General features: G+C 69.5%; 47 protein-coding genes, 1 tRNA gene and 1 pseudogene (2 of these 49 running past the window's edge). 23 read left to right on the top strand and 26 right to left on the bottom strand.

Features of this window, described 5'->3' with window-relative positions:
• The 3 genes in view from ACWC09_RS06185 to ACWC09_RS06175 are tightly spaced (at most 53 nt apart) and all read left to right on the top strand, a layout consistent with a single transcriptional unit that may run on beyond the window.
• A protein-coding gene (locus ACWC09_RS06185; protein WP_450848994.1) for a trans-aconitate 2-methyltransferase crosses the window boundary here: on the top strand, positions 1-255 show its final stretch. It extends 570 nt beyond the left edge of the window; the window shows 255 of its 825 coding nt (coding positions 571-825); its start codon lies off the left edge, out of view; its stop codon occupies positions 253-255.
• Positions 255-626 (top strand): VOC family protein, encoded by a 372-nt coding sequence (locus ACWC09_RS06180; protein ID WP_450848992.1) that lies wholly within the window; start codon positions 255-257, stop codon positions 624-626. Before ACWC09_RS06185 ends, ACWC09_RS06180 begins: the two co-directional genes overlap by 1 nt.
• 53 nt (positions 627-679) lie before the next feature.
• Positions 680-853 carry a CsbD family protein gene (locus ACWC09_RS06175; protein WP_450848990.1) on the top strand — a complete coding sequence of 58 codons (174 nt, stop codon included), beginning with the start codon at positions 680-682 and terminating at the stop codon, positions 851-853.
• A gap of 47 nt (positions 854-900) precedes the next feature.
• Here ACWC09_RS06175 and ACWC09_RS06170 read toward each other — a convergent pair whose 3' ends face one another.
• Both ACWC09_RS06170 and ACWC09_RS06165 read right to left on the bottom strand, forming a co-directional pair.
• A complete protein-coding gene (locus ACWC09_RS06170) occupies positions 901-1,578 on the bottom strand; it encodes a TetR family transcriptional regulator (protein WP_450848988.1) in 678 nt (225 codons plus the stop codon).
• A complete protein-coding gene (locus ACWC09_RS06165; protein WP_450848986.1) occupies positions 1,575-2,582 on the bottom strand; it encodes an acyl-CoA desaturase in 1,008 nt (335 codons plus the stop codon). The genes ACWC09_RS06170 and ACWC09_RS06165 overlap by 4 nt, the downstream gene beginning before the upstream one ends.
• Before the next feature lie 292 nt (positions 2,583-2,874).
• Between ACWC09_RS06165 and ppc the strand changes: the two genes are divergently transcribed.
• Positions 2,875-5,607: a phosphoenolpyruvate carboxylase gene (ppc, locus tag ACWC09_RS06160; RefSeq protein WP_450848984.1), complete on the top strand. Its 2,733-nt coding sequence runs from the start codon at positions 2,875-2,877 to the stop codon at positions 5,605-5,607.
• 67 nt (positions 5,608-5,674) lie between these two features.
• Here the strand turns inward: ppc and ACWC09_RS06155 are convergent, their stop codons facing one another.
• From ACWC09_RS06155 to ACWC09_RS06120, 8 genes are all read right to left on the bottom strand, one after another.
• On the bottom strand, positions 5,675-6,346 hold the full coding sequence (locus tag ACWC09_RS06155) for an LPXTG cell wall anchor domain-containing protein (RefSeq protein WP_450848982.1): 672 nt from the start codon (positions 6,344-6,346) through the stop codon (positions 5,675-5,677).
• Between the two features lie 135 nt (positions 6,347-6,481).
• The gene (locus ACWC09_RS06150) at positions 6,482-6,985 is read right to left on the bottom strand and encodes a hypothetical protein (protein WP_450848980.1); all 504 of its coding nucleotides are present in this window, start codon (positions 6,983-6,985) and stop codon (positions 6,482-6,484) included.
• A 52-nt stretch (positions 6,986-7,037) separates the two neighbouring features.
• Positions 7,038-7,640, bottom strand: coding sequence for an aminoacyl-tRNA hydrolase (gene pth / locus ACWC09_RS06145; RefSeq protein WP_450848978.1), 603 nt, complete (start codon positions 7,638-7,640; stop codon positions 7,038-7,040).
• A gap of 69 nt (positions 7,641-7,709) precedes the next feature.
• Entirely contained in the window at positions 7,710-8,306 is a 597-nt protein-coding gene (locus tag ACWC09_RS06140) for a 50S ribosomal protein L25/general stress protein Ctc (protein ID WP_450848976.1), read from the bottom strand.
• A 167-nt stretch (positions 8,307-8,473) separates the two neighbouring features.
• On the bottom strand, positions 8,474-9,454 hold the full coding sequence (locus tag ACWC09_RS06135) for a ribose-phosphate diphosphokinase (RefSeq protein ID WP_450848974.1): 981 nt from the start codon (positions 9,452-9,454) through the stop codon (positions 8,474-8,476).
• Between the two features lie 75 nt (positions 9,455-9,529).
• Entirely contained in the window at positions 9,530-10,978 is a 1,449-nt protein-coding gene (glmU, locus tag ACWC09_RS06130; RefSeq protein ID WP_450848973.1) for a bifunctional UDP-N-acetylglucosamine diphosphorylase/glucosamine-1-phosphate N-acetyltransferase GlmU, read from the bottom strand.
• Between the two features lie 115 nt (positions 10,979-11,093).
• Positions 11,094-11,168: transfer RNA gene (locus ACWC09_RS06125), tRNA-Gln, on the bottom strand.
• 23 nt (positions 11,169-11,191) lie between these two features.
• Positions 11,192-12,052 (bottom strand): helix-turn-helix domain-containing protein, encoded by an 861-nt coding sequence (locus ACWC09_RS06120; RefSeq protein WP_450848971.1) that lies wholly within the window; start codon positions 12,050-12,052, stop codon positions 11,192-11,194.
• Between the two features lie 166 nt (positions 12,053-12,218).
• On the opposite strand from ACWC09_RS06120, the gene ACWC09_RS06115 reads away from it, so the two are divergent.
• A complete protein-coding gene (locus tag ACWC09_RS06115) occupies positions 12,219-13,517 on the top strand; it encodes a sensor histidine kinase (RefSeq protein ID WP_450848970.1) in 1,299 nt (432 codons plus the stop codon).
• Between the two features lie 12 nt (positions 13,518-13,529).
• Here ACWC09_RS06115 and ACWC09_RS06110 read toward each other — a convergent pair whose 3' ends face one another.
• Both ACWC09_RS06110 and ACWC09_RS06105 read right to left on the bottom strand, forming a co-directional pair.
• Positions 13,530-14,024 carry an SUKH-3 domain-containing protein gene (locus tag ACWC09_RS06110; protein ID WP_450848968.1) on the bottom strand — a complete coding sequence of 165 codons (495 nt, stop codon included), beginning with the start codon at positions 14,022-14,024 and terminating at the stop codon, positions 13,530-13,532.
• Positions 14,025-14,133: 109 nt separating this feature from the next.
• A complete protein-coding gene (locus ACWC09_RS06105) occupies positions 14,134-14,670 on the bottom strand; it encodes a YwqJ-related putative deaminase (RefSeq protein ID WP_450848966.1) in 537 nt (178 codons plus the stop codon).
• Between the two features lie 301 nt (positions 14,671-14,971).
• On the opposite strand from ACWC09_RS06105, the gene ACWC09_RS06100 reads away from it, so the two are divergent.
• The 3 genes from ACWC09_RS06100 (at position 14,972) to ACWC09_RS06090 (ending at position 20,511) form a co-directional block, all read left to right on the top strand.
• Positions 14,972-15,976: an SMI1/KNR4 family protein gene (locus ACWC09_RS06100; RefSeq protein ID WP_450848964.1), complete on the top strand. Its 1,005-nt coding sequence runs from the start codon at positions 14,972-14,974 to the stop codon at positions 15,974-15,976.
• Positions 15,977-15,984: 8 nt separating this feature from the next.
• The gene (locus ACWC09_RS06095; protein WP_450848962.1) at positions 15,985-19,383 is read left to right on the top strand and encodes an SUKH-4 family immunity protein; all 3,399 of its coding nucleotides are present in this window, start codon (positions 15,985-15,987) and stop codon (positions 19,381-19,383) included.
• Positions 19,384-19,623: 240 nt separating this feature from the next.
• Positions 19,624-20,511, top strand: coding sequence for a cellulose-binding protein (locus tag ACWC09_RS06090; RefSeq protein ID WP_450848960.1), 888 nt, complete (start codon positions 19,624-19,626; stop codon positions 20,509-20,511).
• A 67-nt stretch (positions 20,512-20,578) separates the two neighbouring features.
• On the opposite strand, the gene ACWC09_RS06085 is transcribed toward ACWC09_RS06090, so the two are convergent.
• The 5 genes from ACWC09_RS06085 to ACWC09_RS06065 form a co-directional block, all read right to left on the bottom strand.
• On the bottom strand, positions 20,579-21,208 hold the full coding sequence (locus tag ACWC09_RS06085) for a hypothetical protein (protein ID WP_450848958.1): 630 nt from the start codon (positions 21,206-21,208) through the stop codon (positions 20,579-20,581).
• Between the two features lie 90 nt (positions 21,209-21,298).
• The gene (locus ACWC09_RS06080) at positions 21,299-21,994 is read right to left on the bottom strand and encodes a hypothetical protein (protein ID WP_450848956.1); all 696 of its coding nucleotides are present in this window, start codon (positions 21,992-21,994) and stop codon (positions 21,299-21,301) included.
• A 176-nt stretch (positions 21,995-22,170) separates the two neighbouring features.
• Positions 22,171-23,784 carry a sodium/solute symporter gene (locus tag ACWC09_RS06075; protein WP_450848954.1) on the bottom strand — a complete coding sequence of 538 codons (1,614 nt, stop codon included), beginning with the start codon at positions 23,782-23,784 and terminating at the stop codon, positions 22,171-22,173.
• Positions 23,781-24,230, bottom strand: a complete 450-nt coding sequence (locus ACWC09_RS06070) for a DUF485 domain-containing protein (protein ID WP_450848952.1) — start codon at positions 24,228-24,230, stop codon at positions 23,781-23,783. The genes ACWC09_RS06075 and ACWC09_RS06070 overlap by 4 nt, the downstream gene beginning before the upstream one ends.
• A 207-nt stretch (positions 24,231-24,437) precedes the next feature.
• Positions 24,438-25,940, bottom strand: a complete 1,503-nt coding sequence (locus tag ACWC09_RS06065; RefSeq protein WP_450848950.1) for an MFS transporter — start codon at positions 25,938-25,940, stop codon at positions 24,438-24,440.
• Between the two features lie 411 nt (positions 25,941-26,351).
• Between ACWC09_RS06065 and ACWC09_RS06060 the strand changes: the two genes are divergently transcribed.
• The 5 genes from ACWC09_RS06060 to ACWC09_RS06040 all read left to right on the top strand — a co-directional run bounded on the left by ACWC09_RS06060 (position 26,352) and on the right by ACWC09_RS06040 (position 34,974).
• Positions 26,352-27,140: an ABC transporter ATP-binding protein gene (locus ACWC09_RS06060; RefSeq protein ID WP_450848948.1), complete on the top strand. Its 789-nt coding sequence runs from the start codon at positions 26,352-26,354 to the stop codon at positions 27,138-27,140.
• Complete coding sequence (locus ACWC09_RS06055) at positions 27,137-29,716, top strand: ABC transporter permease (RefSeq protein ID WP_450848946.1); 2,580 nt, start codon at positions 27,137-27,139, stop codon at positions 29,714-29,716. The genes ACWC09_RS06060 and ACWC09_RS06055 overlap by 4 nt, the downstream gene beginning before the upstream one ends.
• A 120-nt stretch (positions 29,717-29,836) precedes the next feature.
• The gene (locus ACWC09_RS06050) at positions 29,837-30,355 is read left to right on the top strand and encodes a proline dehydrogenase (protein ID WP_450848944.1); all 519 of its coding nucleotides are present in this window, start codon (positions 29,837-29,839) and stop codon (positions 30,353-30,355) included.
• A gap of 165 nt (positions 30,356-30,520) precedes the next feature.
• Complete coding sequence (gene mfd / locus ACWC09_RS06045; RefSeq protein WP_450848943.1) at positions 30,521-34,051, top strand: transcription-repair coupling factor; 3,531 nt, start codon at positions 30,521-30,523, stop codon at positions 34,049-34,051.
• A gap of 44 nt (positions 34,052-34,095) precedes the next feature.
• Positions 34,096-34,974, top strand: coding sequence for an SCO6745 family protein (locus ACWC09_RS06040; protein ID WP_450848941.1), 879 nt, complete (start codon positions 34,096-34,098; stop codon positions 34,972-34,974).
• A gap of 109 nt (positions 34,975-35,083) precedes the next feature.
• Here the strand turns inward: ACWC09_RS06040 and ACWC09_RS06035 are convergent, their stop codons facing one another.
• Positions 35,084-35,269 (bottom strand): antitoxin, encoded by a 186-nt coding sequence (locus ACWC09_RS06035; RefSeq protein WP_450848939.1) that lies wholly within the window; start codon positions 35,267-35,269, stop codon positions 35,084-35,086.
• 204 nt (positions 35,270-35,473) lie between these two features.
• On the opposite strand from ACWC09_RS06035, the gene ACWC09_RS06030 reads away from it, so the two are divergent.
• The 7 genes from ACWC09_RS06030 to ACWC09_RS06000 all read left to right on the top strand — a co-directional run bounded on the left by ACWC09_RS06030 (position 35,474) and on the right by ACWC09_RS06000 (position 50,697).
• Positions 35,474-36,190, top strand: a complete 717-nt coding sequence (locus tag ACWC09_RS06030; protein WP_450848937.1) for an HNH endonuclease family protein — start codon at positions 35,474-35,476, stop codon at positions 36,188-36,190.
• An 89-nt stretch (positions 36,191-36,279) separates the two neighbouring features.
• Complete coding sequence (locus ACWC09_RS06025; RefSeq protein WP_450848935.1) at positions 36,280-37,023, top strand: N-acetyltransferase; 744 nt, start codon at positions 36,280-36,282, stop codon at positions 37,021-37,023.
• A gap of 285 nt (positions 37,024-37,308) precedes the next feature.
• Positions 37,309-48,324, top strand: a complete 11,016-nt coding sequence (locus tag ACWC09_RS06020; protein WP_450848933.1) for a LamG-like jellyroll fold domain-containing protein — start codon at positions 37,309-37,311, stop codon at positions 48,322-48,324.
• Positions 48,325-48,345: 21 nt separating this feature from the next.
• Positions 48,346-48,906: a suppressor of fused domain protein gene (locus tag ACWC09_RS06015; RefSeq protein WP_450848931.1), complete on the top strand. Its 561-nt coding sequence runs from the start codon at positions 48,346-48,348 to the stop codon at positions 48,904-48,906.
• A gap of 95 nt (positions 48,907-49,001) precedes the next feature.
• A complete protein-coding gene (locus ACWC09_RS06010) occupies positions 49,002-49,136 on the top strand; it encodes a hypothetical protein (RefSeq protein ID WP_450848929.1) in 135 nt (44 codons plus the stop codon).
• Positions 49,133-49,807 (top strand): pentapeptide repeat-containing protein, encoded by a 675-nt coding sequence (locus ACWC09_RS06005; RefSeq protein ID WP_450848927.1) that lies wholly within the window; start codon positions 49,133-49,135, stop codon positions 49,805-49,807. Before ACWC09_RS06010 ends, ACWC09_RS06005 begins: the two co-directional genes overlap by 4 nt.
• A gap of 317 nt (positions 49,808-50,124) precedes the next feature.
• Positions 50,125-50,697, top strand: coding sequence for an SMI1/KNR4 family protein (locus ACWC09_RS06000; RefSeq protein WP_450848925.1), 573 nt, complete (start codon positions 50,125-50,127; stop codon positions 50,695-50,697).
• A 27-nt stretch (positions 50,698-50,724) separates the two neighbouring features.
• On the opposite strand, the pseudogene ACWC09_RS05995 reads toward ACWC09_RS06000, so the two are convergent.
• From ACWC09_RS05995 to ACWC09_RS05970, 6 genes and pseudogenes are all read right to left on the bottom strand, one after another.
• Positions 50,725-50,922, bottom strand: a pseudogene (locus tag ACWC09_RS05995) (helix-turn-helix domain-containing protein); the annotation flags it as partial.
• A gap of 97 nt (positions 50,923-51,019) precedes the next feature.
• On the bottom strand, positions 51,020-51,355 hold the full coding sequence (locus ACWC09_RS05990; protein WP_450848923.1) for a hypothetical protein: 336 nt from the start codon (positions 51,353-51,355) through the stop codon (positions 51,020-51,022).
• Between the two features lie 10 nt (positions 51,356-51,365).
• Complete coding sequence (locus tag ACWC09_RS05985; RefSeq protein WP_450848922.1) at positions 51,366-52,856, bottom strand: WXG100-like domain-containing protein; 1,491 nt, start codon at positions 52,854-52,856, stop codon at positions 51,366-51,368.
• Positions 52,853-53,149, bottom strand: coding sequence for a WXG100 family type VII secretion target (locus ACWC09_RS05980; protein WP_450848920.1), 297 nt, complete (start codon positions 53,147-53,149; stop codon positions 52,853-52,855). The genes ACWC09_RS05985 and ACWC09_RS05980 overlap by 4 nt, the downstream gene beginning before the upstream one ends.
• A gap of 119 nt (positions 53,150-53,268) precedes the next feature.
• Positions 53,269-53,478: a DUF397 domain-containing protein gene (locus tag ACWC09_RS05975; RefSeq protein ID WP_450848918.1), complete on the bottom strand. Its 210-nt coding sequence runs from the start codon at positions 53,476-53,478 to the stop codon at positions 53,269-53,271.
• An 8-nt stretch (positions 53,479-53,486) separates the two neighbouring features.
• Complete coding sequence (locus ACWC09_RS05970) at positions 53,487-54,338, bottom strand: helix-turn-helix domain-containing protein (RefSeq protein ID WP_450848916.1); 852 nt, start codon at positions 54,336-54,338, stop codon at positions 53,487-53,489.
• A 219-nt stretch (positions 54,339-54,557) separates the two neighbouring features.
• Here ACWC09_RS05970 and ACWC09_RS05965 point away from each other — a divergent pair, with 219 nt between their 5' ends.
• A complete protein-coding gene (locus ACWC09_RS05965; protein ID WP_450848914.1) occupies positions 54,558-54,977 on the top strand; it encodes an ATP-binding protein in 420 nt (139 codons plus the stop codon).
• A 41-nt stretch (positions 54,978-55,018) separates the two neighbouring features.
• Here ACWC09_RS05965 and ACWC09_RS05960 read toward each other — a convergent pair whose 3' ends face one another.
• Entirely contained in the window at positions 55,019-55,387 is a 369-nt protein-coding gene (locus ACWC09_RS05960) for a hypothetical protein (protein WP_450848912.1), read from the bottom strand.
• Positions 55,388-55,474: 87 nt separating this feature from the next.
• On the bottom strand, positions 55,475-56,191 hold the full coding sequence (locus ACWC09_RS05955; RefSeq protein WP_450848910.1) for a hypothetical protein: 717 nt from the start codon (positions 56,189-56,191) through the stop codon (positions 55,475-55,477).
• Between the two features lie 395 nt (positions 56,192-56,586).
• Here ACWC09_RS05955 and ACWC09_RS05950 point away from each other — a divergent pair, with 395 nt between their 5' ends.
• Positions 56,587-57,411, top strand: a complete 825-nt coding sequence (locus ACWC09_RS05950; RefSeq protein ID WP_450848908.1) for a glycoside hydrolase domain-containing protein — start codon at positions 56,587-56,589, stop codon at positions 57,409-57,411.
• A 35-nt stretch (positions 57,412-57,446) separates the two neighbouring features.
• Positions 57,447-57,671: the start of a hypothetical protein gene (locus ACWC09_RS05945; RefSeq protein ID WP_450848906.1), read on the top strand. Its footprint extends 273 nt past the window's final position; the window shows 225 of its 498 coding nt (coding positions 1-225); the start codon lies at positions 57,447-57,449; the stop codon falls past the right edge of the window.

Raw genomic sequence — 57,671 nt, 5'->3', positions numbered from 1 at the left:
ACCGCCCTCGGCTGCGAGGCGGACGTGTGGGAGACCACGTACGTGCATCTGCTCGGCGGCGAGGACCCGGTGCTGGACTGGGTGAAGGGGACGGGGCTGCGGCCGGTCCTCACCGCCCTCGCCGACGATCCCGAGGCGCGGGACGCGTTCGTCGCCGAGTACCGGGCGGCCCTGCGGGAGGCCTATCCGGGCACCGCGTACGGCACGCCGTTCCCGTTCCGCCGTATCTTCGCCGTGGCCCGGAAGGGGGCGTGATGCTGGTCGCCGTCGACCATGTCCAGCTCGCCGCGCCGGCCGGGTCGGAGGACCGTCTGCGCGCGTACTACGTCGAGGTGCTGGGCATGACCGAGATCCCCAAACCGCCGGTGCTCGCCGTGAGGGGAGGGTGCTGGTTCGGGGCGGGGGCCGTACAGCTGCACCTGGGGATCGACGAGGACTTCCGGCCGGCCAGGAAGGCCCACCCGGGGCTGCGGGTCAGGGACATCGAGGCGTACGCCGCCCGGCTGGAGGCGCGGGGCGCCAGGGTCGCGTGGGACCACGATCTGCCGGGGTGCCGGCGGTTCTACTCCGAGGACCCGGTGGGCAATCGGCTGGAGTTCCTGGAGGGCGTTTGCGCCGCGCCGTGACGGCTACTCGCCGTGGTGACACCGAAGTCCGACCTGGCAGGGAGTGATCGACGGTGGCGAAGGACCAGAAGGCCAAGGGCAAGAAGGAACAGGCCAAGGGCAAGGCCAAGGAAATGATGGGGCGCGCCGTCGGCAACGAGCGGATGGAAGCCGAAGGCCGTCTCGGACAGGCCAAGGGCGACGCACGCCAGGCCAAGGAGAAGGCGAAGGACACCTTCAAGCACTGACCCGCACGGGCCGGCACCGACCGGCACCTTCATGGGCACCGGGAGCCTCAGCTCTTCCGGTGCCCTATCAGTCGCGGCTTCTGCTCCAGCCCGTCCAGACCGTGCCACGCCAGGTTCACCAGGTGGGCCGCGACCTCCGCCTTCTTCGGGCGGCGCACGTCCAGCCACCACTGACCGGTCAGCGCGACCATGCCGACCAGGGCCTGCGCGTAGAGCGGGGCGAGCTTGGGGTCGAAGCCGCGGCTCTTGAACTCCTTGCCGAGGATGTCCTCCACCTGGGTGGCGATGTCCGAGATGAGGGAGGCGAAGGAGCCCGTCGACTGGGGGATGGGGGAGTCGCGGACCAGGATGCGGAAGCCGTCCGTGTACTCCTCGATGTAGTCGAGGAGCGCGAAGGCCGCCTGTTCGAGCAGCTCACGGGGGTGGCCGGCGGTCAGGGAGCCGGTGACCATGTCCAGCAGCCGCCGCATCTCGCGGTCCACGACCACCGCGTAGAGGCCCTCCTTGCCGCCGAAGTGCTCGTACACCACCGGCTTGGACACCCCGGCCTTGGCCGCGATCTCCTCCACCGACGTGCCCTCGAAGCCCTTGGCGGCGAAGAGGGTGCGGCCGATCTCCAGCAGCTGCTGACGGCGCTCGGCGCCGGTCATACGGGTCCGCCGCACTCGCCGCGGTTTGTCGGTGCTCTCGGTGCTGCTCGGATCGGTCGCCACGGCGTCAATCATGCCGCCTTGGCTGTCTCCTTCCGGCGCCGAGAGCCCTCTTCCCCGGTGTTCCGGCGCGAATCGATACGCGAGCGTGACGGCCAGCGCACGTCGTACGCCCAGCCGAACGCCTCGAACCAGCGGATGAGCCGGGCCGACGAGTCCACCTGGCCGCGCATCACACCGTGCCGCGCGGAGGTCGGGTCGGCGTGGTGCAGGTTGTGCCAGGACTCGCCGCAGGACAGGACCGCGAGCCACCAGACGTTGCCGGAGCGGTCACGGGACTTGAAGGGGCGCTTGCCGACCGCGTGGCAGATCGAGTTGATCGACCAGGTCACGTGATGGAGCAGGGCCACCCGAACGAGCGATCCCCAGAAGAACGCCGTGAACGCGCCCCACCACGACATGGTCACCAGGCCGCCGACCAGCGGGGGCAGGGCCAGGGAGAGCATCGTCCAGAAGATGAACTGACGGGAGATCGCACGGATCACCGGGTCCTTGATCAGATCCGGCGCGTACTTGTCCTGCGGCGTCTGCTCCTCGTCGAACATCCAGCCGATGTGCGCCCACCACAGGCCCTTCATCAGCGCCGGGACCGTCTCCCCGAAACGCCACGGGGAGTGCGGGTCACCCTCCGCGTCCGAGAACTTGTGGTGCTTGCGATGGTCCGCCACCCAGCGGACCAGTGGGCCCTCGACCGCCAGCGACCCCATGATCGCCAGGGCGATCCGGAGCGGCCGTTTGGCCTTGAAGGAACCGTGCGTGAAGTAGCGGTGGAAACCGATCGTGATGCCGTGACAGCCGAGGTAGTAGAAGAAGACCAGCAGACCGACGTCGAGCCAGCTCACCCCCCAGCCCCACGCCAGCGGCACCGCCGCCAGCAGCGCGAGGAACGGAACGGTGATGAACAGCAGCAGGGTGATCTGCTCGATCGACCGCTTCTGCTCACCGCCCAGCGTGGCCGAGGGAATCGGGGTGTCGGTCGACTTCGGGGCGTCGTCGATCACATCGGAGCTCGTGGTCATGGGCGTCCCCTGTGGGGTCGAGGGTTGTGAGAGATGCCAGGTCGGCGGAGTCCGGCACATCTTCCTACGGTTCCGTAACCTACGGCATCGTAAGTATGGCAGTGCGCCGTCCGGCGGCAAGAGCCCGAGAGTCTGCGCGTCCGCATGGACACCTATCCTTGGAGTCGGTCGGACAGCGCGGTCCGCTCTGATTCCTTCCCGGAAGTCAGGGCCGTATGCGGCAGCCGCCGCGCGGCCCGGTCAGCCGGGTTCCCCTCCCGGACGAGCTTCAACACTGCAAGGAGCCGCACCTGTGAGCAGTGCCGACGACCAGACCACGACGACAAGCAGTGAGCTGCGCGCCGACATCCGCCGGCTGGGCGACCTCCTGGGCGAGACCCTCGTCCGCCAGGAGGGCCCCGAGCTGCTGGAACTCGTCGAAAAGGTCCGCCGCCTCACCCGCGAGGACGGAGAGGCCGCCGCCGAACTGTTGCGCGGCACCGAACTGGAGACCGCGGCCAAGCTGGTCCGCGCCTTCTCCACCTACTTCCACCTGGCCAACGTCACCGAGCAGGTCCACCGGGGCCGCGAGCTGCGCGCCAGGCGCGCAGCCGAGGGCGGCCTGCTGGCCCGTACGGCCGACCGCCTCAAGGACGCCGACCCCGAGCACCTGCGCGAGACGGTCGCCCACCTCAATGTTCGTCCGGTGTTCACGGCGCACCCGACGGAGGCCGCGCGCCGCTCGGTCCTGAACAAGCTCCGGCGCATCGCCGCGCTCCTGGAGACCCCGGTCATCGAGTCCGACCGCCGCCGCTACGACACCCGGCTTGCCGAGAACATCGACCTGGTGTGGCAGACCGACGAGCTGCGGGTCGTACGCCCGGAGCCGGCCGACGAGGCCCGCAACGCCATCTACTACCTCGACGAGCTGCACGCGGGTGCGGTGGGTGACGTCCTGGAGGACCTGACGGCGGAGCTGGAGCGGGTCGGCGTCAGACTTCCCGACCACACCCGCCCGCTCACCTTCGGCACCTGGATCGGCGGCGACCGCGACGGCAACCCGAACGTCACCCCCCAGGTCACCTGGGACGTCCTGATCCTCCAGCACGAGCACGGCATCAACGACGCCCTGGAGATGATCGACGAGCTGCGTGGCTTCCTCTCCAACTCCATCCGCTACACGGGCGCCACCGAGGAGCTGCTGGAGTCGCTGCAGGCCGACCTGGACCGCCTCCCGGAGATCAGCCCCCGCTACAAGCGGCTGAACGCCGAGGAGCCGTACCGCCTCAAGGCCACCTGCATCCGGCAGAAGCTGGAGAACACCAAGCAGCGCCTGGCCCGGGGCATCCCGCACGAGGAGGGCCACGACTACCTCGGCACCGCCGAGCTGCTGGCCGACCTCACCCTCATCCAGACATCCCTGCGCGAGCACCGCGGCAGCCTCTTCGCCGACGGCCGCCTGGACCGCACCATCCGCACGCTGGCCGCCTTCGGCCTCCAGCTCGCGACGATGGACGTACGCGAACACGCGGACGCCCACCACCACGCCCTCGGCCAGCTCTTCGACCGCCTGGGCGAGGAGTCCTGGCGGTACGTCGACATGCCCCGCGAGTACCGGGCCAGGCTGCTCGCCAAGGAGCTGCGGTCGAGGAGGCCGCTGGCCCCGACCCCGGCGCCGGTGGACGCGGCCGGTGCGAAGACCCTCGGCGTGTTCGAGACGGTCAAGCGGGCCCTCTCCGTCTTCGGGCCCGAGGTCATCGAGTCGTACATCATCTCGATGTGCCAGGGCGCCGACGACGTCTTCGCGGCCGCCGTGCTCGCCCGCGAGGCGGGTCTGATCGACCTGCACGCAGGCTGGGCGAAGATCGGCATCGTGCCGCTCCTGGAGACCACCGACGAGCTCAAGGCCGCCGACACCATCCTGGAGGACATGCTCTCCGACCCGTCCTACCGACGGCTGGTCGCCCTGCGGGGCGACGTCCAGGAGGTCATGCTCGGCTACTCCGACTCCTCCAAGTTCGGCGGCATCACGACCTCCCAGTGGGAGATCCACCGCGCCCAGCGGCGCCTGCGTGACGTCGCACACCGGTACGGCGTCCGCCTCCGCCTCTTCCACGGCCGCGGCGGCACCGTCGGCCGCGGCGGCGGCCCCTCGCACGACGCGATCCTCGCCCAGCCCTGGGGCACCCTGGAGGGCGAGATCAAGGTGACCGAGCAGGGCGAGGTCATCTCCGACAAGTACCTCGTGCCGTCCCTGGCCCGAGAGAACCTGGAACTGACGGTCGCGGCCACGCTCCAGGCCTCCGCCCTGCACACCGCGCCCCGCCAGTCGGTCGAGGCGCTGGCCCGCTGGGACGCGGCCATGGACGTGGTGAGCAACGCCGCCGAGGCCGCCTACCGCCGCCTGGTCGAGGACCCCGACCTGCCCGCCTACTTCTTCGCCTCCACACCGGTCGACCAGCTCGCCGACCTGCACCTGGGCTCGCGGCCCTCGCGCCGCCCCGACTCCGGGGCAGGTCTCGACGGCCTGCGCGCCATCCCATGGGTCTTCGGCTGGACCCAGTCCCGCCAGATCGTCCCCGGCTGGTTCGGCGTCGGCTCCGGACTGAAGGCACTGCGCGAAGCGGGCCTGGACACCGTGCTCGACGAGATGCACGAGCAGTGGCACTTCTTCCGCAACTTCATCTCCAACGTCGAGATGACGCTCGCGAAGACCGACCTGCGGATCGCCTCCCACTACGTCGACACCCTCGTCCCGGACGACCTCAAGCACGTGTTCGCCACCATCAAGGCCGAGCACGAGCTGACCGTCCGCGAGGTCCTGCGCGTCACCGGCGAGCCCGAACTCCTCGACGCCACCCCGGTGTTGAAGCAGACGTTCAGCATCCGCGACGCCTACCTGGACCCGATCTCCTACCTCCAGGTGACCCTGCTCAAGCGCCAGCGCGACGCGGCAGCCGCCGGCCAGGACCCCGACCCGCTCCTGGCCCGCGCCCTGCTCCTCACGGTCAACGGCGTGGCGGCGGGCCTGCGCAACACCGGCTGAGCCACGCGCACACGAGGGTGCCCCCGAGCTTCGTGCGAGCTCGGGGGCACCCTCGTTCTCCTCCGCGTCAGGCCCGGCGCCTGCGGACCAGGAGGTACCCGCCGCCTGCCAGCAACGCGGCGGCGACGCCGGAGAGCAGGCCGACGGGGGTGCCGTTGCCGGTCTCGGCGAGGTCGTCGCCCGAGCCGCTGCCCTGCGCGGACGGCGACGAGGAGGGTGTCGGCGCGGCCGCCCCCGGCGAGGCGGACGCGGAGGCCGACGCAGCCGGCGTCGCCGTGGGCGTCGTGGGCGTCGTGGGCGTCGTGGAACTGTCGCCCTTCGGGTCGTCGGCGGCGCAGTCCGTCCAGAACACCTTGTGCTTGGCGGCGCCCTTCTCGCCGTCGAAGTTCCAGAACAGCTTGTAGTGGCCGTCGGGCAGCGACAGGTCCTCCGTACGGCCGTGCCCCTGGGCGTCGAGGGTGATGGCGCCGGTCTTGACCGTCGCGCCCTTGGTGGCGGCGGTCGGCGCCCAGGCCTCGATATGCCAGTCGACCTGCTGGACGGCGTCGAAGCCGAACGCGTCCAGGTAGAACGTGCAGACGTGCGGCTCGTTGCGCCTGAGGTCCTCTCCGGTCGCGGCGTCGTGGATCTTCACGGTCCCGTTGTCTCCGGGAGCGGTGGCGTGGGCGGCGACGGGCGCGGCGAGCAGCGCGGCCGCGGCGACGGCGCACAGGGCGCCGACGCGGCTGAGGGTACGCATGGGGCAGTCCATCTTCGAGTTACGGACGGGAAGATGTGGAGGGGGCGGCTCAGCATCCAGCCCCGGCTGACCGAAGGTCAATCACGAACAGGCAACGCTCAGTTCCTCCACAGACATGGAGAACACGCGCAACCCTCAGATCGTCACGAACGCCGCCGTGAGCAGCGCGATCCCCGACCCCGCCATGACCCAGGCGACCCGCGTCCGCCGCAGCCCGCCCGCGACGACGACCGACGCCAGCAGCAGCGCCCCGCCCAACGGCACCCAGGAGTACAGGATTCCGGACGGCCCGGACCGCATCACCTCATCGGTTCCGGGCTTCACCACGACCGTGTAGGTCTGCCCCTTCTTCACGGCGACCGTCTTGTCCATGACGACCTTCCCGCGCGCCCGCGCCCCCTGCGAGAGGGGCGTGAAGGGGCCCGTGCAGGTGTCCGGGGCGCATGACGTCACCTCCACCGTGCCGGTCTCCCGGCCCTTGGTGAGCATCACGTACGGCGCGGTCTTCCACGACCCCCACACCCCGGCGATCAGGATCAGCACCGCGACCGCCCCCATCGCCGTGAGCTGACCGAACCGCAGGGCGGCGGCCGGGGCCGGACGGGACTTGGTGGCTGTGGCAGGCATGGCCGGGATCATTGGCCATGCCCCTACGAGCGGTCAACTCCAGCCCGTTCCCGTGGGGGACAAGTCAGGAGTTGTACGTGCTTTGCGCCCGCTCCAGCCCATCGATGACAAGGGACTCCACCGCGTCCGCCGCCCGGTCCACGAAGTAGTCCAGCTCCTTGCGCTCGGCGGAGGAGAAGTCCTTCAGCACGAAGTCGGCCACCTGCATACGCCCCGGAGGCCGCCCGATCCCGAACCGCACCCGGTGGTAGTCGGCGCCGAACGCCTTCGTCATCGACTTCAGCCCGTTGTGCCCGTTGTCACCACCGCCGAGCTTGAGGCGGAGGACGCCGTAGTCGATGTCCAACTCGTCATGAATGGCGACGATGTTGGCGACGGGAACCTTGTAGAAGTCCTTCAGCGCGTTCACCGGACCCCCCGACAAGTTCATGTACGACATCGGCTTGGCGAGGACGACCCGCCGGTTCGCCGGTCCCGGCGGCCCGATCCGCCCCTCGACGACTTGGGCCTGCGCCTTGCCCGCCCGCTTGAACCTCCCCCCGATCCGCTCGGCCAGCAGATCGGCCACCATGAACCCGATGTTGTGCCGGTTCATCGCGTACTCGGGCCCGGGATTCCCGAGGCCGACGATCAGCCAGGGGGCGCCTGCAGGGGTGGTCACGTCCATGTCTCCTTGATACGCGCCAGCCGCTGCCCCGTACGGGAACAGCGGCTGACAGAAAAGTGAGCGTCGGGCTCAGGCCTCGGCGACCTCTTCGCCGGCGGCCTCTTCACCTTCCGCGGACTCCTCGGCCTGCGCCGCCAGGACCTGCAGGACGACGGCGTCCTCGTCGACGGCCAGCGTGGTGCCGTTCGGCAGCGTGATGTCCTTGGCGAGGATGGAGGCACCGGCCTCCAGGCCCTCGATGGACACGGTGACCGACTCGGGGATGTGGGTGGCCTCGGCCTCGACCGGCAGCGCGTTCAGGACGTGCTCCAGCAGGTTGCCACCGGCGGCCAGCTCGCCCTCGGTGTGCACCGGGATCTCGACCGTGACCTTCTCGCCGCGCTTGACCAGCAGCAGGTCGACGTGCTCCAGGAAGCCCTTGATCGGGTCACGCTGCACGGACTTCGGGATCGCCAGCTCGTTGGCCTTGCCGTCGATGTCCAGGGAGATCAGGACATTCGGCGTACGCAGCGCGAGCAGCAGGTCGTGGCCCGGGAGGGTCAGGTGCAGCGGGTCCGCACCGTGGCCGTAGAGGACACCGGGAACCTTGGCGTCACGACGGATACGACGGGCGGCACCCTTGCCGAACTCGGAACGGGTCTCGGCGGAGATCTTTACCTCGGACATGATCACTCCTCGTAGAGGTAGACACAGACGTGGTCACCCGGCCACGAACGGCCTGCTACGAAGAGCGCGTCGATAACGGACCGCCGTATCTCGCCATGAGTACGGCCTCCCTCGCCGAGCAACTCGAGCAGTCTACTCGGAGAGGGAGGCCGTACCCAAAAGGATCTTTACTGCTCGTCGAACAGGCTCGTCACCGAACCGTCCTCGAACACCTCGCGCACCGCACTCGCGATCGTCGGCGCGATGGAGAGAACGGTGATCTTGTCCAGGTCGATGCCCAGCTCGCCCGGCGTCGGCAGCGTGTTCGTGAAGATGAACTCGCTCACCCGGGAGTTCTTCAGCCGGTCGGCGGCAGGACCGGAAAGCACACCGTGCGTCGCCGTCACGATGACGTCCTCGGCGCCATGCGCGAACAGCGCGTCCGCGGCGGCGCAGATGGTGCCACCGGTGTCGATCATGTCGTCGACCAGGACGCAGACCCGGCCCTTGACCTCACCCACGACCTCGTGGACGGTCACCTGGTTCGCCACGTCCTTGTCGCGCCGCTTGTGCACGATGGCCAGCGGCGCACCGAGCCGGTCGCACCAGCGGTCGGCCACCCGGACGCGACCCGCGTCCGGCGAGACGACCGTCAGCTTGTTCCGGTCGACCTTCCGGCCCACGTAGTCCGCGAGGAGCGGAAGGGCGAAGAGGTGATCGACGGGCCCGTCGAAGAAGCCCTGGATCTGGTCCGTGTGCAGGTCGACGGTGAGGATGCGGTCCGCACCCGCCGTCTTCATCAGGTCGGCGATCAGACGGGCCGAGATGGGCTCACGGCCGCGGTGCTTCTTGTCCTGCCGGGCGTAGCCGTAGAACGGCACGATCACGGTGATGGAGCGCGCCGAGGCCCTCTTCAGGGCGTCGATCATGATCAGCTGCTCCATGATCCACTGGTTGATCGGAGCCGTGTGGCTCTGGATCACGAAGCAGTCGGCACCGCGGGCCGACTCCTGGTAGCGGACGTAGATCTCGCCGTTGGCGAAGTCGAAGGCCTTCGTCGGGACGACCCCGACACCCAGCTGCTGGGCGACCTCCTCGGCAAGCTCGGGGTGGGCGCGGCCGGAGAAGAACATCATCTTCTTCTCGCCGGTCGTCTTGATCCCGGTCACAGCTGTCTCCTCAGAGGTGTCTCAACTGGGTGTGCACTTATCACGGTACGCCGACTTCGACGCACTCGTTTCCGGTCAGTCCTCGCCCTCGACCTGCCGAGACGCCGCCTCGGCCGCCTTCGCCGCCGCGCTCCCCGGACGCTTGCGGGCCACCCAACCCTCGATATTCCGCTGCTGACCACGGGCCACGGCCAGCGAACCGGGCGGCACGTCCTTCGTGATCACGGACCCGGCGGCGGTGTACGCGCCGTCCCCGACCGTGACGGGTGCCACAAACATATTGTCCGAGCCTGTACGGCAATGCGACCCGACGGTGGTGTGGTGCTTCTCCTGGCCGTCGTAGTTCACGAACACGCTGGCGGCACCGATGTTGGTGTGGTCGCCGATGGTCGCGTCACCGACGTAGGAGAGGTGCGGGACCTTGGTCCCCTCGCCGATGGCGGCGTTCTTGGTCTCCACGTACGTACCGATCTTGCCCTTGGCGCCGAGGCGGGTGCCGGGGCGGAGATAGGCGTACGGCCCGACGGTGGCGTGCGGTCCGACCTCGGCGCCGTCGGCCACGGTGTTGTCGATCCGGGCGCCGGCGCCGACCTTCGTGTCCGTCAGGCGGCTGTTGGGGCCGACCTCGGCGCCCTCCCCGAGGTGCGTCGAGCCGTGCAGCTGGGTGCCGGGGTGGACGATCGCGTCCTGCCCGAAGGTGACGGTGACGTCGACCCAGGTGGTCGCCGGGTCGATGACGGTCACGCCGGCCAGCATGGCGCGGGTGAGCAGCAGGTCGTTGAGGATCCGGCGGGCCTCGCTCAGCTGCACACGGTTGTTGATGCCGGCGATCTCGCGGTGATCGGCGGCCACGCAGGCCCCGACCCGATGTCCGGCCTCGCGCAGAATCCCGAGGACGTCGGTGAGGTACTCCTCGCCCTGGCTGTTGTCCGTCCGCACCTTCTTGAGGGCCTCGGCGAGCAGCTCCCCGTCGAAGGCGAACACCCCGGAGTTGATCTCACGGATCGCCCGCTGGGCCTCGCTCGCGTCCTTGTGCTCGACGATCTCGGTGACGGCGCCGGTGTTCCGGTCGCGCACGATCCGCCCGTAACCGGTGGCGTCCGGCACTTCCGCGGTCAGCACGGTGACGGCGTTGGAGTCGCCGGAGTGGGTGGCGGCGAGCTGCCGGAGCGTCTCGCCGCTGAGCAGGGGGGTGTCTCCGCAGACGACCACCACGGTGCCGTCGACGCTGCCGCCGAGGGACTCCAGGGCGATCCGGACGGCGTGACCGGTGCCGTTCTGCTCGGCCTGCACGGCGGTCCGCACACCGGGGTCGATCTCGGCGAGGTGCGCGGTGACCTTCTCGCGCGCGTGCCCGACGACGACGACGAGATTCTCGGGGTCCAACTCACGGGCGGCGGCGAGCACGTGGCCCACGAGGCTGCGGCCGCAGATCTCGTGCAGGACCTTGGGTGTGGCCGACTTCATACGGGTGCCCTCACCCGCTGCGAGAACGACGACGGCTGCCGGGCGAATGGCGCTCACGGGGTTGCCCTTCGGCTTTGGATGCGTGGGGGGTGGACATCCGCAGGATACCGGGGCGTTTCGTGGGGGACATGAGAGCGGGCCCTGACACTGCTGTCAGGGCCCGAACCGAGCATGGCTCCCCCGCCAGGACTCGAACCCGGACAGATGGCACCAAAAGCCACAGTGCTGCCAATTACACCACGGGGGAATATTCTCGACTAAACCGGACATTCAGTCAGGTCGTCGAGTGGCGGCTCCTACTATGCCGTACCAGGTGCCCTCGATGCGACGGTACAGATCGGCACTCCGTAGGACGCTGATCACGAGACAGCCTCGGTAGGAGTCGCCCACGTTCTTGCGCACGGTCTTCGGGTTGTGCTTCTTCAGCGTGGTCTTGTTGAAGGCACCCTTGTCCGCGCCCACCAAGTCGGCCCAGTACTGCTCGGAAGCGGGTACATCGGCGGACTCGTGGATCATTACGCGGAAACGCAGGCGATCCCTTTCCACTTCCAGTAGGTCCAGCCAGGCCAGGAAGACGGCGATCATCCCCGGGTCGCTGTTGACGAAAAGGACGAGTTCGCGTCGGCTGTAGGGTTTGTCCTTGGTGCCCTCGGCCCAGTAGAGCCCGACCCCCAACAGGAACAACTCGCGGTCGGACAGCTTGCCCACGGCTTCTGCCGCGGCCGACTTGGTTGCCTGACGCTCTTGGCCCTGGGCGGCGCGGAGACGTGCCAGCCCCGCGTCCATGCGCGCGCGTTGTTCCTCCGGCGTGCACTTGGGCTCAGGAGTCGGCAGATCCCGCACCCAGAGGGACACCGAGCTCTTCGAGCAGCCCAGTTCGGCCTGGATCTGGTGGTATGTCCAGCCTTGTCGCCGCAGTTCGCGTGCCCGCTCCTTCAGATCGTCCTTCGCTCGCGGTCGTTTCGTCCATTCAGGCGGGGGCTCGCCTTCGACCAGGCGCTGAAGGATCTCCTTGTTGTGGACCCGGAGCTCGTCCCGGATCTGCCGAAGGCTGAGTCCCGCCCGCCGCAACGCCACCGCCCGCTCGCGCAACCCCTCGAAGTCCTCGTACTTGCCGCACAGATTTGTCATAGCCGCACACTCCGCCGGAATCCGATCTTCCGGCGTCGAACGGTGAGCGATTCAGCAGTTCGAGGTATATCGGGCTGTTTCGTGCGTGGGTCGTCACGGAATGTGGTGTAGGCCAGTCCCGGAAACTCACCGGAAAACCGGTCGCGAACGCCCGTAGGCTGGAGGCATGACCACGACGGGGGAAGACCACGCCGCGGCCCGGGGAGGGCCGTGGTGGTGGGCGAGGTGGCGCAGTGCGGCGTTGGACATCGGGCTCGCGGCGGCATCCGCGGTCGAGTGCGCGTTCGAGGGGATTCACTTCGCGCGGGACGCGGGGATTCCGTTGGCCGCGGGTGTGGTGTTCGGGGTGCTCGCCGGGTCCGCGCTGATCGTGCGGCGGCAGTGGCCGATCGCCGTCGTGCTGGTGTCGATCGCGATCACACCGGCCCAGATGGGCTATCTGATGGGCATCGTCGGCCTGTACACCCTCGCCGCCTCCGAACTGCCCCGCCGCATCATCGGCTCCCTCGCCGGTATGTCCTTCGTCGGCATGCTGATCGTGATGTTCGTACGGGTCCGGCAGGACATGGCGCACGGCGACTGGAAGCTCGGCGACTGGTTCGTCCCGTTCGCCGCGATCACCATCGCGATCGGCATGATCGCGCCGCCCTTGCTGCTCGGCCTGTACATGGGTGCCCGGCGTCGTCTCCTGGAGAGCCTCAGGGAGCGCGCGGACAGTCTGGAGCGGGAGTTGCAGCTGCTCGCCGAGCGCGCGGAGGAGCGGGCCGAGTGGGCGCGGAACGAGGAGCGGACGCGGATCGCGCGGGAGATGCACGACGTCGTCGCCCATCGCGTCAGCCTGATGGTCGTCCACGCTGCCGCGCTGCAGGCCGTCGCCCGGAAGGATCCCGAGAAGGCCGTGAAGAACGCCGCTCTTGTGGGAGACATGGGGCGGCAGGCGTTGACCGAGCTGCGGGAGATGCTGGGTGTCCTGCGCAGCGGGGACGGGCTTCGGCGTTCGGATCATCCGGTGCCGCTCGCGGCCGTGGGGGTGGCCGCGGCCGTCGCCGCCTCGAGGGCGGCCGAGGACGGCGAGGGGCCCTGTCTCTCCGAACTGGAGGAGCTGATCGGGCAGTCGGCGGCCGCGGGGATGGTCGTGGACCTGTCGGTGGAGGGTGAGACGCGGGCGTACACCGCGCAGATCGAGCAGACCGCCTACCGGGTGGTGCAGGAAGCCCTGACGAACGTCCACAAGCATGCGGCCGGGGCCAAGACGTATGTGCGGGTGGCGCACCGGGTGTCGGAGATCGCGATGCAGGTGGAGAACGAGCCGCCGCCGGAGGTGGCGTCGGCCGTCCGCCTGCCCTCGGGGGGCAACGGCCTAGTGGGGATGAAGGAACGGGTCACCGGGCTGGGCGGGGTGTTCGTGTCCGGGCCGACGGATGCGGGGGGTTTCAGGGTGTCGGCGGTGATCCCGGCGGCGTAGGCCCTTCGTCGCTCAGCCCGCGGTGAGGCGTACCGGCTCGATGCCCGCGACGAGGCCGGCGAGGGCCTGGTCGATGTCGGGGCCCAGGTACCAGTCGCCGGTGTGGTCGAGGGCGTAGACGCGGCCCTCGGCGTCGATGGCGAGGAGGGCCTCGGTGTCGGTCTCGGCACCGAGGGGGCTGACCTCGCTGTCGAGGGCGCGGCCGAGGTCACCGAGGGTGCGGGCCAGATGGAGGCCGTGCAGCGGGTCGAGGTGCAGGGCGGCGGGGGCGACCTGGCGACCGGGGCCGGTGGGCGTGATGTACAGGCCGCCGAACTCCGCCCATGCCTCTACGGCGGCCGGGAAGACGGCGTGCCGGTGGCCCGCGGGTGATTCGTGCTCGCGCAGGGCGTCGGCCCAGATCTCGGCCTGCTTTATGTCCCAGCGTCCGGGTTGCCAGCCGGCGGCGCGCAGGGCGGCGTCGACGGGTACGGGGAAGCGCGTGGTCGAGGTGCGGTCGGGGTGCATCTGCCCTTCGATCGTCGAGTTCGCCGATGTCGTGCGGTGTTGTGAGGTCCTGCGGGTGGAGGTGGAGGTGGAGGTGGAGGTGGAGGTGGGGGTGCGGGTGGGGTGGGGGTCAGCCGTCTGCCGCCGTCGGGTCGACGATGAGTACGCCGAAGTGGGCGCTGAGGGCTGTGCAGGCGCGGCAGGGCGTGGCGAAGCTGCCGTGGAGGGGGTCGCCGTCCTCGCGGATGCGTCGGGCGGTGAGCTTGGCCTGCTTGAGGGCTTTGCGTGCCTCGCCGTTGGTCATGGGCTTGCGTGCAGCGCGTCGGCTGCGGGCGGCGTCCGCGAAAGCTATGTGCCGGGAGATGAGGATCGTCTCGGCGCAGCGGCCGGTGAAACGGTCGCGCTGGGCGCTGGTGAGGGTGTCCAGGAAGTCCTGGACGAGGTGGTGCAGGGCGGGGGCCTCCTCGCCGCGGGCGGCGGTGCCGGTGAGGGTGGCGCCGCGGACGGAGAGCGCCGCGGCGACGGTGGGGAGTATGCCGTCGCGACGGTGGCGCAGGGCGGGCGCGTGCGCGGTCTCGGTGGCGCTCCAGCCGATGCGGGGGTCGCCTGTGACCCCCGTGTGCGCTGCGGTCTGTGGTCCCGTCTGCGTCGCGTTCATGATCGTCATCCCTCCCGAGCATCCCCCGGAGGAGACAGAGTGCCAAACTCCGTTGCTGGTGCGGAAGCTGGGGCGGTGCGACACGCCCGGGTTTGGGCGGTCCGTGAGGGCGGGGTGACGGCTGGTCACGGAAGCGGAGGGCGGCTGACCGGTGCCCGGTGACCGGTGTCGTCGTACCGCATAGGCTGTCGGCACCGCGATCCATGCGGTTGACGCGTGGAGACAGGACAGCAGGACAGTCAGACATACGGGGTGGGGTGGCCGGAGGCGGTCACCGGCCCCGTACAGAACGCCGCAGGGGGCAACCGCCATGACGACAGGTCGGCTCGGGCAGCAAGCCGCGCCGCCGAACGCGGCTTACGCCGGGCAGGTCGTGCACTTCCCGGATCCGGTCCGGGCGGCGCGTCACCCGAGAGGGGTACGCGTGGACGAGCGCGGTTACCCCGACTTCTCGCCCTACGCGCGTGCCGCCGCGGAGATCGCCGAGCCCCCGGAGGGCTTCGGGGTCGACGAGCTCAGGCTGACGGACTACGTCTCGGCGAACGCGGCGCTGGCGGCGACCGGTCATGACCTGTGGGACACGGTGCCGGCGGTGGCGACTCCGCACGGCTGGACCTGGCACCACGTCGCGGGTTCACGACGGCTCGAGCTGATACCGGTCGATGTGAAGGCGCTGCTGCGGCATCACGGCGGGATCGCGACGGCGGCCGTCGACCAGAACAAGCGGGGCACACGTCCGTTGCAGGAGACGCGTCCCGCGCACTTCGGTCTGCCGAAGTCGGGTGTGGCGGTGACGGAGGCGCAGGTGCAGGGGGTCGAGGAGGACCTCGGATACCGCCTGCCGGGTGCCTACCGCTCCTTCCTGAAGGCGGCGGGCGGTTGTGCGCCGATCGGCACGGCCCTGGACGCGGAACTCGGCCTCCTCGTCGACCAGCCGTTCTTCACGGTGCGTGACGAGGCCGCGGTCAACGACCTGGTCTACGTGAACAAGTGCCTGCGCGACCACCTCACCAAGGACTACCTGGGCGTCGGTTTCGTCCAGGGCGGCCTGCTCGCGGTGAAGGTGAAGGGCGAGCGGCTCGGTTCCGTGTGGTTCTGCGCCTACGACGACGCCCGCGACGTCGATCCCTCGTGGGCGCCGGCGGACCGGGTGGAGCGTCTGCTGCTGCCGTGCGGTGCGGACTTCGACACGTTCCTGTCCCGACTGGCCGGTTCTCCGCCGGAGTTGGAGACGGTGGCGAATCTGATGGTGGACGGCGGTTTCGCGCGTGCGGTACCGGTGTCCTCGGCGTCTTCCGCGGCTGTGGGGGAGTGAGCTTCGCGATGGTGACGTTCGCGCAGGCGCAGGAGCGCGCGGAAGAGTGGATCAACGGCGACGTGCCCTCGTACCAGCACCGAGAGGTGCGAGTAAGGGAGTTCGAGCTCGGCTTCGTGGTGTGGGCGGAGGACCGCGCCGACGGTCCGCGCTCCGACGGCGGCGCACAGCGGCTGGTGCTCGCCCGGGACAGCGGAGAAGCCACCTTGTGGCCGTCGCTGCCGGTGGGCGAGGTGATCCGCCGTTACGAGGAGGAGTACGGCCGCCCGGACACGGTCGAGGACGCCGTGCCGTCGGCTGCGGCTCCGGCACGGGTGGACCTGAATCAGACGTCCTTCTTGCTGACGCCGCCGGAGTGGCTGCAGGAGGCGGCGGACAAGCTGGGGATCGCGGATCGACGGGGTGGTGCCGGGGCCGGGGCTGGAGCTGGGGCCGGGGCTCGGGCCGGTGCGGGTTCCGGTGGTGGCTCGGCTGGAGCTGCTTCGGCAGGTAATGGTGGGGTCGGGGGCGGGGGGCTTCCCGAGACGCAGGGCGGGGTGCCTGCGGGTTCGGGTGGGGGTGCGGGAGTCGGCTCCGGTTTCTCGAACGTGCCGTCCGCGCCGGGGGCGCCCGGTGCGCCCCGTGTGCCGAACGTGCCCGATGGAGCGACCCCTTGGGCCGGGACCGACACCAACGCCGATGCCGGCGAGGACCGTTCCGTGCCGCTGCCGGCGACGGTCTTCGCGCCGCCGCTGAGTGAGTCGGGTGACCGTACGCCGCCGGACGCCGAGACCGAGTTGATGTCGGGGGGCAGCCAGCTGCCGCCTACGGCGCAGGAGCGGGCGTTGGACGAGCCGAGGGCGCGGGGTGCGTCTGGAGCGCCTGGAGCGGTGGGCGCGGCGGGGTTGCCTGCGGCGCCTGGGGCGCCGGGTGCGCCGAGTGGTACGCCGGGGGCGCTTGCGGGGTCGGGTGCGCCGGGGGGGCCTGGTGTGCCCGGTAGTGCGTTTACGCCGGGGGCTTCCGGGGTGCCGGGTGCGCCGGACGTGCAGGGCGTGCCGGGTGGTGTGTCGGCGGCGCCCGGTGGCCCGGGTGCGCCGGGTGCGCCGGGTGCGCCGGGGATGCCTCCGCCTCCGTCGGGGCCGGGTGCGTCTGCGTATGGGTATCCGCAGGGTGCGGGTGGCGCGGGTGGTGCGGGGGTACCGGGTGTGCCGCCTCTGGGCGCGTCTGCGACGGGCGCCGTGCCGCCGCCTCCGCCGGGTGCGCCTTCTTACGGTTATCCGCAGGGCGCGGGCGGTCCTTCCGCGCCGGGTACGCCGCCTCCGGGTGCCGCGTCTCCGCCACCGCCGCGGGCATCCTCTTACGGTTATCCGCAGGGACCCGGCGTGGCGCCCGGTGCGCCTCAGCCACCGGGTGCTCCGGGGCTGCCGCACGCTCCGAGCGCGGGGGAGATTGCCGACGCCGCGACGAGCAAGGCGGGGCCCCCGTCCCGGCGGGGCTCCTCGGCTCCGCCGCCTCCGCCGGGTGCCCCTGGGGCTCCGGGTGCGCGGGCGGGGAGCATGCCGCCGGCTCCACCAGGGTCCGGTGGTGCGGGCGGGTACGTTCCGACCCAGCTCGTGTCGGCGCTCGGTCCCGACGGGCCGGAGGGCACTGCCGGGCCGCAGGCCCCGGGCACGCCGCATCCGCCCGGCGCACCGAACCCGCCGGGCGCCCCCAACCCGCCCGGTACGCCTCCGGGCGACGTCCACTACGCCGCCACGATGCTGGCCGACCCGAGTGCGATGGGTCCGGGTGGGGGCGCGCCGCAGCCTCCGGGCGCCCACGGCGTTCCGGGCGCTCCTGGCGTTCCGGGCCCGCCCGGCGCGCAGGCGTTTCCGGGCGCCCCGGGCACACCGAACGCGCCCGGCGCCCCGGGAGTCCCGAGCGCCCCCGGCATGCCTGGCGCACAGCAGCCTCCGGGCGCCCCGGGTATTCCGGGTGCCCCTGGCGCATCCCAACCGCCGGGCGCCCCGGGCATGCCTGGCACCCCTGGCGCACCACGGTTTCCGGGCGCCCCGGGCACTCCGGGTGCGCCCGGCGCACCTCAACCGCCGAGCGCCCCGGGCGTACACGGAGTGCCCGGCGCATCGCAGCCCCCAGGCGCCCCCGGCACACCAGGCGCTCCCAGCGCACCGAACGGCCCGGGCGGCGCGCGCGGCGCCGTTCACCACGCGGAGACCGTGCTCGGCGCACCGCCGGTGGGCACCCCTGGCGCACCGCCCGTAGGTGCTCCCGGCGCACCCCCCGTTGGCGCCCCCGGCACCCCGCCGCCGCCCCCGCCGGCCCCCGGCGCACTCGGCGCCCCGGGCGCCCCCCAGCCGCCGATGCCGCCCGCACCCGGTGCGGTGCTTCCGCCGCCCGGGCAGGCCGGGCCCGGTCAGCAGCCGGCGTACGGGTACCCGCCGCAGCCGCAGGGGCAGCCGACGGTGGGTCCCGGTTATCAGGCCGTTCTTCGTTACCGTGCGCAGGACGGGTCGGAGCAGCAGTTGATCCGGCGTTCGGCGCCGGGGACTCCGCATCCGGAGTGGCAGATCTTCCATGAGCTGCGCGGTATGAACGTGCCGCCGGACCAGGTGCTGGAGCTGCACACCGAGTTGGAGTCGTGCGAGCTGCCGGGTGCGTACTGTGCGCGGATGATCCGGGAGCAGTGGCCGCAGGCGCGGATCACGAACATCGCGCCGTACGGCACGGATCACGCGAGCCGGCAGCAGGGCATGCAGCAACTGCTCGCGCACCAGGGCGAGTTGCATCAGGTGGCGGACGGGCCCGCGCGCCCGGCGCCGGTGCGGGCGCCGTTGCCGCCGGTGCAGGCCGCGCCGCCGATTCCGCCGGAGGCGGTGGCGCAGGAGCTGGCGGGGGCGTTCGGGCCGGGGATCTTCCGGTTCGAGCAGCAGGCCGTGTCCCGGCAGGGCGTGCCGCCGGTCGTGGCGCACTCGCTGGTGGTGGCGGGGCTGCCGATGGACATGGGCCCGTTCTTCTGGGCGCAGGCCCAGCAGGGGCGCCCCGTGCCGACGCTCGCCGAACTGGCGCAGGAACGCGGCGTGCAGCCGGCCGCGGACGCCGGCTCGTACCTCGTCATGGGCAGCGACTTCGGCAAGGCGCTCTGCGTGCAGTACGGCACGGCGAACATCGTGGCCGTGCCCGTGGAGGCGGGGCCCGGCGGGGCGCCGGTGCCGCCGCAGTTCGTGAACACGGGGCTGCCCGAGTTCCAGCGGTGTCTGGCGCTGCTCGGCCGGATGTGGCGTCTTCGGTTCGGGCTGAACCAGGAGCAGGCGGGCCGTTGGACCGTCGACTTCCAGGCCCAGCTCGCCTCCCTCGACCCGGCGGCGCTCGGCTCGCCGGAGAGCTGGTGGTCGGTGCTGCTGGAGCAGATGTGGGACGGGTTGTTGTGACGTCCCGTTGACAGCCGTACGAGCTGTTCCCAGGAGTTGTTCCGTTGGGCTGTTCCTCGGGCCGGGCCCGGTCGCTGTGACCGGGCCCGGCCCTTTTGTGTACGTGTCGCGATCGTCGTCTGTCCGCGCTTGACCGTGATCTGTGCGCGGAGTGTCGCGTTATGAACACTTACCTCCGATACATCAAGATGTGCGCGAAATCATCATTTCGTGTCGGTTCGGCGGAGAGGGGTTCCCAGGATGAGCAGCGCATCGGTCTCGCCCCACGGCTTCGGGGTCGTACGGGGGCGCGGTTACCGTCCCGAACAGGTCGACGCGTTCGCCGTGGCCCTCTCCCACGACCGGGACGCCGCCTGGGAACGGGCCGCCCGTCTCACCGTGCTCGCCCGGGATATGGAGGCGGAGGTCGCGGGCCTGCGGGACACGGTGGCGCAGCTCGCGCCCCAGACGTACGACACGCTCGGGGAGGGCGCGCGACGCCTGTTCAAGCTCGCGCAGGAGGAGGCGGGCGCCATGCGGGAGAGCGCGCGGCAGGAGGCGCAGCGCCTGGTGGAGGCGGCGCAGGCGCACGCGGCCAGCGTGCGCGATGCGGCACAGGCGCACGCCGACGCCGTACGCGCCGACGCGGAGGAACGCGCCCGGCACCGGCTGCTCGCGGCGCGCGCCGAGGCCGACGAGATCCGTGTCTCCACCCGGCGCGAAGTGAAAGAGGGGCGCGGGGAGGCTCTCGGCGCACTCCGGGAAGTGCGCCAGCGCACCTCGGGGATGCTCACCGAGCAGGCCAAGGAGTTCGCCGAGCGCTGGGAGGAGTTCGAGCGGGCGGAGGCCGAGCGCGTGGCTGCGGTGGAGCGGGCGGAGGCCGAGCGCGTGGCGCGGGCCGAGGAGGCGTTGTCCGAGGCCAAGCGGGCGTTCGCGGAGGCGGAGGAGTCCGCGCGGCGGTGCCAGGAGGAGGCGCACGCGCGTGCCGCGGAGATGGTGTCGGGGGCCAGGGTGCGGGCGGAGCGGGTCGCCCGGGAGACGGAGCGGGTGCTGCGGGAGCACGGGGAGCGGTGGGACGACGTGCAGGCGCAGATGGATTACGTGCGGAGCAGTCTTACGGCGTTGACGGGGTCGCCGTCCGGGGAGTGAAGGGGAGCGGAGAGGTGAGTCGGGGGCGTGTGGTGTCGTAAGTGCGCCCCATCCGACCGAGCGGGGCTCACTTGCCGGCAGGCAGTCTCGCGGTGATGGACCGAGCCACTCGGACCACCTTGTCGTCCGCCACCCCGGTCGGCGCCGTCGAGGCGGTGTCGGCCGTGGTCGCGAAGGACAGCACCCAGGTGCGGGCCGCCGAGTTCCACACGACGAAGGTGATGTGCTGGCGCGCCTTCACCTGATAGGCGGTTTCCCGGAAGGTTCGGCGGCCCAGGTAGCTCACCGGGTCGATCCGCACGTCACGCATCCCGGCCGGGGCCGGGTTCGTCCGCAGGTCGTGGGCGGCGGACAGTTCGGCGTCGTAGGCGCGGGAGGCCGGGGTGAGGGACAGCACCGACGCTCCGCGGGCGTCGGCGTAACTGCAGACGTCCGGGGCGTCGCCCTTGTCGGGACTGACCTGGGTCATGAGCCGGGCGCCGGCGACGAGCCGCCGGGCGGCGTCCGCGGTCAGGGCGGCGCACAGGCGGGACGGTGGCGCCGTCTTCACCGAACCGGCGGCGTCGGCGGCAGCGGCAGCGTGGGTGCCGGCGGTGGCCGGGGGCGTGGAGTGGGTTGTGGTGCCGCAGGCGGTCAGCAGGCCGAAGGCGAGCGTCGCGATCGAACCGGCGGCGACACGGGAGAAACGACGCACCATGAGGGATCAGGTCCTGTTGGTCGGATGAGTTCGGGACGTGTTCGAGCCGAAGGACACCCCGCCGGTCGGCGGGGTGCCGCGGCGGACCGGTCAGGACCAGACGTGGTACGTCCCGTAGTCGCTGACCCGGAGGTTGGTCGTCCAGCTGCCCCAGCGCTCGTTCGGGGACCAGGAGAACTGGTAGGCCTTGCCGTTCGGCCTGGTCGGGCTCGGCAGGCAGGACTTCCCGGTGGAGTGGTAGATGCCCTGGTAGACGCCCTGCGTCCAGCGGCGCTGCACGACCTGGATCGGCTGGGCGAACTGGCCCGGCCGCAGGTTGGTGGTGAAGGTGTACGAGGTGGTGGTGGAGCCGCTGCGGTCGTACGAGGGGGTGATCTCGTCGAGCAGATTGCCGATCTTGGGGATCGGAACCTTGATGCTGAGGCCGACCGACCACTTCCAGCCCGTCGTCTTCGACTGCTGCCAGGCGTAGGAGCAGCTGGGAACGTTCCAGGGGCACTGGAACGTGGAGCCTCGCCACACCCAGTCCTGCCAGGTGTTGGACGCCGACTGCACGGTCACCGACCGCGTCTGGTTCGGAGTCGACGAGTTGCCGGCGATATCGGTCTGAGAGTTGTCCCAGTTCTGCAAGCACACCGTGCTGGCCGCCGAGGCGGAGCCGGGAGCCGCAAGTACCACCAGCGGGGCCAGCGCCAGCGCCGCCAGCCCCATCAACCTGCTCCCTCTCGGACTCTTGTTCCGTGCGCTCACGGAGTCCCCACTGATGTTGCGCTTGAACAGTTTCATGGGCGTTCCCCTGATCGTGTGCCGGCAGCGGGCGGCCGGCGTCTGATCACGAGATTCGCTGCGGAACTGTTGATCGGGTACCCGCTCCATGGGGCCGATCAATTGATTGGCCGGCGTGTACGACGTCTTTCCCCCGCCCGCCACCAAGCCCCGTGCCCCCATGGACGTCCCCGCCGTCACCCACCCCTTCGCACCGCCCCCGCCAGAATCCAGCCCTCCACCGCCTCGTACTGATGGCGCTGTTCCTCCGCTGCCCGCTGCCCCGACAGCACCGTCCCCAGCCACCCGAGCGCGAAGCCCAACGGAATCGTCACCAGGCCCGTCGTCGTGAACGGGAACCAGTTGAAGTCGGCGTCGGGGAAGGCGGAGACGGGTGAGCCGGAGACCAGATTCGTGCCCGGCATCAGGAGGAGGACGGACAACGAGCCGCCGATGAGGGTCCACAGCAGGCCGGTCCGTGTGTAGCGGCGCCAGAAGAGGCTGTAGACCAGGGCGGGCGCGATGGCCGAGGCGCCGAGGCAGAAGGAGAGGGTCACCAGGGGTTGCAGGCTGCGGTGTTGGACGAGGGTGGCCAGGAGGATCGCGGGGATGCCCACGGCCAGCGCCGACGCCCGGGCCAGACCCATCTCGCGGCGGGCCGACATCTCCTGCACGCGCGCGGCGAACACGTCGTGGGCGAGGGAGTTGGCACAGGCGAGGATCATGCCGGCGACGGAGGCGAGGAGGGTGAGGAAGATCGCCGTGGTCACGGTGGTGAAGAGGAAGGTCTCGGCAGTGGAGACGTCCGCGCCGAACGCCGCCCGGGAGCCCAGCAGATAGGCCGTGTTGCCCTGCGGGTCCGCCTGCGCGATGGCGGCCCGCCCGATCAGCGCCGTCGCGCCGAAGCCGACGACCGTCATGACGAGGACGAACAGGACGACCGACGACACCGCCCAGGACATCGACCGCCGCACCTGGCGTGCGCTGCTCGCGGTGTACATGCGCATCGTGACGTGGGGGAGGCAGGCGCCGCCCAGGACGACCGTCAGCTCCGAAGTGATCATGTCCAGGCGGGGGTTGGAGCTGCCCGCGAACTCCACGCCGGAGTGCAGGAAGCGGGTACCGACCCCGCTCTGCGCGGCGGCGGCGGAGAACAGCGCGCCGAGGTCCCAGTCGAACCGCCGCAGCATCAGTACGGCGACCACGGCGCCCGAACCGAGCAGCATCACCATCTTCAGGATCTGGATGAGGGCGGTGCCCTTCATACCGCCGATGGCCGCGTAGCTGATCATCAAGGCGCCGAGCCCGATGATGCAGCCGGTCTTCAGGGAGTCACCCGAGAAGCCGAGGATGAACGCCAACAACTGCCCGGTACCGGCCAGTTGCACCAGCATCAGCGGCAGCAGCGCGGTGATCGTCACCACGCACGCGGCGATCCGCACGCCGCGCCCCGGCATACGACGGGCCAGCGCGTCGCCCATGGTGAAGCGGCCCGCGTTCCGCAGGGGCTCGGCCAGCAGGAACATCAGCAGCATCAGGGACAGCGCGGTGCTGAGGGCGAGGACGATGCCGTCGTAACCGCACAGGGCGATGACCCCACCGGTCCCCAGCACGCTCGCCGCCGAGATGTAGTCGCCGGCGATCGCAAGGCCGTTGCGCATGGGGGAGAGGGAGCCGTAGCCGGTGTAGAACTCGTCCAGGTCGTCCCGGTCCGGGCCCGTCATGACGCACAGGAGCAGCGTGATCGTGGCGATCGCGGAGAACGCGACCAGGGACATGGCCTGCGCGTTGCCGCTGAAGCCGGTGGTCATCGGGCGGCCTCCCGTTTGGCGTCCAGTTCGGACTGCTTGCGGATGCGGTCCGCGATCGGGTCGACGCGGCGCCGGGCCGTGTGCTCGTACAGGGCGATCGCCAGCCAGGTGACCGGGATCTGGATCAGCGCCAGCAGCAGTCCGGCCGGCAGTCCGTCCGTCACGCTGCTCGTCATCACCGACGGGGCGAAGGCGGACAGGACGAGGAACAGGGTGAAGTAGCCGAGGGCGGCGAGGGAGGCGGTACGGCGCTGCCAGCGGTAGGCGCCGCGCAGCACGCGCAGGTCGCTGTGGTGGCCGAGGGGTGCGTGGGGTGCGCGGCGGTGAACGGGCGGTTCCGGTGGGGCGGTCGGGGGCTGCCAGGGGTAGGTGACGTCGTACGCCGGGAACTGGCCCAGGCGTTGGTGGTAGGGCTGGTAGGACTCGTACGGCGGCTCGTAGGACATCCCGGTGCTCCTGCGTGGCTCGGGTCCGTGCGGGGACGGCAGGGAGGTGGGGGGCGTGCGGAGCCACGCACGTTACTCGCCGGTTCAGGGGTGTGCGAGGTTTTCACCAAACTGATTGGTCGGTATGCGCTTACTACGCTGACCTCGGGTGTTACCCGGATTAACTCAGATTTTTGGCCGAGGTCTCTCGCCTGAGCGACGCTTCTTTCAGTCCTTGAGTACGGGGAAGCGGCGCGGCGCCAGGAGCAGCAGCACCACGAACGCCAGCGTCGCCGCGCACCCCGCGCCCACGTACACCGCGTGCACCGCGTCCGCGATCGCCCGTCGCGTCGCCTCCGGCACCCCGCCCCCGTCCAGCCCCCGTGTCACGGAGTCCAGGTCGCCCGCGCCACCGAGCCGGGCCGCCAGCACCCCGTTGGCCACCGCGCCGAACACCGACGCACCGATCGTCTGGCCGGTCTGGCGGCAGAAGAGGACCGATGCCGTCGTGGTGCCGCGTTCCGCCCAGCCGACCGTCGACTGCACCCCCACGATCAGCGGGAGTTGGAACAGGCCCAGCGCGGCTCCCAGCAACAGCATCAGCAGCGCCGGCTGCCACGCCTCGCCCGGATACGGGAGGAAGGGGAAGGTGAAAAGGATCAGTGCCGCCGTTGCGATGCCCAGCATCGCCGTGTTGCGGAACCCGATCCGGCCGTAGACGTGCTGGCTCAGGGCCGCCGAGACCGGCCAGCTCAACGTCCATACGCTCAGCACGAATCCCGCCGCCACCGGCGCCAGCCCCAGCACCGACTGCGCGTACGTCGGCAGGAACACGCTCGGCGCCACCATGAGCAGCCCCAGTGCGCCCAGGGCGAGATTGACCGCGGCGATCGTGCGGCGCCGCCACACCCACCCGGGGATGATCGGCTCGGCCGCCCGGCGCTCGACCCGCACGACGACTCCGGCCAGCCCAAGTCCCGTGGCGAACAGGGTGAGAGACGGCGACGACAGCCACGGCCAGGCCACCCCGCCCTGCACCAGGGCCGTCAGCAGTACGCCTCCGCACGCGAACACCGCCAGCGCGCCCGCCCAGTCGATGCGCGGGCGGCCGTTCAACTCCCGTTTCGGCTCGTGGAGATGGCGGACGATCAGCCACAACGCCAGCGCGCCGATGGGCAGGTTGACCAGGAAGATCCAGCGCCAGTCGGCGTACGCCGCCAGCACCCCGCCGACTCCCGGGCCGGCCACCGCCGACACCGCCCACACCGTGGACAGCTTGGACTGGATCTTCGGGCGGTCCTTGAGCGGGTACAGGTCGGCGGCCAGGGTCTGGACGGTGCCCTGCAACGCCCCACCGCCCAGGCCCTGCAGGATGCGGAACGCGATCAACGCCCCCATGTTCCAGGCCACCGCGCACAGCAGCGAGCCCAGCAGGAACACCGAAGCGCCCGCGATCAGCACCGGCTTGCGGCCGAAGGTGTCGGACAGCTTGCCGTACACCGGCAGGGTCACGGTGACCGCGAGGAGGTAGCCGGAGAAGAGCCACGAGAAGACCGAGAAGCCGCCGAGGTCGCCGACGATCTGGGGGACGGCCGTGGAGACGATGGTGGAGTCGAGGGCGGCGAGCGCCATGGCGAGCATGAGTGCGGCTACGACGGCTCCGCGTCTGCGGGAGGCCTGCGAGGGCTCGCCCGCCACCGACGTCCGTATCTCCGTCTCCCCCTGGTCCACAGGATTCCTTCCCCTTGCATCTATCCGGCGCCCAACAGCTTCCCACTTGACCCTCACGTCGCGGCAGGGTGCAGCCTGTGTGGACCCGGGGGTGGAGCGGACCCCGAGAACCGGTCCACCCGGCGGTGGAGATCCCCTAGGGGTACCTCCGCAGCAAGGCTCGGGGGAGGGTTCGTACCCCTGGAGGACGAGACCGAGCAGGGAGCGTCCTTAACCTGGCTTTACGCCGCTGGGGGGCGGTTGACCGGACCGGCGGGGGTGGGGTTTTCCCCCGTGGAAGAGGGTGCTGAGCACCAGCGCGCGGGACCCCTCGCAGGCGCCAGACTCATCGACGTACCCGACGAACCACCGACCACCGAACGATGTATCAACTCACGCGACTCATCTGTCGTCCGACATAGGAGAAATACCATGACATCGGCCGTGACCATTCCCAGGCACGGGGGCACTGGAGGGCGTACGGCCGTCGCCGCGCGGGCGCGGCAGGTCGTCAAGGCGTACGGGGCCGGGGAGACCCGGGTCGTCGCCCTCGACCATGTGGACGTGGACATCGCCCGCGGGCAGTTCACCGCGATCATGGGCCCGTCCGGGTCCGGCAAGTCCACGCTCATGCACTGCCTCGCCGGGCTCGACACCGTCACCTCCGGGCAGATCCATCTCGACGAGACCGAGATCACCGGGCTGAAGGACAAGAAGCTCACGAAGCTGCGGCGGGACCGGATCGGGTTCATCTTCCAGGCGTTCAACCTGCTGCCGACGCTGAATGCGATCGAGAACATCACGCTGCCCATGGACATCGCGGGGCGGAAGCCGGACCGGGAGTGGCTGGCGAGGGTCGTCGACACGGTGGGGCTGAGCGACCGGCTCAAGCACCGGCCCGCCCAGCTCTCCGGTGGTCAGCAGCAGCGTGTCGCGGTGGCCCGTGCGCTGGCCGCGCGGCCCGAGATCATCTTCGGCGACGAGCCGACCGGAAACCTGGACTCCCGTGCCGGCGCCGAGGTGTTGGGCTTCCTGCGGCGGTCCGTGGACGAACTCGGGCAGACCATCGTGATGGTCACGCACGACCCGGTGGCCGCCTCGTACGCGGACCGTGTGCTGTACCTCGCCGACGGCCGGATCGTCGACGAGATGTACAAGCCGACCGCGGACGCCGTCCTCGACCGTATGAAGGACTTCGACGCCCGGGGGCGTACGTCATGACCGTCATGAAGACCTCGATGCGCAACTTCTTCGCGCACAAGGGGCGGATGGCGCTGTCGGCCATCGCGGTCCTGCTGTCGGTGGGGTTCGTCTGCGGGACGCTCGTCTTCACCGACACGATGAACACGACGTTCGACAAGCTGTTCCAGGCCACCTCGTCCGATGTGACCGTCAGCGCCAAGGGCGCCTCGGACAGCGGGGCGACGGACTCCGACAACGGCAAACCGCCGTTCTTCCCGGCCTCCGTGGTCGGCAAGGTGAAGGCCGCACAGGGCGTGAAGGCGGCGGAGGGGACCGTCTTCTCGACCTCCGTGACCGTGGTGGACGGGAAGAAGGACAATCTCTCGCCGTCGAGCGGCGCGCCGACCATCGTCGGTAGCTGGAACGGCAACGACGCCCGCACCATGAAGATCACCTCCGGTACGGCGCCCAAGGGGCCGGACCAGGTGATGGTCGACCGGGACACCGTCGACAAGCACCACCTCAAGCTCGGTGACGAGATCGGTGTGATCAGCGCGGTCGGCACGCACAACGCCCGGATCTCCGGCATCGCCGACTTCCAGGTCACCAACCCCGGTGCGGCGATCTTCTACCTGGACACCAAGACGGCGCAGGAGACCCTCGTCGGCAGGACGGGTGTCTTCACGAACGTCAACGTCACCGCCGCCTCCGGGGTGACCGACGCCCAGCTGAAGAAGAACGTCGTCGGTGAACTCGGCACCGCCTACAAGGTGCAGACCGCCAAGGAGACCGCCGACGCCAACCAGAAGGACGTCGAGGGCTTCATGAACGTCATGAAGTACGCGATGCTCGGCTTCGCCGGGATCGCCTTCCTCGTCGGCATCTTCCTGATCATCAACACCTTCTCGATGCTGGTCGCGCAGCGGACCAGGGAGATCGGCCTGATGCGGGCCATCGGGTCCAGCCGGAAACAGGTGAACCGGTCCGTGCTGGCCGAGGCGCTCCTGCTCGGTGTCTTCGGCTCGGTGCTGGGCGTCGGCGCGGGCGTCGGGCTCGCGGTCGGGCTGATGAAGCTCATGGGCTCCATGGGCATGCATCTCTCGACGGCCGACCTGACGGTCAAGTGGACGACCCCGGTGGTCGGTCTGCTCCTCGGGGTCGTCGTCACCGTCCTCGCCGCCTACCTGCCCGCCCGCCGGGCCGGCAAGGTCTCCCCGATGGCCGCGCTGCGGGACGCCGGTGCTCCGGCCGACGCCAGGGCGGGTCGCATACGGGCCCTGGTGGGCGTGCTGCTGACCGGTGCCGGCGGCTACAGCCTCTACCTGGCCGGCAACGTCAGCAAGGCGACCGACGGTTCGCTGTGGCTGGGTCTGGGTGTCGTCCTCTCCCTCATCGGGTTCGTGGTCATCGGCCCGCTGCTCGTGGCCGGTGTGGTGCGCGTCCTGGGCGCCGTACTGCTGCGGATGTTCGGTCCGGTCGGGCGGATGGCCGAGCGCAACGCACTGCGCAACCCGCGCCGAACGGGTGCCACGGGCGCCGCCCTGATGATCGGGCTCGCGCTGGTCGCCTGTCTGTCGGTGGTCGGCTCGTCGATGGTCGCCTCCGCCACGGACCAGCTCGACAAGACCGTCGGCACGGACTTCATCATCCAGTCCGACAGCGGGCAGCTGGTCACCCCGCAGGCGGTCAAGGCCGTCAAGGACACGCCGGGGCTGGCGCGGGTCACCGAGTACAAGTCGACCGAGGCCGACTACACGACGCCCGACGGCAAGACGCTCAAGGACACCGACATCACCGCGGCCGATCCGACGTACGCGAGCGACCTCCGCAAGAAGATGGTCGCCGGGAAGCTCAAGGACGCCTATCTGCCCGACTCGATGTCCGTGCACGAGAAGTTCGCCAAGGCGCACGACATCCACCTGGGCTCGAGGATCAAGGTCGCCTTCAAGGACGGCGGCACGGCCGAACTGACGGTCCGGGCCATCACCACCAGCGACGACGTGATCGACCAGGGCGCCAAGTACACCTCGATCGCCACGCTCGCGAAATACGTGCCGGCCGACAAGATGCCGCTCGACGAGCTGGTCTTCGCCACCGCCGACAAGGGGCAGCAGGACGCCGCGTACACGTCGCTGAAGTCCGCGCTGCACGACTACCCGCAGTACAAGGTGCGCGACCAGACCGACTACAAGCAGGCCCTGAAGGACCAGATCGGCCAGCTCCTGAACATGATCTACGGCCTCCTCGCCCTGGCGATCATCGTCGCCGTCCTGGGCGTGGTGAACACCCTGGCCCTCTCGGTGGTCGAGCGGACCCGTGAGATCGGCCTGATGCGCGCCATCGGCCTCTCCCGCCGCCAGCTGCGCCGCATGATCCGCATGGAGTCGGTGGTCATCGCCCTCTTCGGCGCCCTGCTGGGCCTCGGCCTGGGCATGGGCTGGGGCGCCACCGCCCAGCAGCTCCTCGCCCTGGAGGGCCTGAAGGTCCTGGACATCCCGTGGCCGACGATCACCGCGGTCTTCCTCGGCTCGGCGTTCGTGGGGCTGTTCGCGGCACTGATCCCGGCGTTCCGGGCGGGGCGGATGAACGTGCTGAACGCGATCGCCACCGAGTAGGGGGGACGGGGGGTACGGCCACCGCACACGGGGGTTGCGGGGGAGCGCCCGGCACCGGGGAGTCTTGGGGGACTCGCCGGTGCCGGGCCTTTTGGACGCGGGACACGGAAGACTCGGCCCATGGACGCAGGACTCGCCGCGCTGTCGGGTGCCGCTGTCGGCTCGGTCGCCACTCTCGCCGCCGCGCTCGTGAGCGGCCGGACACAGGCACGGGCGCAGCATGATCAGTGGCGCCGTCAGCACCGCCGCGACGCATACGCCGGCTACCTCAGTGCACTCCACGACCGCGACATCGCCATGGACGCCGTCCTCGACGCGCTGCGTTCGGACGACCCGGACCTGGCCGACCTCGACGAGAAAAGACGTCACTTCGTCACCCTGGCCCGCGAGGTCCACCGCGCGGCCGAAGTCGTCCTCCTCGAAGGACCGGCGTCCCTGACCGAAGTCGTCTCGCGAGTCGCCCACGCCTCCAGCGACCTCTCCCACGTCATGCGGCGGATGGCCGAGAACGCCCATGCGCGGGACACCACCGCCACAGCGGAGGACGCCGCCCTCGCCGTGGAACGGGAGGACGTCCTCCACCAGGCGATCAGAGCCTTCCGGCCGGCGGCTCGCAGCGTCATCGGCACCACGGACTGACACGGCCGGCCCCGATGGGCGCGCCGACGCCGGGCACCCCACCCACCGGCGTTGTCCACAGCCCCCCGCGCCCTCGCCGCCGCCGACGTAGGCTGGAGGTACCCCCGGCCCGCAGCGCGCGTCGGGCGATTCGCGTTGCCCACCCCCGGACGAAAGCCGCCCCGAATGAGCCTGCACGGTCTGCTCGACGCCGTCGTCAAGGACCCCGCCCTCGCGGAAGCGATCAGGGCGGGCGCAGACGGCAACCGCATGCACGTCGATCTGGTCGGCCCCCCGGCGGCCCGCCCGTTCGCGGTGGCCGCGCTGGCCCGCGAGACCGGCCGCCCGGTGCTGGCGGTGACGGCGACGGGACGCGAGGCGGAGGATCTGGCGGCCGCTCTGAGGTCCCTGCTGCCGGCGGACGGCGTCGTCGAGTACCCCTCCTGGGAGACCCTCCCGCACGAGCGGCTGAGCCCGCGCAGCGACACCGTGGGCCGCCGGCTCGCGGTCCTGCGGCGCCTCGCCCACCCCACCCCCGACGACCCCGAGACCGGGCCGGTGTCCGTGGTCGTGGCGCCCGTACGGTCCGTGCTGCAGCCGCAGGTCAAGGGGCTCGGAGATCTGGAGCCGGTCGCCCTGAGGACCGGGCGGACCGCCGATCTGAACACCGTCGTGGAGGCCCTCGCCGCCGCCGCGTACGCGCGCGTGGAACTCGTCGAGAAGCGGGGCGAGTTCGCCGTACGAGGCGGGATCCTGGACGTCTTCCCGCCCACCGAGGAGCACCCCCTCCGCGTCGAGTTCTGGGGCGACGACGTCGAGGAGATCCGCTACTTCAAGGTCGCCGACCAGCGGTCGCTCGAAGTCGCCGAGCACGGGCTGTGGGCGCCCCCCTGCCGTGAACTTCTGTTGACGGAAGACGTCCGTACGCGTGCGCGTACCCTCGCCGAACAGCACCCCGAGCTGGGCGAGCTGCTCGGCAGGATCGCCGAGGGGATCGCGGTCGAGGGCATGGAGTCCCTCGCCCCCGTCCTCGTCGACGACATGGAGCTGCTGCTCGACGTACTGCCCGCGCGCGCCATGGCCGTGGTGTGCGACCCGGAGCGGGTCCGCACGCGCGCCGCCGATCTCGTCGCCACCAGCCAGGAGTTCCTGCAGGCCTCCTGGGCGGCCACCGCGGGCGGCGGCGAGGCCCCCATCGACGTCGACGCGGCCTCGCTCTGGTCCATCGCGGACGTCCGGGACCGGGCCCGCGAGCTGGGCATGATGTGGTGGTCGGTGTCGCCCTTCGCGGCGGACGAGGAGTTGGACGCAGACACGCTGAAGCTCGGCATGCACGCCCCCGAGACCTACCGCGGCGACACCGCCAAGGCCCTCGCCGACACCAAGGGCTGGCTCGCCGACGGCTGGCGCACGGTCTTCGTCACCGAGGCCCACGGCCCGGCCGCCCGCACGGTCGAGGTCCTCGGCGGCGAGGGTGTCGCGGCCCGTCTGGAGGCGGACCTCGGCAGGATCTCCCCGTCCGTCGTGCACGTGGCGTGCGGCTCGATCGACTACGGCTTCGTCGACACGGCGCTCAAGCTGGCCGTCCTGACCGAGACCGACCTCTCCGGACAGAAGGCGGCCGGCAAGGACGGCGCCCGGATGCCGGCCCGCCGCCGCAAGACCATCGACCCGCTCACCCTGGAGGCGGGCGACTACATCGTCCACGAGCAGCACGGCGTGGGCCGCTACATCGAGATGGTGCAGCGGACCGTGCAGGGCGCGACCCGCGAATACCTCGTCGTCGAGTACGCCCCCGCCAAGCGCGGCCAGCCCGGCGACCGCCTCTACATCCCCACCGACCAGCTGGAGCAGATCACCAAGTACGTCGGCGGCGAGGCCCCGACCCTCCACCGCCTGGGCGGCGCCGACTGGACCAAGACCAAGGCGCGCGCCAAGAAGGCCGTCAAGGAGATCGCGGCCGACCTCATCAAGCTGTACAGCGCGCGCATGGCGGCCCCCGGGCACATCTTCGGCCCGGACACCCCCTGGCAGCGCGAGCTGGAGGACGCCTTCCCGTACGTCGAGACCCCCGACCAGCTGACCACCATCGCCGAGGTCAAGGAGGACATGGAGAAGTCGGTCCCCATGGACCGCCTGATCTGCGGCGACGTCGGCTACGGCAAGACGGAGATCGCGGTGCGGGCCGCGTTCAAGGCGGTCCAGGACGGCAAACAGGTGGCGGTGCTGGTGCCGACCACGCTGTTGGTGCAGCAGCACTTCGGGACGTTCTCCGACCGCTACTCCCAATTCCCCGTGAAGGTACGGGCGTTGTCGCGCTTCCAGACGGACACCGAGGCGAAGGCGGTCCTGGAGGGGCTGCGCGAGGGCTCGGTGGACGTCGTCATCGGCACGCACCGCCTGTTCTCGTCGGAGACGAAATTCAAGGACCTGGGCCTGGTCATCGTCGACGAGGAGCAGCGCTTCGGCGTCGAGCACAAGGAGCAGCTGAAGAAGCTGCGCGCGAACGTGGACGTCCTGACGATGTCCGCGACCCCGATCCCCAGAACCCTGGAGATGGCGGTCACCGGCATCCGCGAGATGTCGACGATCACCACCCCGCCCGAGGAGCGCCACCCGGTCCTGACCTTCGTCGGCCCGTACGAGGAGAAGCAGATCGGCGCGGCGATCCGCCGTGAACTCCTGCGCGAGGGCCAGGTCTTCTACATCCACAACCGGGTGGAGTCGATCGACCGCGCGGCCTCGCGCCTGCGGGAGATCGTCCCCGAGGCGCGCATCGCGACGGCCCACGGCCAGATGTCGGAGTCGACGCTGGAACAGGTGGTGGTCGACTTCTGGGAGAAGAAGTACGACGTCCTCGTCTCCACCACGATCGTCGAGTCCGGCATCGACATCTCCAACGCGAACACGCTGATCGTGGAGCGCGGCGACAACTTCGGCCTCTCCCAGCTGCACCAGCTGCGCGGCCGGGTCGGCCGGGGCCGTGAACGCGGTTACGCCTACTTCCTCTACCCGCCGGAGAAGCCGCTGACGGAGACGGCCCACGAGCGGCTCGCGACGATCGCCCAGCACACGGAGATGGGCGCGGGCATGTACGTGGCGATGAAGGACCTGGAGATCCGCGGCGCGGGCAATCTGCTGGGCGGCGAACAGTCCGGGCACATCGCGGGCGTCGGCTTCGACCTGTACGTCCGGATGGTCGGCGAGGCGGTCGCGGACTACCGCGCCTCCCTGGAAGGCGGCGTGGAGGAGGAGCCGCCCCTGGAGGTCAAGATCGAGCTCCCGGTCGACGCACACGTCCCGCACGACTACGCCCCCGGCGAGCGCCTGCGCCTCCAGGCGTACCGCGCCATCGCCTCCGTCAACACGGAGGAGGACATCAAGGCGGTCCGCGAGGAACTCGTCGACCGCTACGGCAAGTTGCCCGAACCGGTCGAGAACCTGCTTCTGGTGGCCGGCCTCCGTATGCTCGCCCGCGCGTGCGGCGTCGGCGAAGTCGTCCTTCAGGGCAACAACATCCGCTTCGCACCGGTGGAGTTGAGGGAGTCCCAGGAACTGCGGGTCAAGCGGCTCTACCCGGGGACCGTCATCAAGCCGGCGGTGCACCAGGTTCTCGTACCCCGCCCGAAGACCGCGAAGGTGGGCGGAAAGCCGCTGGTCGGGCGTGAACTGCTGGGCTGGGTCGGGGAGTTCCTGACATCGATCCTCGGATCGTAGGAGGATTCCGGGGGCGAGGGTTCGGCCCACCAGGGGGGCACGTCATGGGCGAGGGCGCGGAGTTGACCTCGGAGCGGGTGCGGCAGATGTGGCATCTGCTGGAACCGCTGCACGCCGTCCTCTACTACGCGCCGGAGGTGTTCGAGGAGGCGGCCGCGCTCGGATACGCCACCGAAGAACGGTGGCCGAGCTACTTCCCTTGCCGTTCCGCGCCGTTGGGGGCGGTCGGCGCCGGGCAGGTGGCGTCCGCGTTCTACAGCTTCGGCCCGCGCATGGTCGCCGCGCACATGGACGTGGCCTGGGACGCGGCGAGTCCGCAGGACGTGCTGGAGGCGCGGCTGCGCGGGGTCGACCGGGCCTACCGGACGATCCTCGGCGACCGCGTCGACAGCGCCGAACTGGCCGAGGCCGCCGCTCTCGCGCGGCGGGCGGCCGAGGCCGTGGACCTCGCGGGACGGCCGCTGGCCGCCGCCGTCGCGGCACTTCAGTGGCCCGAGGCACCGCATCTGCAGCTCTGGCACGCGGCCACGGTGCTGCGCGAGCACCGCGGGGACGGACATGTCGCCGCGCTGCTCGTGGCCGGGCTCGACCCGGTGGAGTCGCTCGTGTCGTTCGCCGCGATCGGGGCGGCGAGCGTCGAACGGTTCGAGAGCCGGGGCTGGAGCGCCGGAGAGTGGGCGGCCGGGCGGAGACGGCTGTCGGCCCGTGGGCTCGTCGACGAGGAGGGCACGGCCACCGAGGCCGGACGCGCGGTGCGCCGACGTGTCGAGGACGACACCGACCGGCTGGCCGCCGTGCCCTGGCGGAGCCTGGGCCCGGACGCGACCGGCCGACTCGCCGAACTCCTGGGGGAGTTCTGGGTCGCCATACTGTCGTCCGGCCTGCTGCCGTCGGAGACGACCCTCGGCATCGGAAAGGTCTGACCTACCTGGTCACCGGGCCCACCCCATGACCGGCCCTGCCCGGCAGGGGCAAGCCGTCCGCGGGCGCAGGGCTCCGCGGACGGCCTCAAGTGCCATGTGAGTTCAGGGGTTACTGCTGGTCGGGCCGGTCGCGGTCCATGCCGAGCCGGTCCTCGACCTGCTGCTGGGCCTGGTCGACCTGGCTCTCGTACTTGCTGCCGGTCCTCTCGTTGACCTTCTTCTCCGCGGCGTCGGACATGCCCTTGGCCTTGTCCTGCGCCATGCGGTTGCTCTTGAACCTGTCGAAGATGCCCATCCAGAGCTCCTTCCGGAGGTGACTCAGGATCGACGATACGACCGGTATGGGTGGAGTGCCCACTTATGGGGTCTACGCCCGTGTGGGTGTGGACCGGTCCTCCTGATTGCCCCGGTGCGCCCTGCCGCTACGGTGTGCGCGAGTCGTACCAGGGAAGACGTCCCGTGCGGGGGTGACCGGGGTTGGCAAGGGGAGGGACGCAACGTGAGGCGTCTTAGGGGCGGGGCCGCGGCCGCCGTCGTGCTGGTGTTCGCCGTTGCCGGGTGCAAGGCCGAGACGGAGACCGGGTCCGGCGGCCCGCAGGAGACGGGCGGTGGAGGCGCCGCCCTCACCGCTGCCGAGTCCTTGACCGTGAAGGGGCGGGCGCCGAAGACCGGTTACTCGCGGCAACGGTTCGGCACCGCCTGGGCGGACACCGACTCCAACTCCTGCGACACTCGCGACGACATCCTCAAACGGGACCTGGAGAACGTGAGGTTCACCAGCGGCACGTGCAAGGTGTCGTACGGCGTCCTGGAGTCGGACCCGTACTCCGGCAAGAAGGTCACCTACAGGCGCGGGGCCAGCCTGGTCGACATCGACCACATCGTCCCGCTCTCCGACGCCTGGCAGAAGGGCGCCAAGTACTGGGACGCCAGCAAGCGCATAGCCCTCGCCAACGACCCGCTCAACCTCATAGCGGTCGACTCGAGCACCAACCGCTCGAAGGGCGACGGCGACGCGGCGACCTGGCTGCCGCCGAACAAGTCGTACCGCTGCACATACGTCGCCGGTCAGGTGGCGGTGAAGCAGAAATACCAGCTGTGGGTCACCGCCGCCGAGAAGGGCGCCATGGAGAAGATCCTCCGGACGTGCCCGGGACAGAAGCTGCCCTCCGGCGGGAATCCCACGGACGCGCCGGCCCGGTTCCGCGCGAACTGACGGGGGCCGACGGGGACTTGCGCCGGTGACCTCGTACGGCGGCGGGAAACTCGGTTTCCGGGGGTGGTGTCCCCGCCTACGGTGACCGCATGGAGCTGAAGGTGTCGAGTCTCGCCGACCGCCCGGAGATGCTGCGAGCCGTGCTCGACATGCCCGACACCTGGGCGGAGTTCACGACTCAGGACCCCGTGGGCAACTCCCACTACGGGCGCATCCCCGCCGAACTCCCCGAGTACGTCCTCTTCGCCGAGACCGAGCGCGGCGAGGTCCTCGCCCACGCCTACAGCGTGCCCTTCCGTCTCGACACCGAGGGCCGGGGCCGACTCCCCGACCGGGGCTGGGACCAGGTCCTCGTCTGGGCCTTCGCCGACCTGCGCCGCGGGGTGCGGCCCGACACCGTCAGCGCGATCTCGATCGTGGTCCACCCGCGGGCCCAGGGCCTCGGCCTCTCCGGCCGGATGCTGGACGCGATGCGGGCCAACGCCCGCGCCCACGGCTTCACCGAGGTCGTCGCCCCCGTCCGCCCCAGCGTCAAGCACCTCGAACCGCACACCCCCATCGAGGAGTACGCCCACCGGGTGCGCGAGGACGGTCTGCCGCACGACCCCTGGCTGCGCGTCCACGCCCGCGCCGGCGCCCGCATCGAGCGGGTGGCCACCGCCTCCATGACCGTCGCCGGCTCTCTGGAGGAGTGGCGCGCCTGGACCGGGCTGCCCTTCGACACCCAGGGCGACATCGAGGTACCGGGGGCACTGGTGCCGGTGCGGTGCGAACCGGAGCGGGGGTACGCGGTGTACGTCGAGCCCAATGTGTGGATGCGACACCTCCTCTGACGGCGCCGCTCACTCCGTCGCCGAAGCGCCCGGCACGTGAACGCTTGATGTGCCCCCATCAATGAAATCGCAAAGATTTCCGAAAGGAGCAAAGGGGCGCCAGAAGCAAAGTCGGACAGGTTCAGCAAGCGATGGTCAAACACCGTCCAAGATCGCTCCTTTGCTCTATTCACTCTTTGTTTACAACGGGCAAGATCTCTCCGTTTTCTGTGGCCTCTCTGTCGGTACGTCAACTGGCGGCGAGGCCTGGCCTGTTGTGCCCATTCGAGTGTGGGAGTCCCAGCCGTGCGTGTTCGGCCCTTCAGCCGTGTCCGCTCCACCCGCCGTACACGGCGCGCCCGTCGCGGTGTCGCGGTACTTCTGCTGACCGTGTTCGCCTGCATGTGGACGACACAGTCGGCGGTGGCCGCCGGGGCCGAACTCCACGCGGTGGACCTCTCGTTGCCGAGTCTGTCCTCGATCACGGCCTGGCTGAAGGACCCGCACTGGGGCAGGCTGCCCGGGGAGAAGTCGGGTACCGCGGCGGGGAAGCGGCACCATGTCTCCGCCGGGGCCACCGAGGCACACCGAGGCAAGGGCCGCAAGCCGGGGAAGGGCAAGGGCGAACTCGGCGCCTACCGGGCGCACCGAGCGGCCGTGAAGCACGGCAAGAGCGCCGGCGGCGCCACCTTCGACGCCAGGACCAGCAAGCGGGACGCGGCCAAGTCCTCCCGCACCGACACTGTGTACGACAACGCCGACGGGTCCACCACCAGACGGATCTACCCGATGCCCGTCAACTACCAGGTCGGCAAGGGCAGGTGGGCGCCCATCGACGTGGACGTGCGGGCCGGGCCCGACGGGCGCTGGTACGAGAAGGCCAACTCTGTCGGCGTCGACTTCGCCGCGATGGCCGACGACTCCGACCTCGTCTCCCTGGCTCCCGACGAAAAGCACTCCGTCGCCTACGAATTGAAGGGCGCCCGGTCCGTCAAGGGCACCGCCGACGGCTCCCGCGTCACCTACCCGGGCGTCCTCACCGACACCGACCTCCAGGTCGCCCCCACCGCCACCGGCGTGAAGGAAGCGGTCGTCCTGCACTCCGCGGACGCCGGCGACTCCTGGACCTTCCCGCTCCACCTCAAGGGGCTCACCCCGGTCCAGAACAAAGACGGCTCGATCGTCCTGCGTGACGCCGAGGGCAAGACCGTCGAGCGCGTCCCTTCGTCGTACGCCTACGACTCGAAGGTCGACCCGCGCTCCGGTGACCCGGCCACCACGCACGACGTGACCACGACCCTCGTGCGCGACGGCAGCGGCTACGCACTGCGGATCAGCCTCGACGAGGCCTGGCTGACGGACGCGCACCGCGTCTTCCCCGTCACCGTCGACCCGACCGTCACCGACGGCTGGACGACCACCTACGCGGAGTCGGGCGCGGCCGGCGACCACTCCTACGAGCAGACGATCAAGGTCGGTTCGTACGACTCGGGCACGCACTCCGCCGCCGGCTACATCAACCACTGGGACACCGCCTGGGACGCGAGCGGCGCGACGGTCAGCTCGGCCACGCTGCACCTGTTCGACACCTGGGCCTCGACCTGCACCGCCGAGCGTTTCGACGTCGCCCTGGTCACCAAGGCGTGGACGCCCGAGGGCGTCACCAGCTACCCCGGCCCGACCTACGGCTCCTCCATCGGCAACGCCACCCCGAGCGTCCCGACCGCCTGCGCGAACACCGCTGCCGACCGGACCGTCGGCGACTGGGTCAGCGTGTCTCTGTCGACGTCGGCGATCCAGGGCTGGTTCAGCGGGACGACCGCCGACTACGGCCTCGCGGTGTACGCGTCGACGACCGACGCCCTGCACTGGAAGCAGTTCGGCTCGTTCAACGACCCCTCGCTCGGCCCGTACATCGTCGTCACCTACACCGGGAACACCGCCCCGCAGCTCTACGAGCAGTTCCCCGCCGACAACGCGGTCGTCGGCACCACCACCCCCGAGCTCACCGCCTGGGCGGGCGGCGCCAACTCCACCAGCGGCAGTGGCAACCAGTACCAGTTCAAGGTCTACGACGCGAACAACACCCTGGTCGCCGACTCGGGCCTCGTCTCCACCGGCGACTGGACCGTGCCCTCCGGGAAACTGGCCTGGGGCAAGAACTACACCTGGCAGGTGCAGGCGTACGACTCCACGACCGGGCTCTACTCGCCCGCCGACCCCTACGCGTTGTCCGTCCAAGTACCCCAGCCCGTGATCACCTCCGGGCTGTCGCAGAACAGCAGCGACCACGGCTTCGACGCGTCCATCGGCAACTACACGACCTCCGACACCGACGCCTCGATCTCGACCGTCGGCCCGTCCCTGGACGTCGAGCGCGACTACAACTCCCGTGACCCGCGCTGGACCGGGGCCTTCGGTGCCGGCTGGTCGTCCATCCTCGACTCGCGCGCCACCGAGCAGTACAACGCCGCCGGGACCGTCACCAGCGTCAACGTCACCTACCCGGACGGTTCCCAGGTCGGCTACGGCAAGAACAGCGACGGCACCTTCGCGCCGGGCACCGGCCGCTGGGCCACGTTCACCACGGTCAGCGGCGGCGGCTACAGCCTGACCGACAAGGACGACACGGTCTACGCCTTCACCACCTCGCTGGGCTCGGGCGCCTACGGTCTCACCTCCGTCACGGACGCCAACGGGCGTGCCATCGCGCTGACCTGGACCAGCGGACACGTCACCAAGATGAAGTCCGCCGTCTCGGGCCGCTCCCTGAACTTCACCTGGTCCACGCCGAGCGGCGCCCTCGCCGCACACGTCGCCACCGTCACCACCGACCTGGTCGACGCCACGGACTCCTCGTCCGCGCTGACCTGGAACTACGGTTACTCCGGCGACCAGCTGACGACCGTGTGCGCCCCGCTGTCGACGACGAAGTGCACGACCTACGGCTACACGACGGGCTCGCAGTACCAGAACGCCTCCCTCGACCTCGACCCGGGCGCCGCATGGCCGCTCACCGAGAGCTCCGGCACGACCGCCAAGGACGCGGTCCTCGCCAACGAGGGCACCAAGAACGCCACGTACGAGAACGTGACGCTCGGCGCGGCCGGCCCGCTCACCGGCTCCTCCTCCACCGCCGCCTCCTTCAACGGCACCACCTCCGACGTGGCGCTGCCGAAGAACACCGGCAACGACACCGACTCGGGCGCCCTGTCCCTGTGGTTCAAGACCTCGGCCGGACCGGGCGTGCTCTACTCCTACGCCTCCCAGCCGATCGGCTCCGGACAGGCCGCCGGGTTCTACACCCCGTCGATCTACGTCGGCACCGACGGCAAGCTGAACGCCGAGTTCTGGTACAGCGGCGGCGTCAACCCGATCGTGTCCTCGGCGTCCGTGGCCGACGGCAAGTGGCACCACGTGGTGCTGAGCGCGGCGGGCAACTCGCAGACGCTGTTCCTGGACAACGCGAAGGTCGGTTCGCGCAGCGGCACCGTCTCCATCAAGAGCGCGGTCGCCTTCGGCAAGAACCAGGTCTTCAACTACCTCGGCACCGGGTTCCTCGGCGGCAGCTGGCCGGACGAGCCGCACAGCAGCTCCAGCGACGCGACCGGGTACGCGACGTACTTCACCGGCTCGATCGCCGATGTCGCCTGGTACGGGCGGCCGTTGGTCGCCGCCGACGTCAACTCCCTCTACCAGTACGGCACTCACTCGGCGAGCCTGCTCACCTCGGTCAAGCGCCCCTCGGGCAAGTCCTTCGCCACGATGACGTACGACCCGGCGACCACGACGCTGACCCAGCTCAGCGACGAGAACGGCGGCGTCTGGAAGCTCGCCGCGCCCACGGTCGCCGGCTCCAGCCAGACCTACCGGGGCGCGGTGCTCGGCGCCGGCCCCGCCGGCTACTACCGGCTCGGCGAAGCGGCCGGGGCGACCACGGCCGTCAACGAGGTGCACGGCGGCAACGGCACGTACAGCGGGGTGACGCTCGGGGCGACGGGCCCGTTCAGCGACGCCAAGGCCACGACCTACGACGGCAGTGCCTCGTACACCGAACTGCCGACCTCCGTGCAGTTCGGCACCAGTGACCGCAGCCTCGAACTCTGGTTCAAGACCGCCTCCCAGGGCGTCATCGTCGGCGCGCAGTCGGCGACGATATCCGGCGCGACCGCCACCTCCGGCACCTGGGCGCCGCTCCTGTACGTCGGCTCCGACAACAAGCTGCACGGCCACTACTACTCGGGCAGCGGTTCCGGCTCGACCGCGTTCGGCTCGACCGGTACGGTCACCGACAACACCTGGCACCACGTGGCCCTCACGGCCTCCGGCGCCACCCAGACCCTGTACCTGGACGGCGTCAAGCAGTCCAGCTACTCGGGCACCCCGGCCGACCAGACCTACAACCACGTCTACCTCGGCGCCGGATTCGCCAAGAGCTGGCTCGACTCCCCGGGAGACGTCAGCCACTTCACCGGTTCCATCGCGGACGCGGCCTTCTACCACTCGGCGCTCACCGCCGCCGACGTCGCCGCGCATGTCGAGGCCGCCAAGAACTCCACCGGTCTGCTCCCGGTCGAGACGGTCAAGGTGACCTCGCCGACGACGTCCACGCTGACCTACACCTACGACGTCACCAACGGCAACCGGGCCCTGACCGAGACCGACGGCCTCGGCGACAAGACCAGCTTCGGCTACGACACGGCCGGTTTCGAGCACACCGTCACCGACCCCAACGGCGCGGTCACCACCACCGGCCACGACGTCCGCGGCAACATCGTCTCGTCGACGAACTGCCAGGACCAGGTCGCGAACAAGTGCAACACCGAGTACTACACGTACTACCCGGACGACACGACCGCCCAGCTCACCACCGCCGACCCCCGCAACGACCAGCTGCTGACGGAGCGCGACGGCCGCTCGGCGTCCGCGACCGACAACACCTATCTCACGTCCTACACCTACGACTCCGCGGGCAACCAGACCGTCACCACCGGCCCCGCGGTGCCCGGCTTCCCCTCCGGCCGGTCGACGACCACCGTCTACAGCGACGGCACCAGCACCTACCCGTCCGCCGACGGCGGGGTGGTGCCCAAGGGCCTGCCGGTGAAGACCGTCAGCCCCGGCGGCGCGGTCAACACGGTCTCCTACTTCACCGACGGTGACGTCGCCTCGACCACGGACGCCATCGGCCTGGTCACGTCGTACACCTACGACGGGCTGGGCCAGGTCCTGAGCCAGAAGGTCGTCTCCGACACCTACCCGGGCGGGCTCACGACGAGCTACACCTACGACAAGAACGGCCAGGTGACGGCCGAGCACGACCCGCAGCTCACCGACCGTGTCTCGGGCTCGACCCACACCGCCGTCTCCAGCACGGTCTACGACGACGACGGCGACGTCCTGTCCCAGACCGTCGCCGACGGCAACGGCGGCGACGCCTCCCGCACCGAGACGCAGACCTACGACGCCTACGACCGTCTGGCGACGGAGTCCGACGCCAACGTCGCGGCGGGCACGTCCTACGGCAACACGACGACGTACGCGTACGACACCTCCGGCAACAAGACCCAGGAGGTGACGAGCGCCGGCAACGAGACCGACTACACCTACGACGACAACGGCAACCTGCTCACGCAGAGCCTGATGTACACCGGCGACCCGGTCTCCCCGCAGACCGCGACGAAGCTCGTCGAGTCCTCGCGGGCCTACGACCCGGCCGGGCGGCTGGCGTCGGTCACCGACGCGATGGGCAGCACGACGTCGTACACGTACACCGACGACGGTCTGACCGCGACGGTGAAGAAGACCAGCTCGGACGGCACCAGCAGCTACGTCCTGGAGTCCGACACCTACGACGCGGCCGGCAACCTGCTGACCCAGACGACGGACAACGGCGAGAACGTCACCCAGTACACGGTCGACGCCTCCGACCGCACGACGTCCACCACCGTCGACCCGACCGGAGTCGACCGCGTGTCCACCGTGTCGTACACCCCGGACGACCAGGTCGCCTCCGAGAACGACCACGACGCGACCGGTTTCGACCGCACCACCACCGACTCCTACGACGACATGGGCAACCTGCTCAGCGAGACGCTGTACGGGGACGCCTCGGGTCACCCGGCGGGCTGGTGGAAGCTGAACCAGACCTCCGGCCGGTCCGTCACCGACGCCTCCGGCACCGGCAACACCGCCACCGCCGGACCGGGCGTGACCTGGTCCGACGACGCCGCCCAGTTCAGCGGCGACACCAGCGGCAACGGCGACATCGTCGCCACCAACAGCCCGGTCCTGGACACCAGCGCCTCCTACACCGTCTCCGCGTGGGTGAAGCTGTCGGACACCTCGACGTTCCGCACCTTCGTCTCGCAGGGCGGCACCAACCGCTCCTCCTTCTACCTCCAGTACGCCTCCAGCCAGGGCGTCTTCCGCCTCATCTCACCCAGCCAGGACTCCTCCGGCACCCCGTCGGCGTACTACAACGCCTACGCCTCCAGCGCCCCCGCGCTGAACACCTGGACCCACCTGGTCGGCGTCTTCGACGCGTCCAGCGGCACCATGAGCCTGTACGTCAACGGCTCCCTCGCGGGCAGCGCCACCAACTCCGCGCCGTGGACCGGCTCCGGCCCGCTGTCCATCGGCGGCGCCAAGACCGCCGGCGGCACCGTCAGCAACGCCGTCAACGGCTCGGTCAGCAACGTCCAGACCTACCAGCGGGCGCTGTCGTCGAGCGAGATCTCCTCCCTGTACGGCAAGGGCCGCTCGGGCGGCACGGTCGGCTCCTCGGACCAGCAGACCACCAGCTACACGTACGACAAGCGGGGCCTGCCCACGTCCATGACGGACCCGGAGCAGCACACCACCAACTACGAGTACGACGAGGCCGGCAACCTCGCGGTCACCACGGCACCGGCGGTCCAGTCGGAGCCCGACGGAATCGCCGCGAACGCCGCGACGGTCCGCCCCGTCACCTGGAGCGGCTTCAACACCTTCGGCGAGTCCGTCGAGGAGAAGGACCCGAACGGCCTGGTCACCCACACGGCCTACGACGCCGACGGCAACAAGGTCAGCGAGACCCTTCCGTCGTACACCCCGGCCGGGGCGTCGAGCCCCAACGCGGGCACGACCGTCTGGACCTACGACAGCGAGGGCAACCAGACCAGCGCGACCACGCCCGGCGGAAAGACCACGTCCTACCTCTACGACCAGATCGGCGACCTGGCCCAGATCACCGAACCCGACGGCACCAAGACCCACGCCACCTACGACACCAACGGCAACCAGCGCACGGCGACCGACGGCACGGGCGCCCAGACCCAGGCGACGTACGACTACCTGGGCCGCCAGGTCACATCAACCACCCTGGAGCGCTACCCGTCGACCCGCACGCTGACGACGAACTACTCCTACGGCGTCACCACCGGCAACCCCTACGGCGCGCACATGGCGTCGGTGAAGACGCCGGGCGGTGTGACCACGTCGTACGCCTACAACCGCGCGGGTGACGTCACCTCGACGACGGACGGTGCGGGCAACACCACCGCCTACGCCTACGACTTCGAGGACAACAACACCAAGACGACGCTGGCGGACGGCAGTTACACCACCACCGACTACAACGTGAACGACGACCCGACGGCGACCCGCAGTTACGACGCCAACGGCACGTTCCTGTACGGCACTTCGCAGCAGTACGACGGCGACGGCAACCTGGTCGCGGCGACGGACGCCAACCAGCACACCACGCGCTGGACGTACGACGCGGCGGGCACCATCACCCAGCAGGTCGAGCCGGTCGACGCCACGACCTCGATCACCACGTCCTTCGGCTACGACCAGGCCGGCAACCGCACCCGCTTCACGGACGGCCGCGGCAACTCCTGGCGCTACAGCTACACCCCCTGGGGCCAGCAGGAGAAGGTGATCGAGCCGACGACGTCCCAGTACACCTCGGACGCCGACTCGACCACGACCTTCGCCTACGACGCGGACGGCAACGTCACCTCGGCGACCGCGCCCGGCGGTGTCACGACGTCGATGACGTACGACGCCAACGACCAGCTGAAGACGATGTCGGGTACGGGCGCGGAAGCCGCCACGGCGAAGCACACCTTCTCCTACGACGCCGACGGCCGAGTCACCTCGGCGGCCACGGACGAGGCGGGGACGTCGGGCGCGACCGACCACCAGGCGTCGACGAGCGACTCGTTCACCTACGACGACCGCGGCGACGTCCTGTCCGCCTCGGGCTCGGCGGGCTCGTCGAGCTTCACGTACAACGACGACGGCTCGATGCTGACCCGGACGGACCCGGCCGGCACCCAGTCCTACGGCTACGACACGGCGGGCCGCCTCTCCTCCCTGGACGACGCGGCGACCGGCACCCATCTGACGTACACGTACGACCAGTTGAACAACGTCAAGACGATCAAGTACGGCAGCACCGGCCAGACCCGCACCTTCGGCTACAACAGCGCGCACGAACTGTCGAGCGACGTCCTGGTGCAGGGCGCGTCGACGCTGTCGAGCTTCACCTACGGCTACGACAACAACGGCAACCTGACGTCGAAGACGACGGCGGGTGTGACCGGCGCGTCGACGAACACGTACTCCTACGACTGGTCCGACCGCCTGACCTCCTGGAACAACGGCACGACCACGACGGCGTACTCCTACGACGCCTCGGGCAACCGGGTGAGGGTCGGGGCGGACGTGTACACGTACGACGCCCGTGACCAGCTGACCTCGGACGGCACGCACTCGTACTCCTACTCCGCGCGCGGCACGATGACGCAGGAGTCGTCCACGGCCGACGGCACCGCGGCCTTCAAGACGGACGCGTTCGGCGACCAGATCGTGGCGGGCGACCAGTCGTACACGCTGGACGCGCTGGGCCGGAACATCACCGACACGGACACCAGCGTGTCCTCGACCCGCACCTTCACCTACTCCGGCGCGGACAACACGATCGCGACGGACGGGGACGGGTCGTACACGTACGACCCGTCGGGCGGCCTGGTGGGCATCAAGCAGACCGGCTCGTCGACCGGGGCCCTGGCCCTGACGGACCTGCACGACGATGTGGTCGGCACCTTCACATCAGGTGCGACGTCGTTGTCGGGTTCGGCGACGTACGACCCGCTGGGGAAGGTGACGGCGGTCGCGTCGTTGATCGGTCATCTCGGCTTCCAGTCGGGCTGGACGGAGCCGGGCACGGGTGACGTGGGCACGGCGTCGCGCTGGTACAACCCGAACACGGGCGAGTTCCTGAACAAGGACAGCGTGTCGGCGTCGGCGACGCCGGACTCGGTGGCGGCGAACCCGTTCGCCTACGTCGACGACAACCCGCTGGTGGGCACGGACCCCTCGGGTCACTGCTCGTGGTGGACGGGCTCGTGCGAGGTGCAGGCCGTCAAGCATGTGGCCAAGAAGGCCAAGCATGTGGCGAAGGCCGTCTACCACGCGGCCAAGCATGTGGCGCGCAGGGTCGTCCACGCGGTCAAGCACGCGGCGCACAAGGTGGTGCACCGGGTGGCGGACGTGTACCGGGCGACGGTGCGGGTGGTGCGGCGGGTGTACCACTACACGGTCCGGCACGTCAGACGCATCTACCATGCGGCGGTTCACGCGGTCCATACGGCGTATCACAAGGTGTCGAGGGCTGTGCACCGTGTGGTGCACGCGGTGAAGAAGGCGGCGCACAAGGTCGCCCACGCGGTGAAGAAGGCGGCGAAGGCGGTCGCTCATGCGGCGCGGACGGCGTATCACGCGACGGTGAAGGCGGTGAAGTCGACCGCGAAGTTCGTCAAGCACCACGCGGCGGCGATCACGTCGATCGTGGTGTCGACGGTGGTCTTCGCGGGCTGCGAGGCGGCGACGGCGGGCGTCGGCTCGATCGGCTGCGCGGCGCTTGCGGGTGCGGCCGGCTCCCTGGTCGAGCAGGGCTTCAAGTGCGCACAGAACGGCGGCGGCGACTGCAGTGTCGGCGCGTTCGCGGGCTCGGCGGTCGAGGGCGCGGTGACCGGTGCGGTGGGCGGTGCCCTGGGCTCCCTGGGCGGGAAGCTGCTGGCGAAGGCGGCGCCCAAGGCGATGGAGGTCGTGGGCGGGCTGTTCGGGAAGGCGGCGGAGGCGGGGGAGTCGGGGGCGGCTGATGCCACGGATGAGGCTGCGGCTACGGCGGAGTCGGAGGGGGCGGGGAGTAAGTCGCAGTCCCGGTCTGGCACTTGCCCGGTCCCGCACAGTTTCACCGGTTCGACGCGGGTCCTGATGGCCGACGGTTCGACGAAGGCGATCGACCAGGTGAGAGTCGGCGACACGATCGCCAACTCGGTGCCGGGGGTTGTGGGTACGGAGGCTCACAAGGTCACGGATGTGATCGTGACGCGTACGGACCATGACTTCGTGGACCTGACGGTGAAGGCGACAGCTGAGGTCGGCGCGAAGCAGGGTGTGAAGGCCGGGGTGAAGTCCATCGGCAAGAAGGTCGCCCGCAAGGCGGCGTTCGGCCTGGCGGCTTCGGCGGCGGTACTGGGCGCACTTGCGGCGAGCCACGGTCACGGTGCCGGTCAGGAGCCGGTCGCCAAGACGGTGGCGGCGGTGTCGCCGACGACGTCCGGCCAGAGCGGCAAGGTTGCTGCGCAGGGCGTGCCCGATATACAGGCCGGCGCGCACCTGACGACGACCTTCCACCACCCCTTCTACGACGAGACGCAGTCGGCGTTCGTCGAGGGCAAGGACCTGAAGGCCGGCGACGTCCTCCAGACTCCCACTGGAACGGCCGAGGTCACGGGCGTCCGGCTGTACCACGCGAACACCACTACCTACGACCTCACCATCGGCACCCTCCACACCTACTATGTGCAGGCCGGTGACACGCCGGTCCTCGTCCACAACTGCGATGAAGCTGCGGTCGCGGACAACGCACGTTTCGAAGTCGACTCCGAAGGCGTTGCCACCGACCGGGACGGGCCCGATATGCCAGAGGAGCGGTACAACCGCCAGGCTCATTACGGTGGCTCGCAGACCAACGGGCCCGCCGGGCAGGCAGCCCGTGCTGCAGGGGAGGGCCAGCGGTGTATCACGTGTGGAGAAGAGCAGGTCACCGGAACGGCTACCCAGCCAGTACCCGAGCACGATCCGGAACTCGCCATCCACTACTATTTCCACGGCGGATGGGAAATGACGGATGCAGAGCGCCGCGCATATGCCCAACAAGGTATTAACGGGACGCAATGCCTGACATGTCAGCGCAAGCAAGGAGCGGTACTCGCACGGTATACGCGTTACCTGGCGAGGGCGTTCGGCATGCGTAGGCGTACTTGAGATTGAACCTGGGGTAGTGAAATGTGCGAGCTCGAAATCGATGCACATCTTCGTGGCGCGTGGCCTGACCGGCAGCACGAGGATTTCTCATGGATTCTAGGACCCATCCAGGACAGCCTGCCGGGTTTCCATGTCAGGCGCGTGGCACCCAGCAGGCCCAGGGAGAGCTGGGTTTATTCCTCAATTGGCGCCTACCGGGCGGGTGCTCCCCGTCGCGAATTTATGATTCTTTCTCCAGTTGAGTCGCCGCGGCATGTGGAGAGCTTGGCCATGGTTGCCCATTTCCACTCGCTACCCGAACATCGAGTAGAAATGGGTTCTATCTTGAGTCTCGGGCATTCATGGGTTGAGGGTTCTGAAGCAGACAGGTTCCTGGCCTCTCCCCCGTATTCGCTGTCACCTGAATTCAGGAAAGTTGATATGCCCGGAGATGGAGTAGAGTTCATCTGGCTCGTTCCTATCTACGCTGAAGAATCGGAATATGCCAAGCGTCGGGGAGTTGAGGCGTTGGAGGCCAGGTTGGAGAAGAGGTCGGTCAACTTGGTAGATCCGCGACGGGCATCGGTTGTCGGTCGTTGGTAGCTGATGTAACTCCCGACCATGGAAGTAGCACCTGATGAGTGACGTGACTGTCTCTGCCGAGGCGGTTGAAGATTGGCGACTCGTATAATGTGGACGTGACTGGAGCCAGTAAGACATCCATCGCCGAGCACATGGGACGGGACTACTACGAGCACCCGGATCAGCTCATGACGTATCCGACGCTCAGGGGTCCGGACATTGCAGAGATCTTTGGTGGAGTCGGCGAATGACCGACGCCATTGAAGGGTCCTCATTTGGGCGTCTGCGCCAGTACGGCAGCGGGCGGGTCTTCGGCGATCTCGATCTGAGGCGCGTCAAGTTCACCAGTTCTGTGCTGGCGCAGCATGACGACCCGTCATTCGGCCTGGTAGTGCGGGACTCGATCCTACAAAACTGCTCCTTCAGCGCGTGCACGATGGCGGGCGTAAGGCTGGAGAACGTCACGGTGGATGGTGCGAAGCTGAGTAGGAGCTCCATCTCCGGGTGCGTATTCCGTAACGTCACACTGCGCGGGAAGATCGGCCAGTTCATCTTCGCCGGTCCTGTCCGGTCGCTCGGGGCAGAGATGTTTGCAGCCTTCTCGGATGGGATGGCCGACTTCTACCGTGACGTCGACTGGGCCTTGGACATCCGGGACGCCGTGTTCGCCGACGCCACGATTCGTGCGGTGCCGGGAGAACTGGTGCGTAGGGATGAGAACAGGCATTTCCTTCTGCGTCGCGCGGATCGGGACACGGTGCTTTCGCTCCCGGAAGCGCCGGACCTTGCAAAGGCGTACTTCAGAGATTTCGATCTCACACCTTTCGACTCCATGGTCGCTGTGGCTTCCCAGAGTTCGAAGACGTTTGAGAAGCAACTCGCCGAACTTCAGTGGCTTCGCGAGCGGAGTCTTGCTGGTTAGTTTCCCGCGCTGCTTACAGCAGCCCCTGGTCTCTCGAAGTCTGGGTGCCAGGGGCTGTTGACTCTTCGTGGGGCCGCAGGGTCAGCAGCTAGGGCTGGGGGAATCGCTGCCCGTCCCCGGGAGTACCGCCCAGGCAGTTGGGTATGGCGGATTCCATCCTCATGGAGGCTGCGGGCGGCGATAAGGCGCTATTGACCACATCGGCTGGGCTCGATGAATACAATGGTAGGGACGAGCGCACCGCTCCGCCCTGCCAGGACGGCTGCGGCACTGCCACCAGCCTCCCGAAACGAACCACCTCGAACCGGAGCTGACGCATGCCCGAAACCGAAAGCCAAGAGCCCTGGGAGTGCACGCTGGGTTTGATCTCTCTGCTTGGAGTGGACGAACCTCTCGCTGGGCGTCAAGCGACAGATTGGACCCAGGTCGAATCCCGGCTTGGGCATGCCCTGCCCAGTGATTATCGGGCTTTGATTGGCGAGCTGGGTGGGGGAAGGATGGACGGCTACCTTTGGCTGCTTGAGCCCGACTGTCCTAACCAACACTATGATCTGATCACGACTGATAGAGATCAGGCTGAAATCCTGGCCGAACTGTGGGACGCCGGCGAAGAGCGGCCCACCGAATTGGTGAACTCCGGAGCGCAGGTGTTTCCGTGGGCAGTGACGGATAACGGCGAGTGCCTTTATTGGTTTGCCCGGCCTGGGGCTTCAGCTGATGACTGGACGATTGCCGTGAACGGGGCTCGCGGTTCTGATTGGGAGTTCTTTTCCTCTGGATGCGTCGAGTTCCTGAACGGAATTCTTACCAGAGGCGTGGAATCCGAGATTCTATGGTCCAAATTCCCCACTGATCCCCATGAATTCAGGCGTTCGGCAACCTTCTCTTAAAGGGTGAAATAGGTTTGCCGCGCATCACCGCTGGATCATCGGGCACACGGTCGAGGAGGAGATCCCGAACAGCGGCCCGAGTTGTCGCATGGTCAGGTTCGTGCGGTAGTAGACGGCCACCACCAGGACCCGCTCGGCCAGCGGGAGACCCCACGGCCGACCGCGCAAATTCCCGTTGCCCCCACGGTCTCGGACTGCCCGCAACAGCCGACCGAACTGATCCATCCCCAGCCCGGTGAACGTCTCCACCCACACTCGCTCAACCGGACGATCTTGCGCGCAAAGTATTGTTCCGTGCCTGCGAGCGCGAGATCTGCGGGCGTCACCCGTCGACGGTGATCCAGCAGATGTCACCGGATTCCGGCGAGTGGTCGAGGCTTTCCATCTCGGATTCGATTCTGGACAGGGTCGCGGCCTTGTCCGTGGCCCAGGCCACGAATGGCTTTTCCGCGTCTGCGGTCAGGTCTCCGGCCTTGGCTCCCAGGTCCAGCAGATCGCGGACGATGCGCAGAGTGAGCCGCTTCCGCTCCTCCATGCTGTGCCCCTTGCCGAGGAGCTTTCCGACTGTTCCGGTGATCACGGAGAATCCGAGCCAGTCTTCGTGTACGTAGTCGGCCAGGTAGGAGAACTCTTCTCCGTATTCCTCTTCCGTCGGCATGCCGTTTCCTTCAGTGCTGCGGTATGTGGAGACGCTTGGCGTCCAGGCCGTCTACGTCGTTCATGTCGATGGTAGGGCCCCCCGATTTGCTGAACGGCCGATACGTCACCGTGGACGGGGGGTCATCGGACAGCCGCCAGACCTCGATGTTCCCCTTGGGTGTCGCCTTGATCTCCGGCTCACCGAGGCGCTCGAACAGTTTCTGACGTGTCTGCTGCAGTTCTTCCTCGGTCACCATGCGTACGCCCTTGGCGTCCTCCTCGCCAAGGAGGTTCCCCTGGTCGTCCGACATGACGTCGCGAACCGCCTTCGACCTGTCCTCGTAGGACTTCGGAAGCCCCCCGTCCTCGGAGTCGTCCGCGGGCGGTTCGTCGTCGCCACCTCCGGTCGGAGGCTCGTCTCCGCCCCCGCCTCCGCCGCTGCCTCCGCGTCCGCCGACGCCGGCCGGTTCTCGGGCCTCCGTCTCGGAGAGCTCTCGTTCGAGGACCTGGCTGACCTCGGTTGTCTCGGCGTCCACCGCCTCGATCTCGGGTACGCCCTCCGCGGCGGCCTGGAGGGAGATCTCGATGTCCGCGATCATCTCGGTGCTGATGGAGGTGACCGCCGCGTCGAGCGTGACCTCGACATCACCGAGGATCGCGGCGGCCTCCGCCCCGTCAAGGGCTCCGGCGGCGGCGTCCGAACCCCCGCCGGTGAAGACGGTGAGCAGCACACCGGCCGCCGTCGTCAAGCCGATGGCGATACCGGCCTCGGCCAGCTTGGACTCGGTCCGACTGTGCGCGTCGTCGATGGCCTGAGCGAAGGAGTCGCAGGCCTTGGCGAGTTCGTCGCAGGCGTGCTTGGCGGTGGACAGCGGAGCCTTGCCGCCGTCCTGGCCGTCCTGCCAGATCCTGCCCCAGAACTCGGCCATCGCGTCGATGGAGTCGTCGGAGTTGTTCTCGGTGATGGCCAGCACGTGCCGGTGCAGTCCCGCGCCGAGGGTGTCGATGGCGGTGGACGCGGTCCGATACGCGTCAGCCGCCGCTCGCAGTCTGTCCTGGTGTCCGTTGGGCCAGTACTTGGCGATGGCGTCGGGCATGGAGGAGTCCCCGGGCCCGATCGCCGATGCCGGGTCCGGGTAGGTCACATCGGCGAACACCACCGGCGGCGAGAACTGGTCGGGACCGCTGCCGCCCGCCTGGGCGTTGGAGTGGTGGTCGGCCTTGAGGAAGTTGTTGGCGGTCGTCACCAGGCCGGTGGACGCCTGGCCGATCGCACGGGCGGAAGCGGACAGCGCGGTGAAAAGCGCCTTGGCCGCCGGATCGTACTTCGCACCGAACTTGTGCCCGTAGTCGTCGTTCCCGGCCATGCCTCCGGCGTTCTGAAGCGCCGAGTTCAGCGCGCTGGAGATGGAGTCGATGGTGTCCTGGCCGCTCGCGAAGTGCAGGCCGACGCTGTAGAGGTCCTCCGGATAGAGGTTGATCGGTCCGCTGCTGCCGCCGCCGTCCGCCGGGCGGCTCATCGCCCGCGCCACATCTGCACATTGGCGGCTCGCGCCTGCGCGTAGTTGCCGTGTGCCGTTTCGACGATCTTCTGCAGGCGGCGCAGCGTACGGTGCAGGTCGTGGGAGGCGGACTGCCACCGTCGGCAGTAGTCACCGAATGCGTCATGGGCGTCGCCCTCCCATGTGTCCGCTATTCGGCGTACGGCACCGTCCAGTTCGGTCAGGTGCTCCTGGAGCGCGTCGGCTATCGAGCCGATGTCCTCGGTGGCCTGAGCCAGCGTTTCGAATCTGACCGTGAGTTGCCCCGGCATCCGATCCCCCGTATCCGTCGACCACGTGAGGATGGCACGGTCGGGTATGCGGAACGGGTGCCGGCAACCGTTGCAATAGTGAAAACGTTCCTGGAATTGCCCATTGCTTGAGCTGTGGCTTACCTGGCGATGTGTTGCTGCGGCATGTCCGACTTCGCGGCCGCGAGGAAGGGGGCGAAGGCTGCCGCGGGGAAGGTGAGGGTCCCGTGGGCGGGGTTCTTGGAGTCGCGTATCGCTATGTGGGAGCGGTTGTTCGCGATTTCCACGCAGGAGTCGCCGTCGCCCGGGCCGGAGTAGGACGACTTACGCCAGTTGTCGGGGACCGTCATGGGACGCCTCACAGCTCATTCGTCAGCCTGTGGATCAAGTCGCGGGACCGTGCGGGGTCGAGCGACGCGGCCTCCACTTTACGGAAGAGCGTTCGAAAGGCGCCGAGTTGGGCCTCGGAGTCGATGAGGGCCGCGCCCTGAGGAGCGTCGCGCACCACGGTGTCCAGTTTGGGTACGGCACCCCCCGCGTAGGTCATGGCACTCGCCGAGCCGGCGAAGCCTTCCAGGCTGAAGGGGATGACACGTACGGTCACGTGATCCGCTTCGGAGCGTTCGAGCAGGCAGGTGAGCTGAGTTCGTGAGGCGGCTCGGTTGCCGACCATGATGCGCAGCGCCGCCTCGTGGATGACCGCCTCGTACGGTGTGGGGGTGGGGCCCTCCAGGATGACCTTGCGGTGCATGCGGTGGCGGACCCGCAACTCCAGTTCCTCGCTGGGGAGATCGGGGACGCGGTAGCCGTAGACGGCGCGGGCGTAGTCCTCCGTCTGCAACGGGCCGGGAATGAACAGGAACTGGACCTCGCGCAGGAACGTGGCGTGATGCTCCAACTCGGCCAGGTCGAGGAACGGCGTGGGCAGCAGGCCCCGGTACTCCTCCCACCAGCCACGCGTCCGATCGGTCGCCCACGAGACCAGGCCTTCGATGAACTCACCGTCTGTGCAGGAGTAGTTGGCCGCGAGAAGACGCAGTCTCTTCGCGCTCACACCCGTGAGGCCGGCCTCGATCTGGCTGATCTGTGCGGAACTCACCCCGAGCAGCGTCGCCGCCTCGCGGGTCGTGAGGCCTGCCGCGTCGCGGAGCCTCCGGAGCTCGACCGCCAGACGCATCTGGCGTGCCGTCGGCTCGCTCCTCAAGGCCATCGAATGTCCTCCCAACGCGCCTGCAAGCGCGACTCGTTCGGGGCTACGTTACGCGATCACCTTGCAAGACTTAAACGGATAGGTCTACCGTCGGTGACGCGACGCACACGCTGCGGCACCCCCGGGACCCCGGAAGCGCACCGCTCCGCCCTGCCAGGACGGCTGCGGCACTGCCACCGGCCTCCCGAAGCGAACCCCACCTCGAACCGGAGCTGACGCATGCCCGAAACCGAAAGCCAAGAGCCCTGGGAGTACACGCTGTACATCCCGAACGACCCCCGAGCCGTCACCGTCTGCCGCCGCACCCTCCGCCTGATCCTCACCCTGCACGGCCTGATCACCCTCGTCGACGTCGCCGAACTCCCCGCCACCGAGCTGGTCTCCAACGCCGTACGCCACACCAAGGGGCCCGTCGCCCTGCGCGTGTGCCGGTCGGCCGGAGTGCTGCGCATCGGCGCCTGGGACGCCGACCCGGAGCCACCTGAACCACCGAAGGCGTGGGAACAGGTCGGCGAGACAGAGGAGGACGGTCGAGGGCTGGCCCTCGTGCGGGCCTGTGCCGATCAGTGGGGTTGGCAGCCGCTGGCCAGGCATGGGCGTCGGGGCAAGTATGTGTGGTGCGAGTTCGCCTCCGCCTGAAGGGCGGCGCCTTGAGCGGTGCCCCGGCGGCCGGCCTGCCACTACCGCAGATACGGATTACCGTACGGCCCCGGCGGAACCGGCCCGCCCCCGTACCCCGCCTGCTTCGGGGTCGGGTTGTCGAACAGGGCGAACAGCAGCAGGCCGGCCGCCAGGAGCATGGTCAGTACGACGGCCAGGCCGAGGAAGGGGTCGCCCTGACCGTCGCCGCGTACCACCGCCCACGGCAGAGTCACGCACTCGTAGAGCGCGAAGGCGGCGAAGGCGCCCCAGTCCGAACCCCTGCCGCGGCGGATCGCCACGTACAGGAAGGGCACCCATATCAGCAGGCCGCACGACCCCCAGGCGAGGGCCACCCATCCGATCCGCTGCCACCAACCGGCTTCCAGCCGTCGCGGACGTCTTTCCATGTCCAACCCCCCAAGGTCGAGGCAAGGCTAGGGCACCGGCCGTCGCGTGGGGGGTGAGTGGGGGAAGGCCGCTACTTCTTCAGTGCGCTACTTCTTCAGCGCGGCGACGATCCGCTCCGTCAGCTTCCTCGCCGTAGCCGCCCCGTTGTCGTGTCCGTCCGTCGACAGCACGCTGACGACGTTCGTGCCGACCCGGGCGGCGATGAGGGTGGTGCCGTTCTCCCAGGAGCTGTCGGTGAGCGTGAGGGCGTACGCGCCGTCGCCCAGACCGGAGGCCGCCGCGCCCGCGACCTTCACCTTGGTGTGCGTCTGGTCGTCGGTGAAGGTCGCGCAGGAGGCGGCGAGGTGCTCCACGTCGGTCAGGACGGTCGCGGCGGTCGTCCCGCGGTAGGTGTCGATCTCCTGGGCGATGTCCTGGGAGGTGTTCTGGTTCACGTAGTCGTTCTGCGCGAACGACACCCCGGCCACCCCGGTGACGGCGATCCAGCTGGTGCCGTCCAGCTTGGCGCAGTCCGTTTTCGTGGTGGCGGGCGCCGTCGACGGCTCGCCGTAGGTGGAGCCGGAGTCACGCGCGCCGCTCGGGTCCACGGCGAATCCCTTCGCGAAGAACGACGCCGGGGCCAGGGCCTTCTTGAGCTGCGCTCCCGTAGCCAGACCGGCGTTCGGGTCCTTCGCCGCGGCCGGCTTCGCGCTCGCCTTGCCATCACTGGTGTCGGAAGAGGACGAGCAGGCCGTCAGGGCGGTGAGGGCCAGGGGGAGGGCGGCGAGAGCGAGGGCCTTGGCGGCCCGGGTGGTGGTGAACATGGGGTCGGACACTAGGTCCCCCAGGATGTGCACAGGTCACGCACAAGTGATGAACGGCCATTCGAATCGCCAAGCGTTCGTCAAGCCCGCGCTCGCGTACGGAATTTGCCCGGCCCGCGTTCCCTGGGTCAGGAGTTTTTGCCGTGCCGTGAGGGAATCTTGTGACGATCCAGGGGCTCCGTTTCCCGAACGCAAGGGCGGCATCGGTTACGTTGCGATCCGCTCATGGTGTCCAACTTCCGTGTGCGCGGAAACAGTTCCACGCAGGAGTCGTACGGCCGTCGCCGTACCGCCTCACCGTGCCGGACTGGCGCCGCTTCAGGGCACCTGCGGAAACTTTCGTCGGACGTGTACGGGTCGTCGTACATGTCCGTTTGTCATGAACAGGGGTGGGGATGGCCGACCATCGGCAGTCGAAGAAGCGCAGGTACATCTCGTGGGGCGTGGCCGGTGCCGTCGTCGTCGCGGGCGGCGGGATCGCCGCGACGACCTCGATGGCGGCCACCACCTGGCCCGCGCAGAAGACCTTCACGGGCCGCGCCTTCGACACCTGTGCCGCGCCGTCCCTCTCCGCGATGAAGGCCTGGCACACCGGCTTCTACGGCGCCGCCGCCGTCTACATCGGCGGCAAGAACCGCGGCTGCAGCCAGCCCAACCTCACCGCGTCCTGGGTCAAGTCCGTCAGCACGGTCGGCTGGAAGCTCATCCCGCTCTACGTCGGCTCCCAGCCGTCCTGCGGCTCCGGCGGCTCGGTGAAGATCAGCGCCTCCACCGCCGCCGCCGTCGGCAAGAGCGAGGCGGACGACGCGGTGTCGAAGGCCTCGGCGCTCGGCATGAAGGCCGGCAGCCCGATCTTCCTCGACATGGAGGCGTACGACACCACGAACACCTCCTGCAACAACGCCGTGCTGACGTACGTCCGCGCCTTCGACAAGGAACTGCACGCCAAGACGTACCGCACCGGCTACTACGGCTTCACCAGCTCCAGCGCCAAGGCGATCGCGACGGCGACCGACAAGACGGACCTGCCGGGCAACCTCTGGTACGCGCTGTGGGACAAGACCAACACGACCACCTCCGACTGGCCGTGGGGCAGCACCCAGTTCACCGGCCACAGCCGGGGCCACCAGTACATGGTCAACAGCAAGGAGTCCCGCGGCGGTTACACGATCACCGTGGACCGCGACGCGTGGGACGGCCCGGTCGCCATCACCGGCTGAGGACGGATCCGAAGGCCGACCGAAGGGCGAGGGCTATGAGGATGCCGAGGCTGGTGGAGAAGGCGTTGAAGCTGCCTGCCGCGCCGGTGCTGCGACTGCCCGCCGTGCGTGCGGGCTTCGCCGCGCTGCCGGTGGTCAGCCTGGGCCTGCTCTGCCCCGTACCGTCCCTCGTCCTCGCCCTCCGGCGCCGCACCCGCGCCGACTGGCTGGTCTTCGCCGGCTTCAGCGCGGTCCTGGTGGCCTGGCTCACCGAACTCGCG

This window comes from Streptomyces sp. NPDC001617 (assembly GCF_053596855.1).
This window is presented reverse-complemented; position numbering and strand designations above follow the sequence as displayed.

Excerpts from the sequence above, each read along its gene's own strand:
- ACWC09_RS06180 (WP_450848992.1), top strand. The coding sequence starts at position 255 with ATGCTGGTCGCCGTCGACCATGTCCAGCTCGCCGCGCCGGCCGGGTCG.
- ACWC09_RS06170 (WP_450848988.1), bottom strand. The coding sequence starts at position 1,578 with ATGATTGACGCCGTGGCGACCGATCCGAGCAGCACCGAGAGCACCGAC.
- ACWC09_RS06165 (WP_450848986.1), bottom strand. The coding sequence starts at position 2,582 with ATGACCACGAGCTCCGATGTGATCGACGACGCCCCGAAGTCGACCGAC.
- ACWC09_RS06155 (WP_450848982.1), bottom strand. The coding sequence starts at position 6,346 with ATGCGTACCCTCAGCCGCGTCGGCGCCCTGTGCGCCGTCGCCGCGGCC.
- ACWC09_RS06150 (WP_450848980.1), bottom strand. The coding sequence starts at position 6,985 with ATGATCCCGGCCATGCCTGCCACAGCCACCAAGTCCCGTCCGGCCCCG.
- pth (WP_450848978.1), bottom strand. The coding sequence starts at position 7,640 with ATGGACGTGACCACCCCTGCAGGCGCCCCCTGGCTGATCGTCGGCCTC.
- ACWC09_RS06140 (WP_450848976.1), bottom strand. The coding sequence starts at position 8,306 with ATGTCCGAGGTAAAGATCTCCGCCGAGACCCGTTCCGAGTTCGGCAAG.
- ACWC09_RS06120 (WP_450848971.1), bottom strand. The coding sequence starts at position 12,052 with ATGACAAATCTGTGCGGCAAGTACGAGGACTTCGAGGGGTTGCGCGAG.
- ACWC09_RS06115 (WP_450848970.1), top strand. The coding sequence starts at position 12,219 with ATGACCACGACGGGGGAAGACCACGCCGCGGCCCGGGGAGGGCCGTGG.
- ACWC09_RS06110 (WP_450848968.1), bottom strand. The coding sequence starts at position 14,024 with ATGCACCCCGACCGCACCTCGACCACGCGCTTCCCCGTACCCGTCGAC.
- ACWC09_RS06105 (WP_450848966.1), bottom strand. The coding sequence starts at position 14,670 with ATGACGATCATGAACGCGACGCAGACGGGACCACAGACCGCAGCGCAC.
- ACWC09_RS06100 (WP_450848964.1), top strand. The coding sequence starts at position 14,972 with ATGACGACAGGTCGGCTCGGGCAGCAAGCCGCGCCGCCGAACGCGGCT.
- ACWC09_RS06095 (WP_450848962.1), top strand. The coding sequence starts at position 15,985 with ATGGTGACGTTCGCGCAGGCGCAGGAGCGCGCGGAAGAGTGGATCAAC.
- ACWC09_RS06090 (WP_450848960.1), top strand. The coding sequence starts at position 19,624 with ATGAGCAGCGCATCGGTCTCGCCCCACGGCTTCGGGGTCGTACGGGGG.
- ACWC09_RS06085 (WP_450848958.1), bottom strand. The coding sequence starts at position 21,208 with ATGGTGCGTCGTTTCTCCCGTGTCGCCGCCGGTTCGATCGCGACGCTC.
- ACWC09_RS06080 (WP_450848956.1), bottom strand. The coding sequence starts at position 21,994 with ATGAAACTGTTCAAGCGCAACATCAGTGGGGACTCCGTGAGCGCACGG.
- ACWC09_RS06075 (WP_450848954.1), bottom strand. The coding sequence starts at position 23,784 with ATGACCACCGGCTTCAGCGGCAACGCGCAGGCCATGTCCCTGGTCGCG.
- ACWC09_RS06070 (WP_450848952.1), bottom strand. The coding sequence starts at position 24,230 with ATGTCCTACGAGCCGCCGTACGAGTCCTACCAGCCCTACCACCAACGC.
- ACWC09_RS06060 (WP_450848948.1), top strand. The coding sequence starts at position 26,352 with ATGACATCGGCCGTGACCATTCCCAGGCACGGGGGCACTGGAGGGCGT.
- ACWC09_RS06055 (WP_450848946.1), top strand. The coding sequence starts at position 27,137 with ATGACCGTCATGAAGACCTCGATGCGCAACTTCTTCGCGCACAAGGGG.
- ACWC09_RS06050 (WP_450848944.1), top strand. The coding sequence starts at position 29,837 with ATGGACGCAGGACTCGCCGCGCTGTCGGGTGCCGCTGTCGGCTCGGTC.
- mfd (WP_450848943.1), top strand. The coding sequence starts at position 30,521 with ATGAGCCTGCACGGTCTGCTCGACGCCGTCGTCAAGGACCCCGCCCTC.
- ACWC09_RS06040 (WP_450848941.1), top strand. The coding sequence starts at position 34,096 with ATGGGCGAGGGCGCGGAGTTGACCTCGGAGCGGGTGCGGCAGATGTGG.
- ACWC09_RS06035 (WP_450848939.1), bottom strand. The coding sequence starts at position 35,269 with ATGGGCATCTTCGACAGGTTCAAGAGCAACCGCATGGCGCAGGACAAG.
- ACWC09_RS06025 (WP_450848935.1), top strand. The coding sequence starts at position 36,280 with ATGGAGCTGAAGGTGTCGAGTCTCGCCGACCGCCCGGAGATGCTGCGA.
- ACWC09_RS06015 (WP_450848931.1), top strand. The coding sequence starts at position 48,346 with ATGTGCGAGCTCGAAATCGATGCACATCTTCGTGGCGCGTGGCCTGAC.
- ACWC09_RS06005 (WP_450848927.1), top strand. The coding sequence starts at position 49,133 with ATGACCGACGCCATTGAAGGGTCCTCATTTGGGCGTCTGCGCCAGTAC.
- ACWC09_RS06000 (WP_450848925.1), top strand. The coding sequence starts at position 50,125 with ATGCCCGAAACCGAAAGCCAAGAGCCCTGGGAGTGCACGCTGGGTTTG.
- ACWC09_RS05990 (WP_450848923.1), bottom strand. The coding sequence starts at position 51,355 with ATGCCGACGGAAGAGGAATACGGAGAAGAGTTCTCCTACCTGGCCGAC.
- ACWC09_RS05985 (WP_450848922.1), bottom strand. The coding sequence starts at position 52,856 with ATGAGCCGCCCGGCGGACGGCGGCGGCAGCAGCGGACCGATCAACCTC.
- ACWC09_RS05980 (WP_450848920.1), bottom strand. The coding sequence starts at position 53,149 with ATGCCGGGGCAACTCACGGTCAGATTCGAAACGCTGGCTCAGGCCACC.
- ACWC09_RS05975 (WP_450848918.1), bottom strand. The coding sequence starts at position 53,478 with ATGACGGTCCCCGACAACTGGCGTAAGTCGTCCTACTCCGGCCCGGGC.
- ACWC09_RS05970 (WP_450848916.1), bottom strand. The coding sequence starts at position 54,338 with ATGGCCTTGAGGAGCGAGCCGACGGCACGCCAGATGCGTCTGGCGGTC.
- ACWC09_RS05965 (WP_450848914.1), top strand. The coding sequence starts at position 54,558 with ATGCCCGAAACCGAAAGCCAAGAGCCCTGGGAGTACACGCTGTACATC.
- ACWC09_RS05960 (WP_450848912.1), bottom strand. The coding sequence starts at position 55,387 with ATGGAAAGACGTCCGCGACGGCTGGAAGCCGGTTGGTGGCAGCGGATC.
- ACWC09_RS05955 (WP_450848910.1), bottom strand. The coding sequence starts at position 56,191 with ATGTTCACCACCACCCGGGCCGCCAAGGCCCTCGCTCTCGCCGCCCTC.
- ACWC09_RS05950 (WP_450848908.1), top strand. The coding sequence starts at position 56,587 with ATGGCCGACCATCGGCAGTCGAAGAAGCGCAGGTACATCTCGTGGGGC.